Genomic DNA, 52,279 nt, shown 5'->3' with positions numbered 1-52,279 from the left:
CGCACCAATGCCAAGCATCTCGTCGGCATCGTCGTGGACATCTCCGAGCAGCGCCGCATGGCCGAGCGCACGGCCACCTCGGACGCCCGCCTGCGCGACGCCGTCGAGGCGATCTCGGAAGCCTTCGTGCTGTGGGACGCCGACAACCGCCTCGTGCTCTGCAACGCCAAGTACCAGCAATTGCACAAGCTGCCGGCGGAGCTGGCCCAGGCCGGCGCCAGCCATGACGCGATCATGCGGTCGAGCGCCCAGCCCAGCATCGACCGCGAGCCGATGCGCTCGCTGCGCGCCGACGACGGATCGTCCTCCTATGAGGCGCGCCTTTCGGATGGCCGCTGGCTCCAGATCAACGGCCGCCGCACCAAGGATGGCGGCTCGGTCTCGGTCGGCACCGACATCACCAAGCTGAAGCAGCAGGAAGAGCGGCTGACCCAGTCCGAGCACCAGCTCCTGATGCATGTCACCGATCTCAAGGCCTCGCGCCAGAAGCTCGAGGCGCAAGCGCAGCAGCTCGCCGACATGGCAGAGCGCTATCTCGAACAGAAGGCCGCGGCCGAAAGCGCCAACCGGGCCAAATCGGAGTTCCTGGCCAATATGAGCCATGAGCTGCGCACGCCGCTGAACGCCATCATCGGCTTCTCCGAGGTCATGCAGAACAATATGTTCGGGCCGCTCTGCGAGAAATACACCGACTATGTCCGCGATATCCGCTTCAGCGGCGGCTATCTGCTCGATTTCGTCGAGGACATCCTCAACATGTCGCGGCTGGAATCGGGCAAGGTCTCGCTGGAGAAGGCCGACATCGCGCTCGGGCTCGTCATCGAGGAGGCGGTGCGCAAGACCCAGGACGAGATCGACCGCAAGCGCCTCGCGCTCACCATCGACGGGCCGCGCGATACCCATCTCGAAGCCGACCCGCACGCGCTCTACCAGATTCTCGGCAATCTGCTCGACAACGCCGTGAAGTTCACGCCCGAGGAAGGCCAGATCGCCATCCGGATCCGCCAGGTCCCGGGCGCGCTGAACATCTTCGTCGAGGACACCGGCATCGGCATCCCCAAGGACAAGATCGACCGCATCGGCCGGCCCTTCGAGCAGGTCGAGGGCGATCTCACTCGCAGCTACAAGGGCTCGGGGCTGGGCCTCGCCATCGCCCGCTCGCTGACCGAGCTGCATGGCGGCTCGCTGCGCCTGCGCTCGGCCGTCGGCGCCGGCACGATCGTGATGGTCCATCTCCCGCTCGGCAGCGCCGGCCGGATCACCGCCCAGGCGGCCTGAGCACCCGCGCCAACGGTCCTTTCGCGGTCACGCGGAACGGGCGGCCGTCAGGATGCGGGTGAAGATGGCGCGGACGCCGGTTCTGACCTCGTCGAGCTCCGCTTTCAGCACCTTGGCGTCCGGGCGGCCGACGGCGGTGGCGATGCGCTTCATCACGCGGGCTGGGACGGCGGCCGGATCGAACGCCTCCTCGACGGTGAAGCGCTGCCAGAGCTGAACATCGCCGATCAAGCTCGCCGCCTCCCCCAGTGCCGCCGCATCGACGTCGGCGAGAAGGCCGGCCTCCCTCGCCGCCGCGAAGACGGAGGCCGTGTCGCGCACCAGCAGGCCGGGATGATCGCTGGCATGGGCTAGCACGAGGAACTGGGCGAGGAAATCGAGATCGGTCAGCCCGCCGAGCGCGAGCTTGAGATCCCAGGCGTTCGTCTCGCCCTTCTCCTGCGCGATCAGCGCCCGCATCTGCGCGACCGCGGCGGCGACCTTCGCGGGCTTGCGCCGACGGGTCAGGATCGCCCGGATCGAGGCTTCGGCCCGTTGCCCCAGTTCGGGGTCGCCGGCGACGACGCGGGCGCGGGTCAAAGCCATCTCCTCCCAGATCTCGGCCTCCCCGCCATGATAGGCCTCGAAGCCGGAAAACTGGGTCGCGGCCGGGCTCTTGTTGCCCGACGGGCGCAGCCGCATGTCGACCTGGTAGAGCGCGCCGCGCCGCGTCGGGACCGTCATCGCCGCGACGAGGCGCTGGGTGAAGCGCACATGCCAGGTCACGGGATCGAGGCTGCGTCGGCCGTTGCTGGCTTCCGCCTCCTCGGGCCGATCGTAGAGCAGCATCACATCGAGATCGGACGACGGCGTCAGCTCGCCGGCGCCGAGCCGGCCAAGCCCGATGACCACGCTCTGGGCGCCCTCGATAACGCCGTGATCGGCGGCAAACGCCGCGCGCGTGTCGGCGAAGGCGACGCGCAGGCAGGCTTCCGCGACCGCGCAGTAGGCCTGGGCTGCTCCCAGCGCCGGATAGACGCCCGAGAGCAGTCGCGCGCCGACCAGGAAGTTCTCCTGCCGCGCCGCGTCGCGCAGACGGTCGAGCCCGTCCTCGACGCTGGGCGGGGGCGAGCCGACGACGCTGCGGATGCGGCGGGTCAGCGCATCGCAATCGAGCGTGGCCTGGCCGAAGGCGGGGTCGATCACACCGTCGAGGACATGGGGATGGATCTCCGCCACCTTCGCCAGACGCGGCGCACTGCCGAGAATGTCGGCGAAGAGGGTCAGCAGCGAATCCTGCGATCGCAGCAGGGTCAGGAGTTCGACCGCCGCCGGCATCCGCACGAAGGCATTGTCGAGATGGGCGAGCGCGCCGTCGGGATCGGCGGTGCGGCCGAGTGCGACCAGCAGCGCCGGGGTCAGCTCGGTCAGAACCTCCCGGGCGCGCGTGCTGGTGACGGCGGCGCGGCGGCCGAAATGCCAGCCGCGCACCGTCTCGGCGGCGATCTTCGGCGTGCGGAAGCCGAGCTTCTGCAGCGTCTCCAGCGTGTCGGGATCGAGTTCCACCCCGGTGAAGCTGAGCGTGCCGGCCTCGCTGGCGAGGCTCGGCCCCTCCTCGAAGAGCAGCGCGTAATGACCCTCGACGCGCCTGGCATGGGCGGTCAGCGCCTTGCCGAAGGCCGCGGTCGAGGGGTAGCCGCAGAAGCGCGCGAAGGCCTCCAGATCGGCGGCCGCTTTCGGCAGCGTCTGCGTCTGTTCGTCATGGCGCATCTGCAGGCGGTGCTCGATCGTGCGAAGCCAGCGATAGGATTCCGCCAGTTCGTCGCGCGCCTGCGGCGTGATCCAGCCCTCGCTGGTCAGTTCGGCGAGCATCTCGATGGTGCGCGGGCCGCGCAGGGTTGTGCGCCGCCCGCCGAAGACGAGCTGCTGCGTCTGCACGAAGAACTCGATCTCGCGGATGCCGCCGCGCCCGAGCTTCACATTATGACCGGCGACCGCGATGGTCTCATGGCCCTTCACGGTCTGGATCTGCCGCTTCATCGCGTGGATGTCGGCGATCGCGGCGAAGTCGAAATATTTGCGCCAGATGAAGGGGGCGAGGTCCTTCAGGAAGCGCTGACCCAGCGCGAGATCGCCCGCCACGGGGCGCGCCTTGATCATCGCCGCGCGTTCCCAGTTCTGGCCCACCGTCTCGTAATAGGCATAGGCCGAGGGCAAGGGCACCGCGACATGTGTGGAGGCGGGGTCCGGCCGCAGGCGCAGATCGACGCGGAAGACGTAGCCGTCGGGCGTGCGCTCCTGGATGATACGGGCGATCTGCTGGGTCAGCTTGACGTAGAAGCTCGTCGGCTCGGCGACGCCGGCGATTTCGGCCGCCTCGGGATCGAAGAAGACGACGATGTCGATGTCCGAGGAGTAGTTCAGCTCGCCCGCGCCGTGCTTGCCGAGCGCGAGCACGACGAGGCCGGAGCCCTCCCCCGGCGCGGCCGGGTTTTCCAGGCGGATGCGGCCGAGATCGGCGGCCTGGCGCAGGACATGCTCGCTGGCGAGTTTCACCGCGCTGTCGGCAGTGGCGGTGAGCGCCGCCGTGACGGTCTCGACGCTCCAGACGCCGCCGATATCGGCCAGCGCGATCAGGAGCGCCATCGTCCGCCGGAAGCGGCGCAGCAGGCGCATCAGCTCGGCGGTATCGGTCGCCGCCGCGCCCCGCTCGGCGATGTCAGCGAGCAGCGCGTCGCGATGCGCCTCGGGATCCTGCGTGAGACAGGCCAGCAGCGCGGCAGGGTCCTGCCGCATGATCTGGGTGAGAAAGGGCGCATGGGCGACGATGCCGGCCACGAGCGCGGCGGAGCGGGGATGCTCGGCGAGATGCGCGGCCAGAGCCTGGGCTGCCGCCTCGTCATGCAGGCGCTCGATCAGGTCCCTGGCGATGACGCTCGCGGCACGGGCGCGCGCCGGGAGAACCGGCGCTGCCACCAGCCTGTCACAGAGCCGTCCTGTCATGCCGCGTCCCCCTTCAGAGCGAAGGGACGCCAACAGGGTTCGGGGCGCCTGTCGAGCCGGGACGTGCTGTGGAGGCCATCATGTCCACAGGCTTGGGTTCGTTCGCCGCGGGATCGGCGGCCTTCGGCAGCGCGGCCGGCAGGGCGATGACGACGCGCAGGCCCGGTGCATTGTCCTCCAGCCGCAACTGGCCGCCATGCAGGCGCACGACACCGGCGGCAAGCGACAGCCCCAGGCCGAAACCCGGCTTGCTGCGGCTGGCATCGAGCCGGACGAAGCGGTCGAGAACGCGGGCGCGGTCCTCCTCGGGAATGCCGGCGCCATGGTCGGCGACCGACAGCAGGACGTCGCCCTCGCCACGCTGGGCGGATACCGTCACCACGGCCCGGCCGCCTTTGGCCGGCTCGCCGTATTTCAGCGCGTTGTCGATGAGGTTCGCCAGCGCCTGGCCGATCAGTTCGCGGTTACCCGCGACGCGCAGTCCGGGCTCGACCTGGGTGACGAGCGATAGCCCCGCCTCCTCGGCCAGCGGCTCGTAGAGCTCGGCCATGCCGGAGACGATCTCGGAGAGATCGACCTGGTCCATGCTGTCCTGGATGCGGCCCGTCTCGAGCCGCGCGATCATCAGGAGCGCATTGAAGACGCGGATCAGGTTGTCGGCCTCGTCGATCGAACCGTCGAGCGCGGCGCGCAACTCGTCGGGCGAACTCGCCGTGCGCAGCGCCTCCTCGGCGCGGTTGCGCAAGCGCGTCAGCGGCGTCTTGAGGTCATGGGCGATGTTGTCGGAAACCTGCTGCATGCCGGCCATCAGCTCGCCGATCCGCTCCAGCATGGCATTGAGGTTGAGGGCGAGCCGGTCGAGCTCGTCGCCCGTGCCCGAGATGGCGAGACGGCCCTTGAGGTCCCCGGCCATGATCGACTGGGCGGTGCCGGTCATGTCGTCGATGCGCTTGAGCACGCGCCGCGCCACGAACCAGCTCGCCAGGCAGCCGAGCACGAAGACCACGAGCAGGGACCACCCCGCGGCGCGGCGGATGACAATGCCAAGCCGTTCGCGCTCCTCGACATCGCGGCCGACCAGCAGGCGGAACCCGTTCGGCAGCATGAAGATGCGCACGATGGCCCGGCTCGGCCTGTCGACCAGATCGCTGGAGCGGGCATATTCGATCTCGGCCTCGCCGGGACGATCGAGCGTGCCGGGCGGCAGCGCCTCGACATTGCCGGCGATGCGCTCGCCGATCGGGCTGGTGACGAGATAGAGCGAGGCGCCCGGCGCCCCCGAGCGCCGCTCGATGACATTGACCAGCCGCCTGATGCCGCCGAGCCGCTGCTGCTCCGCCAGCCCCTGGATCTCGGCGTCGATGGTCGAGCGGATCTGGTCGTCGAGCAGGCGCTTGGCGTTCCAGGCGACATAGCCGAGCAATACACCGGCAAAAAGCGCGAAGACGACGAGATAGACCGCCGTCAGCTTGAACGCCGTCGTCCGGAACAGGTTCGGCAAAAAGCGCTGTGCGGGCCGCGGCGACGCGCCCGCCGCGGGATCAGCGTTGCGTGTCACGGACCATGTATCCCGCGCCGCGGATGGTGTGGATCATCGGATGCTCGAAGCCCTTGTCGACCTTGGCGCGCAGCCGGCTGACATGCACGTCGATGACGTTGGTCTGGGGGTCAAAATGATAATCCCAGACATGTTCCAGCAGCATGGTGCGGGTGACCACCTGGCCGGCATGCTTCATCAGATATTCGAGCAGCCGGAATTCGCGCGGCTGCAGCAAGATCTCGGTGCCCCCGCGGGTGACGCGATGGGCCAGGCGGTCGAGATCGAGATCGCCGACGCGGTAGGTCGTGGGCTCGGAGGCTGGCGCGCCGCGGCGGCGGGCGAGAACCTCGACGCGGGCGAGCAGTTCGGAAAAGGCGTAGGGCTTGGGCAGGTAGTCGTCGCCGCCGGCGCGAAGGCCCTTCACGCGGTCGTCGACCTGGGCCAGGGCAGAGAGGATCAGGGCGGGCGTCGCATCCTTCTGCTCGCGCAGCGAGCGGATCAGCGAGAGGCCGTCGAGACGCGGCAGCATGCGGTCGACGACGAGCACGTCATAGCCGCCGCCCTCGGCCATCGCATAGCCTTCGAGCCCGTCCCCGGCATGATCGGCGACATGGCCGGCCTCGCGGAAGGCCTTGGTCAGATAGGCCGCGGCCTCAGCATCATCTTCGACGATCAGCAGTCTCATGACGTGACCCTAGCCCATTCGACGCGAAAACGGCAGGCCGGACGATACGCATCCGGCCTGCCGCGGTGAAGGCTGGCCTCCCGGCGTGGGGGCGACTGCTGCCGGAAGAACACGCGCCTTGCCTTGTCCGCGACGCCGACCCGAGAGGGGCGGCATCCCGGCTGTGAGGTTCGAGATCAGGCAGCCGGCTGGCGGCCGACCTCGAAGCTGATCTCGCGCTCCTTGCCGTCGCGCCAGACCGTGATCTTGGCCTTGGAGCCCGGTGCGTAGGTCGCGATCTTGCGAGACAGATCGCGGGCATCCTTGATCACCTGGCCATCGACCGAGAGGATCGTATCGCCGCGCCGGATACCGGCCTTGGCGGCGGGGCCGTCCTTCTCGGCGGCGGCGACGAGGGCGCCGTGGGGCTCCTTCAGGCCGATCGCGTCGGCCACCTCGCTGGTGACCGGCTGGATCTGGACGCCGATGAAGCCGCGCGAGACCTTGCCGTCCTTCTTCAGCGCCGCGACGACCTGCTCGACCGTCGAGGCGGGAACCGCGAAGGCGATGCCGACATTCCCGCCCGAGGGCGAGAAGATCGCGGTGTTGACGCCCACGACCTCGCCCTTCTGGTTAAAGGTCGGCCCGCCCGAATTGCCGCGGTTCACGGCCGCGTCGATCTGCAGGAAGTCGTCATAGGGACCCGAGCCGATGTCGCGGCCCTGCGCCGAGACGATGCCGGCCGTGACCGTGCCGCCCAAACCGAAGGGGTTGCCGACCGCCAGCACCCAGTCGCCGATGCGCGGCTTGCCCGGAGCGAGCTGCACGAATGGGTAGCTGCCGCTCTCGGTGACCTTGAGCAAGGCGAGATCGGTGCGCGGATCGGTGCCGATGACCTTGGCGTTCAGCGTTTTGCCGTCGTCGGTGACCAGCTGGACCTCGGCGGCCTTGTCGACGACGTGGTTGTTGGTCACCACATAGCCGTCCTGGCTGACGAAGAAGCCCGAGCCCTGCGACATGCCCTGGCGCGGCTGCGGCCGGCCGGGATTGGCGCCGCGCGGCATCTGCTGCTCGAAGAAGCGGCGCAGGCCGGGCGGCAGATCGTCGAGGCTGCCCTGGCCGTCGTCGTCCTGCGCGCCGTCGATCTTCTGCTTGACGCGGACGGAGACGACGGCGGGCTTCACCTTCTCGACCATGTCGGCGAAGGAGGGAAGCTGGGTCTGGACGCCCGAGAGCTGGATCGGCTGGGCAAAAGCGGGGTGGTCGAACTTCAGGGCGCCGTCGGCGAGGCCGGCCGCAAGGCCGATGCCGAGGGTGGCCGCACCGGCGAGCAGCGCGGCGCGCTTCAGGATGGACCGGGAGGGGGTGGTCTGGGTCGTCATGGCGAGAACCTCGAAATCAGCGGCAGGGCCTTCCCTGCTCGTGACGAGGACCATGGCGGGCGCCGCCTTACGCCGATTTCGCCCGAAGATGACGATTTCGTAAGGTAACGAAATGTTTCCGAGGCGGCAGCTTGGGTTCAGGACAGCCTGGGTTCAGGGAGCCTCGTCGCCCAGCAGGCGCGCGAGCCGCCGGCGCTCCTCCTCCGATAGCGGGGCGGCGCTCGACGGCGCAGGCATCGCCCGGCCCCGGCGCCACATGAACCCCAGCGCCGCCAGCAGGATCAGGAAGGGCGCGACCCAGAGCATCACCGTCCTGACGTTGAACGGGGGCCGCAGCAGGACGAAATCGCCGTAGCGGGCGACGACGAAATCGCGCACGGCGGTGTCGCTGTCACCGGCGACGAGCCGCTCGCGCACCAGCACGCGCAGATCCTTGGCGAGCGGCGCGTCGGAATCGTCGATCGACTGGTTCTGGCAGACGAGGCAGCGCAGCTCCGAGGAGATCGCGCGGGCGCGCTGCTCCATCGCCGCATCGGGCAGGATCTCGCCAGGCTGGACGGCCGCCGCCGGCGCGATCGAGGCGGCACTGAGCAGGACGGCCAGAAGCAGGCGTGACAGGAGCCGGCGAGACGAGGCGGCGCGGCGCATCGCGTTCACTCCGCCGGCTGCACGGCTGCGGACTGGGCCGGCGCGCTGCGACGCGGCGCGCCCAGCCGGAAGCGCCGGTCGGTCAGCGACAGCGCCCCGCCCAGCGACATCACGATCGCGCCGATCCAGATCAGCAGGATCAGCGGCTTGTCATAGAGCCTGACCGCGATGGCGCCATCGCCCTGCGGTTCGCCGAGCGCGACATAGGCCTGGCTCAAGCCGTCGGTCCGGATGCCGGCCTCCGTGGTCGGCATCGCCCGGGCTGTGTAGATCCGCTTGGCCGCCTCCATCGGCGCCAGTTCGCGGTTGCCCGAGAAGACCTGGAAACGCGCGACCTCGGCCGTGAAATTCGGCCCCTTGCGGGGCAGGATCGATTCCAGCACGACGGTGTAGCGGCCGCTGGTCAGGCGCTCGCCGGGCTTCAGCACGCCGATCCCTTCCGTGCTCCAGGCGACGGCGGCAATACCGATCACGCTCAGCCCGACGCCGGCATGGGCGAGCGCCGTGCCCCAGGCCGAACGCGGCAGCCCCTTGGCGCGGGACAGCACAGCCGACCAGCCGCTGGCCCGGGTGACGATCCGCTCGCCGAGATCGAAGAAGGCCCCGGCCACCAGGAAGACGCCGAGCCCGATCCCGAGCGGGGCCAGCACGGGACCGCCCCAGGTCATCGCGATCGTCGCCAGCGCCACCAAGATCCCCAGACCGAAGGCGGCGAAATTCCGCTGCGCCGCGCCAAGCAGATCGCCGCGCTTCCAGGCGAGCGACTGGCCCAAGGGCAGCACCAGCAGTAGCGGCACCAGCACGGGAATGAAGGTGGCGTTGAAGAAGGGCGGACCGACCGAGATCTTGTCGCCGGTCACCATCTCGAGCACGAGCGGATAGAGCGTGCCGATGAAGACCGTCGCGCAGGCGGTCGCGATGAAGACGTTGTTGACGACGAGCGCACCTTCGCGAGAGACCGGCGCGAACAGGCCGCCCTGACGCAGCAGCGGCGCACGCCAGGCGAACAGGGCCAGTGAACCGCCGACGAAGAAGACCAGGATCATCAGGATGAAAAGCCCGCGGGCCGGGTCGGTCGCGAAGGAGTGCACCGAGGTCAGCACGCCGGAGCGGACGATGAAGGTCCCCAGCAGCGAGAGCGAGAAAGTCAGGATCGCGAGCAGGATCGTCCAGACCTTGAGCGCGTCGCGCTTCTCCATCACCACCGTGGAGTGGATCAGCGCGGTGCCGGCCAGCCAGGGCATCAGCGAGGCGTTCTCGACCGGGTCCCAGAACCACCAGCCGCCCCAGCCCAGCTCGTAATAGGCCCAGTAGGAGCCCATCGCGATGCCCAGCGTCAGGAAGACCCAGGCGAGCAGCGTCCAGGGCCGCACGGCCCGGGCCCAGACCGCGTCGATGCGCCCGTCGATCAGAGCCGCGACGGCAAAGGCATAGGTGATCGAGAACCCGACATAGCCGACATAGAGCAGCGGCGGATGAATCGCGAGGCCGAGATCCTGGAGGATCGGGTTGAGATCCTGGCCCTCTGCCGGGGCCGGGATCATCCGGCGGAAAGGGTTCGACGTCAGCAGGGTGAAGGCCAGGAAGGCGACCGTGACCATGCCCTGGACCGCCAGCGTGCCGGCGCGCAGCCGCAACGGCAAGGAGCGACGCGAGAGCGCGACCAGAGCGCCAAACAGCGTCAGGATCAGCACCCAGAGCAGCATGGAGCCTTCGTGATTGCCCCAGACGGAGGTGAGTTTGTAGATCAGCGGCTGTGCGGAGTGAGAATTGGCGACGACATTCTCGACCGAGAAGTCCGAGCGCACATAGGAAATGACCAGCGCGGTGAAGGACACCGACACGAGCAGGAAGCAGGTGATGGCCGCCGCCGACCCGACGCTCGCCAGCGCCCGGTCATGGCGCGCGACGCCCCAGAGCGGCACGAGCGACTGCACGACGGCGACGCCCAGCGCGAGAGCGAGTGCGAAATGGCCGATTTCGACGATCATGAGCGCCTCAAGGGGAAGCCTGCGGGGCTGGCTTGGCCTGCGGCGCGGATGCGCCGGCTTCACCGGGCTGCCAATGGCCCTGCTTTTTCAGCGTGTCGGCCACCTCGCGGGGCATGTAATTCTCGTCATGCTTGGCGAGGACGGTGTCGGCGCGGAACTGGTTGCCACCCTGGAAGACGCCCTCGGTGACGACACCCTGGCCCTCGCGAAACAGGTCGGGCAGCAGGCCCTCATAAGTCACCTTCATCGCGGTACGGCTGTCGGTGATCGTGAAGGCGACACGCTGGCCGGGTCCGCGAGCCACGGAGCCCTCCTCGACCAGGCCACCCAGGCGCATGCGCGTGCCGGGAGCCACGCCCTTCTCGGCGATCTCGGTGGGACCGTAGAAGAACACGATCGTATCGCGCAGCGCGAACAGGACGAGGCCGGCGGCCAGGCAGAGCACGCCGCCAGCCGCACCGATCAGCACGAGGCGCCGCTGCTTGCGGGTCATCCGGCGCTTGGCGACCATGGGCCGCGCGGGTTCGACAGCGGTCACGGCGCGGTCTCCTTGAGCGCGAGTTCGACGGCGAGTGCGTCCAGCGCGGCGCGTGCCGCCGCTTCCTGCGACAGGCGATCCCGTGCGGTGACGAGCGCAGCGCGAGCGGCCGCCCTGTCGCCGAGCACGACCTGCGAACGGATCAGGCGCGTCCATTCGGGCAGCGTGCCGCCCCCGGCCTTCAGGCGCTCGGCCAGGCCGTCGACCATGGCGCGGATCGCCGCCTGCTGCTCGGCCGGCGGCAAGGCGGCGACGCCGCCGCCGGCGGCCTCGGCCTCGAGGCGGGCCAGACGCTGCCTGACGGCCTGAGTCCAGGGCATGTCGGGCCCGGCGTCTTCCAGCAGCGCGCGCAGGGCCAGGATCGCACCCGGCGCATCGCCATCCTGCTCCTTGCCGATGGCGAGGAAGAAGCGGGCGCGCGGGTTCTTCGGGTCGAGGCGGAGCGCCTCGACCATGCTGTCGCGGGCCGCGGCCGTGACGACTCCACCGGCAGCGAGCGAACGCGCCTCGCCGAGCCCCGCATGCGCCTCGGAACTCGCCTCGCCATGACGGATCGCCGCGGCGAAGGCGTTTGCGGCCTCGTCGTAGCGGGCCTGGCGCAGGTAGACCGGCGCGATGACGGACCAGCCCTTTCCGTCGGACGGGTTGGCGGCGAGATGCGTCTCGATGCGCGCCAGGGCCAGGGCGAAATCCTGCCGCGCCGGGTCAGCCTGGAGGCGGGCCGAGAGCGGCTGGTCGGGATTGCCCGGCGAGCCATAGGCGCCATAGACCAGAAGCGCGAGCAGCGGCACGCACGACAGCGCGAGCGCCGAACTGGCGCGGCGTCGGCGCAGCGAGGCTTCGGTCTCGCCCGACGGCCCGACTTCGTCGCTCGACGACCGCAGCAACCGCCGCGCCGCTTCGGCGCGCGCGGACTCCGCCTCGACCGGCCCGATCAGCCGGCGCGCCATGTCCCGCTCGATCTCACCGAGCTGCGAGCGGTACAGGCTGGTCGCGTCGGCGCCATCGGCGAAGGCGGTGGCCCGGTCGCGGCCGAGCGGCCAGAGCAGGGCGAAAACCGCCGCCCCCGTCAAAGCCGCAAAGATAATCCAGATCAGCATGCAAAGCTCTTAGCCAAAGATCGGCTCCGCTTCATGTCCGAATATGGCGACAAAGGGTCACGCGCACGCATCTTTGGTCAGACCGACGGCAGGGCGAGGCGAGCCTGCAGCCCCCCCAGCGGCGAGCGGCGCAGGGACAATTCTCCGCCATAGAGCTTGGCGAGATCGACCACGATCGACAACCCCAGTCCCGAACCGGGCGTCGCCTCGTCGAGGCGCCGCCCGCGCTTGAGCACGTCGGCCTGCGCGTCGTCGGGCAGGCCGGGCCCATCGTCGTCGATCAGCAGAACCATCCGGCCCGGCTTGTCGCCCGGCGTCTTCTCCAACGAAACCGTGACCGTCGCATCGGCCCATTTGAAGGCGTTGTCGAGCAGATTGCCAAGCATTTCCTCAAGATCCTGCCTGTCGCCGCGGAACCGCAGACTCGCCGGCACATCATGCCCACCGACGATGCCCTTGCCCTGCGAGATCTTGGTGAAGGTCCGGATCAGGGCGTCGAGGGAAGGCGCAACCTCGGTGACGCCGCCCAGTGCGCCCGACAGCGCCGCGGCCCGGGCCCGGTCGAGATAGTACTGAACCTGGTCGCGCATGATCGCGGCCTGCGTCTTGACGGTCTGCGGCAACGGGCCCTCGCCGGCTTCGGCCTCGTTCATCATCACGCTGAGCGGGGTCTTGAGGGCGTGGGCGAGATTGCCGACCTGCGTGCGGGCGCGATCGAGGATTTCGTGGTTGGCGTCGATGAGGAGGTTCAGTTCGCCCGCCAGCGGCGCAAGATCGGGCGGATACTCGCCGACGATGCGCGGCGTCTCGCCGGTGCGCACCATCCCGACGGCGGCGCCCAGGCGCACCAGGGGGCGCAGGCCGAAGCGGACCTGCACGATGGTGGAGGCGACGAGGGCGAGCCCCAGCAGCAGGAAGGTCATGGTCAAGGCGAGGCGGAAATCGCGGATATCGGCGTCGATCTCGTCGGAGGGGGCCGCAACCGCGACCGTGAAGCGCCCATCCTCGCCGACATCGATCTCGCGCTCGAGGATCCGCAGGGAGCGATCGTCGGGACCGGAAATGTAGCTTTCGCGGATGCCGCGCGCATTGGGAGCGATCGGCTGGTCGAGGAGCTTGGGCAGTTGCCCGCCGACGAGCGAGCGCGAGGCACGAATGCTCGGCCGCTCGCCATCGAGGCGGATGATCTGCCAGTACCAGCCCGACAGCGGCAGGTCGAAGCGCGGCTCGCCGAGGTCGCCGATGGCCTGCCTCTCGGTCTCCGGCGGGGCGGCGAGATCGGCGATCAGTTCCTTGATGTAGACACTGAGCCGCTCGTCGAAGCCGCGCTCAGCCGAGCGGCGGTAGAAGGTGGTCAGGCCGAAGCCCGCCAGCATCAGCACGAGCGCGCAGCAGACCGCCGCCGAGATGAAGAGCCGCGCGCCGAGCGAGTAGCGATGCGACCGGAAAGGCATCGGTCGCCATCAGACCTTGGCGGGAGCGGCGCAGATATAGCCGAGGCCGCGCACGGTCTCGATCACCTCGACCCCGAGCTTCTTGCGCAGGCGCCCGACGAAGACCTCGATCGTGTTCGAGTCGCGGTCGAAATCCTGGTCGTAGAGGTGCTCGACAAGCTCGGTGCGGGAGACGACCCGGCCCTGATGGTGCATCAGATAGGCCAGCAGCCGGTATTCATGCGAGGTCAGCTTGACCGGGTTGCCGTCGACGACGACGCGGCTCGCACGCGTGTCGAGCCTGACGGGACCGCAGACCAGCTCGGAGGTCGCATGCCCGGCGGCGCGGCGCAGCAGGGCCCGCACCCGCGCCAGCAGCTCCTCGACATGAAACGGCTTGGTGACGTAGTCGTCGGCGCCGGCATCGAAGCCGCCGACCTTGTCGCTCCAGCGGTCGCGCGCGGTCAGGATCAGGACCGGCATCGTCTTCCCGGCGCGGCGCCAGCCCTGCAGCACGGCAACGCCGTCGACCTTGGGCAGGCCGAGATCGAGAATGACCGCGTCATAGGGCTCGGTCTCGCCGAGATACAGGCCCTCCTCACCATCGAAGGCCTTGTCGACGGCATAGCCGGCATTCTCCAGCGCGGTGACGATCTGGCGGTTGAGGTCCTTGTCGTCCTCGACGACGAGCAATCTCACGGCGGGCAGCTCCTGTTGGCGGTGTTATGGCTGAGGCGATCAGCGAATCGTGCCGACCTTGCCCGACTGGCCCTCGAGCGTCACGCGGGCGACGCGACCATCGCGCTTCAGCGTCGTCACCACATAAACATAGTCGTCACCCTGCCGACAGAGCCGGATGCGCACGACTTCGCCGGGCGCCGCCTGGCGGGCATGGCGCGAGGCCAGCGCCGGCTGGATCACCCGCCCGTCGGCGACCATGTCGCGCGTTTCGTCGGCCGACAGGCAGGACATGGGGTCCTGGCTGTCGATCGTCACGATCGGCAGCGGGGCGACCAGGAGCGACAAGGCAAAGAGCGTTTCGACGGGCATGATCGACATCGGCTAATCCCGCATGCATGAACGCGCCATGAATGCTGCCACGCCGACAATATGTCAGCGGACCGGGATGCGTCCAAGCCATTCATCGCCGGGGCCGGCCACGGCGCTGATCTGGGCGATCACAATCTCGATTTCGGCCTGGGCCGCACCGAAATCCGCCAGTTCCAGCGCCGCTGGATAGGTCCAGGCCGGCGTCGTGGTGGTGGTTTTCCGCCATTGCGCCGCACCCGTCCGGATCGCGACCTCATAGCGCTCCGTCTCCTCGCCCAGCGGCACCTCGGCGAGCTCCCAGGAATCGCCATCGATGCGGGTGCGCCGGATCCAGCTGAGCGCAACGCTGTCGGCGGTCCGGAGCGCTCTGGGATGCACCGGGGACAGCGGCCGCAGCGCGGCGACGCCGGCGGTCGCGACGATCTCGGCCATCGACGGATCGCCGAGATCGCGCTGCACGGGACCGATGCGATAGCGCCGCTGCTGTCCGAGATCGGCGAGATCGTCGCTGAGCGTCACGGCGGCCCCGTCCAGCACCACCACACGTGAGCCCGCCGGCAGGCTGCGCGCCGCCGCCGCTTCCGAGCCGCCGAGGCCGCGCAGCAGACCCGACAGCCGGAAGTGCCGCGGGCCGATCAGTTCGGCTTGCGCGGCTGTCACGATCTCCACCGTGCCGTCGGCGTCGATCAGCGCCAGGGCGTTGGCGCCCGCCAGCGCCGCCTCGGCGGGGACGGAGGACAGGCTGCCGCCGCGCAGGCGGACATCGAGCACTGAACGGACATCGCTGCGCCAGACCGGGCCGGGTGGCAGGACGGTCAGCGTCTCGCCGACGATCGAGGGCGCCTCGATCAGGCGCAGCAGGTCGAACTGCCCGGCGCCATCGGCCTGCCAGACCGCCAGCGCGCCAGGCCAGGGCTGCGCGAACGCCGCCAGCGACAGAAGCGGCGGCGGCTGTGTCCGCACGATCGGCAGGGACAGCGGGACGACCAGCGGGCGGCCCGGCAAGGCAGGGGCGGTTCGCGGCGGCCGCGGCAGGCTCGGCACACCGCTGCTGCGGTAGATCGCCGGCTCGACGGCACGCGCGCTCGCCTTGCGGCTCGGGCCGTCATCGATGCGCGTCAGCCGAAAGAGCCGTTCCGCGCCGTCGATCGGCAGGGTGACGACATCGCCGGGTTCGAGATCGAGGCAGCGCGGCGACAGTTCGAGGTCCAGTGTCTCGCGGCCCGCCCAGACCTCCTGGAGACGCTGATCGGCGAGGCGCTGGCCCTCCGCCGGGCGGGTCACGATGGCGGTTTCGACCCCAATCTCGCGGCGGGCCGCACCGGCCAGCCGCCGCGAGCGGGCTGCGGCGGTGCGATAGTCGCTCTCGGCGTCGGCAAAGCCCAGCCGCAGCTCGAGCGGAAGCTCGCTTTCCTGCCCCCGGCGCAGCGCAAACGGGTTGCCGTCGCGGTCGGCCACGAGATCGTCCGCGCTCAGGCGGCGCGCAACATCGCCCGCGCGGCCCCGAAAGACCAAGCGACCCGCACTCATCGTCGCGTCGAACCCGAAGGCCTGCCCGAGCGGCTCGAGCGCCTGCCGGGCCGAGAGCGGCCGGTCGAGAACATAGCCGTCGAGGAAGCCGTCGACCGCGATCAAATCGGCCGCCGGCAGGCCGAAATCGGCCAAGACCCGGCGCAGCAGCCGATCGACCGGGGCGCCCTCGATGCGGCCGTTGATCCAGTGGCCGGTGTCGTAGGCAGCGCCGTCGGCCCAGATGCCGCCGAGATCGGGAAAGGCCGGGAACGGCCGGGCATCAAAGCTCCAGACGAAAATATGGGCCGGATCGACCATGCGGATGCCGGTGCCCGGATGGACCGGGTTGCGCGCGGCCTCGAAACCCTCGCGCGCGGGGTCGAAGCCGGAGATGATCGCCTCAAGCCCGCGCGTCTGGACCAGATCGTCGCGCGCCCCGCTGGAGAAATAGGGATATCCGCTCTCGGCGGACTTCGCGTCGGGAAAGACGTTTGGCGCGTTGGCGCCCTTGTCGACGGCGGGGATGCCGATCTCGGTCAGCCAGATCGGCTTGGCCCCAGGCACGAAGGCGGTCGCGCCGGTCTCGACGCCGCCGAGGCGCTCGACATGGGTATTGCTCCACCAGCCGACGAGATCCTTGGGGCGGAATATCCAGGGCTTGCCATAATCACCATCGGTAATCGGCAGGCGCGTCTGCGCGAGCCTGCCGTTCGCATCGGCATAATACCAGCCGTGCGCCTCGCCGGAATTCAGGCGACCGCGGAGATAGCCGAGATCAGCAGGCCCACTGGCGAGGGCGGTGTCGGCGTGGTCGGTGGTGTCGCGCCAGTCGGAGAGCGGCGGATAGAAATCGATGCCGATTGCGCCGATCGCCGGCGAGGCCCAGAGCGCGTCGAGCGGAAAGGTCACGTCCTGCCCGCCATTGCGGACATGGGCGCCGTATTCGGTCCAGTCGGCGGCATAGGTCAGGGTGGCCGAGGGCAGCAGCGTCGCGACCTCCGCGGCGAGATCGACGAGCCCATCGACCATCGGATAGCCCGCCGCACCGCGCACCCGCGTCAGGCCGGGCAGTTCCGAGCCGAGCACGAAGCCGGCGACCCCGCCGGCCGCCTGCGCGAGCGCGGCATGGTGCAGGACGAAACGGCTATAGCTCCACTCATCGGGCTTGGCGCAAGCGATCTGCTCGCCGGCCAGCGATATGTCCGAAGCGGACACCGTGCCCAGCAGCGCCGCGATCTGCGTCTCAGCCGTGGACGTGCCGTCGACGCTGCCCGGGCTGCCGGGAGCCGGGTCGCAGGTGATGCGGCCGCGCCAGGGGTAGCGCGGCTGGCCGATCGACCCCGTTACCGGATCGGCCAGCGTGTTGCCGGCGGGGATGTCCATCATCACGAAGGGATAGAGCACGACCTCCAGGCCATAATCGTCGCGCAGGCGCCGGATCAGGCGGATCACGCTCTCGTCCGACGGCGTCCCGCCGAAGGCCGGGCGGCCTTCAACCTCGCTGACGACGCGCGCCGTTGCGCGGGAAAGCCCCGCCACCGCCCATTCGGCCCCGGTCGTCGGTTTTTGGGCGAGCTCGACGCGCGGCGACAGGGTGCAGGAGCCCGCCCGCAGATCGTCGCCGAACCAGGCCACGACCAGCGCGACGCGGCGCAGGTCCGGGCACAGCGCGACGAGGTGGCCGAGTGCGGTGTCGACATCGGCGCCGCCATAGAGCTGGTGTCGGCTCAGGCTCTCGGTGACACCGGGCTCGGGTTCGTGGCTGATGCTGCGCGTCTCATAGACGAATTCGCTGGCGCCCGGGATCAGCGTCACAGCCCGGATCATGCCGCCGAGCCCTTCGACGGCGCGTACGACCTCGAAGGCGAACTGCGGCACGCGGTTGCCATAGTCGCCCAGGGGAAAGCGCTCGAACACGACATAGGCGAGGCTGCGATAGGCCGGCGCCGCGCCCGCCTCCTTGGCTGCGATCAGCGGATCGAGATCCTGCGTCTCGTCTCCCTGGTGGACGCGCAGGGTGACGGTGGTGACGTCGAGCTCGCGGCCATCGACCCAGATGCGCCGGACGAAGGCGATCCGCCCCTCGCAGAGGCCGATCGCGAGATTGGCGAAGTAGCTATAGGTCGTCTCGACGGTTTTCTGCTTCGGGCTGCCCTTGCCGCCGCTCTTGGAGCGCGTCACCGTGACCTTGATCTCCTCCTCGAAGCGCGTCGCCCAGATCAATTGTCCGCCGATCCGGGCGCGGCCATAAACGCGCGGGATCGCGGCGCCCTCGCTGGAGGCGAGCCCGTCGATCTCGGTCAGGCGCGGCCCTTCGACCGTCTTCGTGCCGGCGCCGCCGCCGAGCAGGGATTGGTCGATCTGCGCCCCGGCGATGCCGCCGATCGCCTGGCCGATCACCGCGCCGATCGGGCCGCCCAGCGCCGTGCCGAGCGCGCTGCCCGCGACCTGCAGAAGAAGCGTCGCCATCAGTCGGTCACTCCGGGAAAGGAAAAGGCGTGGCTCTGATGCCGCCGCCACCAAAGCGAGAAGGCGACCTCGGCGACCTGCGCGCCGTCATGGGCGTGGATGATCCGGTCCGGCGCACTCAGAATGGCGCAGTGCTTGGCCGGCAGATGCGCCCGCCAGCGGAACAGCAGCACGTCGCCGGGCTGCTCCCGCCCCGGCGCGACTGGCACCAAATGGCGCAGCGCCGCTGCCGCTAGCGTCTCCATGCCGAGGCTCTCCGCCCAACTCGGCGAATAGGGCGGCGGTATCTCGGGCTCGTCCCCGCAGAGATCGCGCCAGACGCCGCGGACGAGGCCGAGGCAGTCGCATCCGACCCCGCGAAGCGAGGCCTGGTGATGATAGGGCGTACCCAGCCACAGCGTGGCGGCCTCGACGATGGCGGCGCGGTTGAGAGGCGCGTTCATCGAAACAGGCTCCCGCCGTCGAGACCGCCATCGCCAGGTTTGACACCGCCGATGATGAAATCGTTACCGGGGATGTGCGGGAAGCCGCGGAAGTTGATTCCATTGCCGAATTTGGCCTGGCAGGTGGCGAACCTCTTGTCGCAGCCGGGCGTCGCGAGAAACGTATCTGTGAAACGAACAATCACATGGCAATGGCAGGGCGTAGGCGGGATTATCCGGGATTAGGCGGGATCAGCCGGAAAATCGTGCGATCTCAAAGGGCTGTCCGGGCGTCGACAAGGCTGGTGGCAGTTTTCATTGCCATTTGATTGTTCGTTGAAAATGGGGCCCGAAAGCCGGGAAACCCGAAAGCCGGAAATCGGGGCCGCCGCTAAGTCGTTGAAATATCGTCTGGCCGGCCTCTCGAAGTGGGACGATTTTCGCCAGTGCGCCGGCCGAGCATCCCACTTTGCCTAAGTCGGTGAAAAATCGACCGAATCGCGCCTCAGGCCGGTGGTTGGCCGATTTGGGAAGTGGGATGCGAAAATGGGCTCACCAGGGCCTCCAGCCCGCGATGAACGACCAGCAGAAGATCGCGACCGCCAGCATCAGGATGGCGGCGACAAGCAGGCCATGACGGCTCGGCGGCGGGTCGAACGGATCGTCGTCGTTCACCAAGCCTCCTTCCCGCCGGTCATCATCGCGATCCCCGTGCGCATCGCCAGCGCGCGCCGCTCCAGCTCGCGGGCGTCGGGCCGGTCGATATGGAGATAGTCGAGGTCGACAGGCAGGTCGATGCGCTTTCCGCCGAAGTCCGTGGCGAAGGCATCGGCGATCTCCGGCCGGCAGAAGCACCAGCGCATGGTCTGCATGCCGCCGGTCGTCTCGTGGCTGTGCGCCGAGGCCCAGCGGTACAGGATGGACATCGCGCTCCCGAGCGGCGTCACCATCTCGACCTGGAAGGGATGCGACCGGTCGCGATGCCGGTCCGTCCTCTCGCCTTTTCGCCTGCCCATCAGCCACGCTCTCCTGACTCGCCGCGTCAGTCGCGTTCTTGTTTCGTTCTCCGGTCGGCGTCAATCTGTTTCCAGCCCCGGCGTTGAGATCGGGGCGCAAACAGGAGAGCGTCGTCATGAGTAAGGCCCGCCCGCAAAGAGAGACCGTCGAGAACCTGACCTATTTCGTCGTCCAGACCTTCGCCGCCGTGAAGGGCTCCAGGACCAAGATCAGCGCCGAGCCCGCGATGGAGGCCCGCGACCACGACCATGCGATGCGCCTGTTCGAGCGCTACAGGCCGATCCGCGCCGGCGTCGTCGCCTTCCGGCGCACCGGCGACCCGAAGACGGGCGACTGGGAGGACGGCGTCATCCTCGCCCGCCACGGCCTGGTCTCGGCCGAGGTCGACGCGATGGCCGCCGCCGACGATAGCGAGGCCGATTCCTGGGATCTCGGCGCGGCTGATTTCAAGGCGGCTTGAAAGCTCAAGGCGAAGGCCGCCACCCGATGGCGGCCTTCGTCAAACGAAAACCAAAAGGGCCTTTCGTGACCGTGCCGGTGACACTGCCTCCGCATGCAACCGACGCAAAGGCGGTGAAATCACTGCATTGGCGAAGCGCCCTACGCAAATCTTCCCGGTTGAGTGTTTTGGACTCGATCGAGACGCTTCCCTGAGCGCCCGCCGAGCACAGGACCTGGCTGTCTGTGGCGGCCCCGAAGCGGCAACCCGTTATCGTGACGGATTGCCCGACCATGTCGTCGCGGTCGACGAGGAAATCGATCACATCGACTGTCCTCGACTGGGCGACGGCGCGCTCGGCGCTGCCCGCGCCCAAAGCCACTGCGAGCGCGACAACGGCGGCAGCTGGTGCCGCTCCTTTTCCGAAGACCCCGAGAACACCGCCAGCCAGCGCCAGTGCCATGAAGATGGCTACCAAGGTTCCCCCCAGGACAGCGCCCGCCAAAGAACAGACGATTAAAAGAAATGCAGGCCACCGCGACGTCGCCGTGATGCAGACGGCGCCCAGAACAATCGTCAAAAACGAGAAAGCAACCCCGCCCCATCCAAGCATAACCACTGTATCGGCACCCTTGGCCTCGAAAGCAGACGCGGTACCGCCGATCAATAAAGTGAATATGGCGGCAATGACTGCAAAAACGCCAGCAATCAAAGCAATAATTCCGCCAGCTTTCCGCATGGCATCCTCCCTAAATTTCACCACCGGCCCAAACCACCTTGCCCGCCACGCGCAACGCCTCGGCATCGGGCGGCGCCAGCGTCTCGGAAGCATATCTCTCATTGTCGCTGATCAGCACGACCGCGTTCTGCCAGCCGACCGCAATTCGCTTGATCCTGACATTCGGCCCGTCGATCAGCACATAAATGCCATCGGTGCGGGCATGCCGCGACCGGATGTCCACGAGGACGATCGCGCCGTCCATGATCGTCGGCTCCATGCTGTCGCCGCGGCTTCCGAGGAACCGGGCGTGCTGCTCGGGCAGCCCCATCCGCTGCAGCCAGGCCCGGGGGAACGGCAGCTTCGAGAGCTCGAACGGCCGGGCGTTCTCATAGCCGGGGCCGGCCGAGGCGATGACGTCGAGCAGCGGCACCCAGACGACATCGTGGTCGTGATCATCGTCTGCATGCCGATGGGCCAAAGCGCCATCGCCGGCATCGGGCGCGCCGCCGAACGCCAACCAGTCGACCGAGCGACCGGCAGCCTTGGCCAGAATCGCCGCTTGCCGAAAAGGCAGCTTGGCCTTGCCCTTTTTCCATTTGGAAATCTGCTGAGCGGAGTTCCCGGTCAATTCGGAGGCCGCGTTCAACGATCCCAGCCCGTCGAGAACGTCTGAAAAGCGCTCCAGGAGCCCGGAATCAAGCTCTTCGGCGTCATCATTTTCCGATTGCATCGACATGGCGCTTGCATACGTCCAAAAAGATAGTTACGGTAGCGTTCGTTACTCCAAAGGTTAACAGACCGCGGCTCCAGCCGCCAATCGGATAGCCAGCATGCACGAAGCAGACATCCTAGCCGCCGTTCGGAAGTCACGGTTCCGCTTTTTGCCGTCGATCGCGGAGGCCTATGGCGTGACCGACGTCGCCCTTCGCGCCGCCTTCAAGCGGCCTCAGCTCGGCGCCGAGAGGGCCTTCTCCAAGGCGCTCAACATCCCGCTGCATGTCCTTTGGCCCGACAGGTGGTCGGCTTCTGGGGAGCGTCTCGTCCGCCGCGGTCGCGCGCGCATCAAGTCGAGGGCCGCCTGATGAACCTCCTCGCCGCCCTCACGGCCGGGTCGCCGCTGTTCATGGCCGAGCTGGCCACGATCGATGTCAGCGACCGCCTGCGCCCCGTCACCCCCGAGAACGCGCAGCTGACGGCCGCCTCGATCAGCGAGATCGGCCAGATCCAGCCGATCGTGGTGCGCGTCCACCCGTCCGGCAACGGGCTGAAACTGGTCGCAGGCGGCCGCCGCTGCGCCGCCACGGCGCTGCTCGAACGCGAGCACATCGCCGCCGTCCTCGTCGAGTGCTCCGACGACGAAGCGCGCATGATCGAGATCGACGAGAACCTGGCCCGCGAGGAGCTGAGCCCGCTCGATCGCGCCTTCTTCCTCGCCGAGCGCAAGCGCGTCTACGAAACCCTCAATCCCGATGCCGGACACGGCAAGGCGAAGAAGCCGAAGACCGAAAAAGGAAAAGTCGCAAACATTGCGACTTTTGCTCGCTTCTCGAAGGACGCAGCCAGAGCCACCGGCCTGAGCGAGCGTTCGGTTCAGCTCGCTTGCTCCCTCGCTGCCGCTCTTTCCCCCGACGCCGTCGCCCTGATCCGGGGCACGAAGCTCGCCGACAACCAGGCGCAGCTGCAGGCTCTCGCGGCGCTCGATCCGGCCGATCAGGTCACGGTCGCCCGCGAGATCGCCGAGGGCCGGGCCTCCAACGTCGCCAAGGCCCGCGTCAGCGCGGGCTTCGTGCCCGCCGGCGGCGCCGTGCGGGCCGAGGATGGGCCGCTCGTCAAGCTGGAGGCCCTGCTGGCGCGGATGTCGCCCGGCCAGCTGCGCGACGCGCTGGTCATGGTCCAGGCCAAGGTCGCGGCCGCCGATGCCGCGCAGAAGCCCGCCCGCGCCAAGAAGGGCGGTGCGGCATGAGTGCGATCCCGACCAAAACCCTGAGAGCCCGCCTGGATGTCGTCCTAGCGACAGTAAATGGCGATATTCCTCCGTTTCAGGACTGGGTGGAGATCGAGAATTTCGACTTCGACCAGGTCGACCAACTGCTTGCGGCTGCGATCATTCAGGCGCTGCCGGAGCGGGACCTTTCAACCGCCCTGATCTGGCTTGGCTATGCCTTCCGCGACCGCCTGACGGAGGCGCGCGATGGCCTCGTAGCCGGCTCTTCTGACGCTGCAACGCTTCTCGCCCAAACGCGCCAAGTTCAGCAAGCCGCGCTGAACTCATCCGTCCTCAAGGTTCGAGGCCGGACAGCATGAAGTGCAACGCTTCGATCGTAGCCTTGTCGCCTATGTCGCTGAGCGGATGCGGCCTCATTTGCCCGCGCACTTTGTGGGCCCAGTCGAGGGCGTTCTCCTTGATGGTCGCGACCATTTCGCGGCCGCGCGGCTCCTCGCTCAACACGGCCAAGGTGATCGCCAGGGTCGCCTTTATCGCCGCGATTTCCCCGTTCAGGCGAAATTCCTGCTCGTCCGTCATTCCCGCTTCCTCCGGTGGGGTGGTTCGCATCTCCCATCATGGAGGAGGAGCGCGCGGCGGGGCAAACAGCCCCCCAGCCGGCCCCGCCGCGCGTCGCCCCATCGAGGTCCGCCCATGAAAATGTGGCTCACCTCCGCCGAACTCGCCGACCTCGCGCTGCCCGGCCTGCCGGCGACCAAGCGCAACATCAACCTGCTCGCCGAGCGCGAGGACTGGGCGCGCTTTGCCGCGCTCTGCCGGCCCCGGGCCGGTCGCGGTGGCGGGGTCGAGTATCATGTCAGCCTGCTGCCGATCGCCGCCCGCGTGGCCTATCTCGGCGCGCAGGCCGAAGGCGCGGCCGACGCGAACCAGGCCGCGGCCGAGGCGATCCAGGCGGCGCCCGAGCCCGCCGCCGGCACGGGCCGGGCCGCGACGCTGCAGCTCGACGCGCGGCTCGCCGTGCTGGGCGCGCTCAGGGGCTTCATCCGGATGTCGGGGCTGAAACAGACGGTCGCGGTCGCCACCTTCGTCGATCTCTACAATCTCGGCCGCATCGAGACACCCGCCTGGGCTGCGGCCATCGTCGGCCGCCTCTCGACCCGCACCGTCCTGCGCTGGCTGTCGGCCTCCCGCGAGGGCGGGACGGCGCGGCTGGCGGTCGACAAGGGCGCCGGCCGGCGCGGCCAGGGCGTGCTGGATGCCGCCTTCGACGGCGAGATCAAGCATTTCGCGCTCGCCGTCCATTCGATGAACGACCTCTACACGGCCCGGCACATCTTCGCCGCGGTCAAGGGCGAGTTCGGCGCGCGGCTGGCGGCGGCCGGGCTGCCGCTGCCGGGCCTGCGCGCCTTCGAGATCCGGATGAAGGCCTGGCGCCAGGAATGCGCCGCCGGCCTGCTCAGGATGATGGATCCCGACGGCTTCCGCTCGAAGATGCGGGTCTCGGGCTCCTACGCGCATATGGCGCCGCATCTCAACGCGCTCTGGCAGATCGACGCCTCGCCGGTCGATGCGCTCTGCATCGACGGCCGCCATTCGATCTATGTCTGCATCGACATCTGGTCGCGCCGCATCAGCCTGTTCGTGTCGAAGACCCCGCGCTCGATCGCCGTGCAGATGCTGATGCGCAAGGCGATCCTCGCCTGGGGCGTGCCCGACGCGGTGAAGACCGACAACGGCTCGGACTTCGTGGCGCGGGCCACGGTCCGCCTGTTCGACCGTCTCGGCATCGAGGCGATCCGCTCCAACGCCTTCTCGCCCTGGGAGAAGGGTGTGGTCGAGCGCAACATCCGCACCTTCCAGACCGATTGCGCGCGCATGCTGACCGGCTTCGTCGGGCACGACGTCGCCCAGCGCAAGAAGATCGAGGGCCGCAAGGCCTTCTCCCAGCGCCTCGGCCAGGACAACGACGCCTTCAACGTCACCATGACCGGCGAGGATCTCCAGGCCATCTGCGACCAGTGGGCGGACGGCATCTACGCCCATCACGAGCATGGCGGCATCGGCAGGATGACGCCGTTCGCCCGCGCCGCCTCCTCGACCCGCATGATCCGCACCGTCGACGCGGAAGCGCTCGCCGTCCTGCTGATGCAGGCGCCTTCCGGCGACGGCTACCGCACCGTGTCCAAGCAGGGCGTCCGCATCGGCGAGTTCCACTACCAGCCGATGGGAATCCTTCCCGGCGAGCGCGTCTTCGTCACGCTCGACCCCGCCGACAAGGGCACGATCTGGCTCTTTGCCGACGAGGCCTGCGACCGCCCGCTCGGCAAGGCGGTCAACGCCCAGCTCGCCGGCATCGACCCGGCCGCGCTGCAGGCCGAGCGCGCGGCCCTGCAGGCCCGCATGGTCGAGGAGCAGGTGGCACAGGCCAAGGCGATGGTGCGAGCCAAGCGCGTCACCGACCGCACCGTGCTCGACCACCGGCTCGCCCAGGCCGCGCAGGCCTCAGGCAACCTCGTCGCCTTCCCGGCGCGCTCCGAGATCCACTCGACGCCGGCGCTCGATGCCGGCCTGGAGATTGCGGCGATGCGCCGGGGCGAGGCGCCGATGGCGGCGCCGCTGTCGGCCAGCGATGCGGCCCTGATGGCGCAGCTCGAGGCCGAGCAGGCCGCGCCCGCGCCGCCGCATCAGGCGCCACGCCCATCCAATGTCCGCCCCCTGCGCGATCGCGAGACGCCCCAGCAGCGCTACCGCCGCTGGCTCGAGCTGCATGCGCGGCTGGAGGCCGGAGAGCCGGTCACGCCCGAGCAGGCGGCCTTCTATGGCGGCTTCGCCGGCAGCAGCGAGAAGCGCGGGCTGGACGGGCTCTACGAGGAATTTGGCGAGGCGGCGTTGCGTTAGGCCGACCAAAAAAAGAGCCCCGCCGAAGCGGGGCCATCGAAGTGATTGCGAGGGACATGATGAACGTCACGACACCTGAAATCAAGACAGACGGCTTCCAGCGTCCGGCCTCGCTGGCCCTGCTGAAGAACGTCGTCGCCATGGTCGGGCTGGTGCAGCGGCTCAACGACCGCGGCTCGCACATGCCGGGCTTCGGCGTGGTCCATGGCTTCTCCGGCTATGGCAAGACCTATTCGGCCGTCTTCGCCCAGAACAAGACCGGCGGCCCGCGCATCGAGATCGGCGACAGCTGGACCAAGAAGACGCTGGTCCGCGCCATCCTGAAGGAACTCGGCGTCCGCGAGCCCAAGGGCACGGTCGCCGACCTGACCGAGCAGGCGATCATCCGCCTGGCCGAGCCCAACCACCCGCCGCTCTTCATCGACGAGGCCGACAAGCTCGTCGACAAGGGCATGATCGAGCTGGTTCGCGAGATCCAGGAGGGCGCGCAGCTGCCGATCGTGCTGATCGGCGAGGAGCTGCTGCCGCAGAAACTGATGAAGATCGAGCGCGTCCACAACCGCGTGCTCGACTGGGTCGCCGCCCAGCCCTGCGACCTGGAGGACACCCGCAAGCTCGCGGCGATGTTCTGCCCCGCGCTTTCGATCGACGACGCCACGCTGGACGCCATGCGCCGGGCCTCGGACGGCCGCGCGCGGCGCATCGTCACCAACCTCTACAAGGCCCGGGAGTTCGCCGCCACGCGCGGGCTCCAGGCGCTGGAGGCCGGCGGCCTCGTCCCCGAATTCTTCACCGGCACGCCGCCGGCGCGCTCCGCCCGCAGGAGCGCCTGATGAAACAGGGACAATCGGGGCCCCTCAGCGGCGGCAGGCACTACTGGGCGATGATCCGCAAGGTCGCCGCCGAGCATGACGGCCTGTTCACGGTCAGCCAGGTCTTCGGCTGGACCGGCGGCGTCACCCGCCCGGCCGTGACCAACTATGTCCTGGCCCTGCTCGCCGACGGCCATGTCGATCTCGCCGCGACGCGGTACTGGGGCGGCCGTTGCGAGAAGACCTATCGCCTTCTCCGTCAGGGCGCCGCGGCGCCGAAGCTGAGCCGTCTGCACAATGAGCAGGCCATCCGCCGCCAGCAGCTCTGGCGGGCCATGCGCGCGCTCCAGAGCTTCACCATCCGCGAACTCGCCTGCGCCGCCTCGACCGAGGAGGCCCCGATCAGCGACGCGGTGGCTCAGAACTATCTCTGGTGGCTGCGCCGCGCCGGCTATGTCGCCCTGATCGGGCGCGCCGGGACGGTCGGGCACTACCAGCTGCTGCGCCGCATGAACACCGGCCCCTATGCCCCCATCGTGAGGCATCGCCAGCAGGCCGTGGTCGATCGCAACAACGACGAGGTCGTTAACCTTAACGGCGCGCAGACCAAGGGATGGGCGGCATGAACCGCGGACCCGTCCCCGGCTCGGCCGGCAAGCTCGACGCGCTGGCCAAGGCCATGCGCGCCTGGGGGGAGAACGCCCCGGCCGAGATCATCGTCCTGGCGCAGGCCTGCAAGGCGCAGACCTCGCGCGCCGTCGCCAAACGCCTCGGCTACTCCGACGCCGTCATCAGCCATGTGCTCGGCAACAAATACCCCGGCGACGTCGCCAAGGTGCTGGCCACCATCCGCGGCGCCCTGATGGGCGAGACGGTGCTCTGCCCGATCCTCGGCGACATCGGCCGGGACCGCTGCTTCCGCGAGCAGGCGACGCCCTTCGCCGCCACGAACTCGACCCGCGCCCGGCTCTCCCACGCCTGCAAGACCTGCCCCAACCGCCAGCAGAAGGACTCCGCCTGATGATCTCCTCCGGCTTCAAACTGATTTTCGCGACCATGGCGATGCTCGGGCCCTTCGGCGCCGGGGCGATGCGCGCCTATGTCGTCCATGCCGAGATCTACGTCTTCTTCCTGCTCGGCGGCGTTCTGCTCGGGCTGGTCGGGCTGTTCGGCTTCGCCTCGATCGAGCGCGACGAGCTGGCGGCGCATCGGCGCCACCTGCAGGGGGAGCGCTGATCTCATGGAAACCCCGAACCAGACCCTGGCCCCGAAGGCCCTGTCGGCTGATCTGCGCGAGCTGCGCGACCTGATGCGCAAATATGTCGGCTCGCACATGCGCCCCTCGATCGACGCCTGCCGCGAGCTCTATGTCGCGCTCAACGTCATGGCCGAGAAGGCCGACGCGTTGGAGGTCCGCGCCACGGTCGCCGACGACCTCGAGGCGGTGGCGCGCGATCTCGACCTGGTCGCGAGCGCCAAGGCCCCGCCCGCGCTTCAAAAGGCGTTGAAGCGCCATCAGCGCGCCCTGCAGGCGCAGCTCGACCGCGAGGACGAGGGCCACGACCGTGGCCTCGCCCAGCTCTCGGCGCCGATCGGCGAAAGTAACGTCGTCACCTTCCCGGTGGTGCCGCGTCCCGCGATCTCGCGGCAGGACTGCCAGGGCGACCACTGTCAGGGCGAAGGCGGAGACGCGGCATGAGCCGGCTCCTCGACCAGCAGCGCCAGATCGCGGCCAGCTCCGGCCTGCGCCGCGCGCTCGACGGCCCGACGCTCGACGAGCGCGCCGACGCCATCCTCAGCCGGATCGAGAGTCCGACCGGCTTCGGCCTCGACATGGATCTCCGCCACCTGGCCGGCCAGGTGAAGCGCCAGAGCGCCTTGCCGCGCGACGCCGGCCGGGACGGCCGCTTCCTGCTCAACCTGGAGCATGCCCTGCGCGACCTCGCGCTGCGGCCGCACGCCGCGACGGGAGCGGCGTCATGAGCGAGCGCCTGACGTCGCTCGCCGCGATCCTCGCCGCCGTCGAACTGGCGACGACGGTGACCAAGCGCGAGATCCTCTCGGAGCGCCGCCAGCCCGACGTCGTCGAGGCGCGCTTCACCGTCTGGTGGCTGGCCTCGAAGCTGACCCTGCTCAGCATGCCGGCGATCGGCGAGGCCACGAACCGCAACCACTCCACCGTCGGCCACGGCATCCGCCAGGCCGAGGCGCAGCGCGCCTGCGACCCCGATTATCGCGCCGCCACCGACGCCCTGCTGGCGACGCTCCACGCCGCCGAAAACAACGCCGCGATCAGGCTGGCGCAGCCGGTCGATCCGCTCGCCACCGCGCGCCGGATCCTCTGGTCGCCCCAGCGCGAGGCCGTGCGCGTCAGTGTCAGCGAGGTCATCGCCATGGCCCAGCTCGTCGTTTCGCTCACCGCCCCCACCGAACCCGACCCTTCAGAACCCGCACTCCAGGAGAGCCATCATGCAGCCTGACACCGCCACGCCCGCCATCGCCACGGCCACCGTCGAGATCGACGGCAAGTCCTATATGCGCAACGCCAAGGGCGCTCTCATGCCGATCGAGCTGGTCAAGCCGGCCGACAAGCTGGAGGACGAGACGGTCCGCAAAGTCACCGGCTTCGCGGTCGAACTCGCGGCCCAGATCGCCCGCTTCAAGGCGCACACCTTCGCCGATCTCAACGCCTTCCAGGCCTTGCTGGAGCAGGAGTACGGCGCGCGCGCCGGCGGCGAGAAGGGCAACGTCACCTTCCAGAGCTATGACGGGCTCTACAAGGTCCAGGTCCAGATCGCCGACCAGATCGAGTTCGGGCCGCAGCTCCAGGAAGCCAAGAAGCTGATCGACGAGTGCCTCGTCGAGTGGGGCGCCGAGAGCCGCCCCGAGATCCGCGCGCTGGTGAACCGCGTCTTCAACGTCGAGAAGGCCGGCCAGATCAACAAGGCCGAGCTGTTCTCGCTGCTGCGCATGGACATCGAGGACGAGCGCTGGAAGCGCGGCATGGTCGCGATCCGCGACGCCATCCGCGTCACCGGCACCAAGGAATACGTCCGCTTCTACAAGCGCGCCCGGCCGCAGGATCGCTTCGAGCCGGTCGTCATCGACCTCGCGGCCGCGTGAGGTGTGACATGGCAAGCACCCTCATGGTGGACATCGAGACGGCCGTCATTGCCGTCGAATTGGCCGGAGCCGGCAGCGACTTCGCTGACCTGATCAACGAGGTCGCGTCCGTCCAGGAGGCGAACGGCTACCTCCTTTCCGATCACGAGATGACGTTCTTCCGGCAGTATCTGGATGAGGGCGGGCGCGCGCTCCTGTGCCAGCTCGCCACCGCGCTCGATGCGGAGGCTGCCTGACATGAGCGTCCTCCTCTCCAAGGCCCGCTCCGGGCAGTGCCGCTGGATCGTCTGCGACGACACCGGCGATCGGCGCGACCTCTTCGGCGGCCGCCGCGTCTGCGGCGCGGCCGTGAGCTTCCCGACCAGCTACTGCCTGGGCCACCGCCTGGTCGTCTACCAGCGCACGCCCCGCGCCTCGGGGCCACCGCAGGACTTCACCGTCCAGCGCCGCGCGCCCGAGCCCGAAACCCAACCCGAGCTGACGGAGATCTTCGGATGAGCCTGCGCCCCATCTCGATCGACGACTTCGCCGCCGACGTCCCGCGCCGCCACGTCGACGCGTGCGGGCCGGCTCCCCAGCTGCAGTGGCTCGACATCGCCACCCTGGTCGTCGACCCCGCCTATCAGCGCGACATCACCGCCCAGGGGCGGCGCAACGTGAAGCGCATCGCCGAGCTGTTTGACTGGCGCTACTTCTCGCCGGTGATCGTCGCGCCGATCGCGGGCGGCCGCTATGCCGTCGTCGATGGCCAGCATCGGGCGACCGCCGCCCTGCTCGTCGGCCATGCGTCCGTGCCCTGCCAGGTCATCATGGCGGCGCCCGGCGAGCAGGCGAAGGCCTTCACCGCCGTCAACGGCACCGTCACCCGCGTTCACAGCATGGCGATGCACAAGGCTGCGGTCGCGGCCGGCGACGCGATGGCCCGCGAGGTCGAGCGCGTCGCCAAGGCGGGCGGGGCGAAGGTGCTGGCCTATCCGGTGCCCGAGCTGAAGCAGGCGCCGGGCCAGACCATGGCGATCGGCGCGCTGCGCGACCTGATCCAGGAATATGGCGCCGAGCCCACCATTGTCGGGTTGCGCGCCGTCACCGAGACCAAGAACGCCGTCAGGGGGGGGCTGACGGCTCCGATCGTCAAATCCGTCGGCCGCCTGGCCGCGATGTGGTTGATCCAGGGGCGGGAGCCGGCCGCCTTCATCGCGGCGATCGGCGACATCGTGCTGATCCGCGAAGCGGACAAGGCCGCGCGAGATGACCGCGAGCCGAACGAGTCGATCGCCAACGCCCTCGTCCGCCGGCTGTCTCCCCGCCTCGGGCTCGCGAAGCCCGGCCTGATCAAGGTGCCGGTATGACCGCGCCCCGCTTCACCTTCGATCGTCTCGCCGCGGCCGCCGAGCGCGAGGTCGCGTTCCGCCGGCGCGTCTACGCCCACCGCGTCAGCGTCGGCAAAATGAGCCAGGCCAAGGCCAGCGAGGAGATCGCGCTGATGCAGGCGATCGCCGAGCATCTGCGCGACCAGGCGCAGCGCGACAGCCTGTTCGGAGGCGCGGGCTGATGGTCGCCTATTCCTTCAACAAGCGCTTCGCGGAGGCCATCGCCAGCGGCCACCCGGCGACCGGCATCGTCAAGCGCCAGACCATCCGCGCCCCGCGCAAGCGCCATGCGAGGCCCGGCGAGCTGCTGCAGCTCTACCAGGGCATGCGGACCAAGCACTGCGCCCGCATCGTTCCCGACCAGCTCTGCACGACTGTCCGGCCGGTGCGACTGTGGATCGCCCGCGGTTATGTCCAGCTGCTCGACACCGGCGAGGCCTTCGGCACGGCCGCCATGCTGGACGATTTCGCCCGCGCTGACGGCTTCCTCCACTGGGACGACATGCAGGCGTTCTGGAAAGCAGCCCATGAACAGGCGGCCGACCCCGACATGGCGTTCGAGGGCGTGATGATCTGCTGGGAGCCGCGCCCATGACCGCGCCCTCCATCCCGCTCGTGCAGCAGATCGAGGAGGTCCGGTTCTCGGTCGTGCGCCAGCGCAGCCTCCTGAACGGCGCCGCGATCCGCGAGCTGCGCAAGCCCGCCATCGCCGAGCACGGCCTGGAGCGGCTGGAGGCCGCCGTGCGGACGATGGAGACGCTCAACCGCAACGCCGACGAGATCCGCGCCTTCCTGAAGCTGCCGGCCGAGCTGCGCCGGGCCGCGCTGGAATGGGCGAAGGCCACGCTCGCCGCCACCGGAGCGCCCGCGCCATGATGGGCCTCACGCCCCGCCAGGCCGATTGCCTGCGCGTCATCCGCGAGCGGCTGGCGCAGTCGGGCGTGCCGCCGACCTATGACGAAATGTGCCTGCAGCTGGGCATGGCCTCGAAGAGCAACGTCGCCCGGCTGGTCGATGCCCTGGTCGAGCGCGGCCATCTGCGCCGGATCCCAAACCATGCCCGCGGCCTGGCGCTGACCAGCGAGTTCGGCCGCAAGGCCGAGGCCGGCCTCGCCCGCCTCGAGGAGCGCACCGGCGCCCCGCGCGCCGAGCTGATCAGCCGCGCCGTCGAGGCGTTCGTCGCCCGGGAGACAGGGACATGAGGGTGCTCGTCGCCTGCGAACGGTCGGGAATCGTGCGCCGCGCCTTTGCCGCGCTCGGACATGATGCGTGGTCTTGCGACCTGGCGCCGGCCGAGGACGGCAGCAATCGTCATGTCGTCGGAGACGCCCGCGATCTGCTCGGTGACGGCTGGGATCTGCTGATCGTTGCCCACCCGCCTTGCACGCGGCTCTGCAACTCCGGTGTGCGCTGGCTCGCTAAGCCCCCGCCGGGTCGCAGCCGCGAGGACATGTGGGCCGAGCTGGACGAGGGCGCGGCCCTGTTTTCGACATTCTGGAACGCGCCGATCGAGCGCATCTGCGTCGAGAACCCGATCATGCATCGGCATGCCAAAGCGCGCATCGTCGACTATGCGCGCCCGGCTCAGATCGTCCAGCCGTGGTGGTTCGGCGAGCCGGTGTTCAAGGGCACGGGGCTGTATCTGCGCCGACTTCCTGAACTTCGGCCGACCAATCGGCTCAATCCGCCGGCGCCAGGAACGGCCGAACACAAGGCCTGGTCGACGGTCCACCGTTCGTCAGGCTGGAACCCTGATCGGGCGCGGGAGCGTTCACGCTTCTTCGTCGGCATCGCGGAGGCCATGGCCGGACAGTGGGGTGACCTGGACGGCCTGGCGCCATTCCAGCGCGAGCTTTTCGAGGTGACGGCATGACCCAGCCCAGCTTCGCCTTCTCGCCGGCCGTTGCGGCGCAGCGTTCCGAGCCGCACGACTCCCTCGACTTCTTCCCGACGCCGCCCTGGGCGACGCGGGCCTTCATCGCCCATGTCGCCTATCCGGTCCTCGGCGTGCGGACGGACGACATCGTCCTGGAGCCGGCCTGCGGCGAGGGGCACATGGCCGAGCCGCTGCGCGAGGCCTATCCGCTGACGATCGCCAGCGACATCCACCCCTATGGCTATGGCGAGGTCTTCGACTTCACCGAAGCCGGCCCCAATCGCGGCGCCTGCGACTGGATCTTCACGAACCCGCCCTTCAACCGCGCCGTCGAGTTCGCCCGCATGGCGCTGTCGCTCGCCCGGCGTGGCGTCGCCCTGCTCGTCAGGACGCAGTGGCTGCATTCGGGCGAGCGCGACGATCTCTTCCGCGAACATGCCCCCTTCGTCATCGCCTATTATGTCGAGCGCGTGCCGATGCACCGCGGCGAGTGGAAGCCCAGGGGCTCCACCGCCACCGACTATTGCTGGGTCTGCTGGAAGCGCGGCGCCGATCCGCGCCCACCGCTCTGGATCCCGCCCGGACAGCGCAAGGCGCTGACCAGGCCCGATGACGCCGCCCGCTTCGCCAAGCCGGTGGCGGCCCCGCTGTTCGAGGCCGGAGCGTGATGATGCCGCGCGCTCACCGCCCAGCCCCGTCCGACGCCGGCGCCATCTCGGCGCTGCTGCTGCGCGGCGAGCTGGCGAAGCTCGATGCCGAGCGCGAGCGGCTGAAGGCGGTCATCGCCAGCGTCAAGCCGCGCCGTTCGACGATCGTTGAAACCCGTTTGAAGCAGCTCACCTGCCAGCGCGTGAAGCTGGTCGCAGGCCTGGCGAGGATGACGCGATGAGCCACCCCGCCATGCTCGCCAAGATCCACATCGCCCGCAAGGAGCTCGGGCTCCAGGAGGCGGAGTACCGCGCTTTGCTGCAGCGCGTCGGCAAGGTCGGGAGCGCGAAGGATCTGTCGGACCGGGCGGCGGCAGCCGTCATCGCCGAGTTCAGGCGGCTGGGCTGGGCGCCCCGCGAGTCGAAGCGCCCGCCGGCCGAGCGCGCCGACATCCGCAAGATCTACGCGCTCTGGGGCGCGCTTCATGCCGGCCATCTGGACCGCGAGGCGCTGCGGGCCTGGGTCAAGCGCCGCTTCGAGGTCTCGGCGCCGGAGTTCCTCAAGCCGACCCAGGCGCGCGAGGCGATCGAGCAGCTCAAGGCCTGGAACCGCCGGGTGAACCAAACCAGCGAAACGGACGCGTCATGCTGAAGATCACCGACCATGCCCTGGTGCGTTTCCTCGACCGCTCCGGCGCCGCCGAGATCGAGGCGCTCAGGCTCACGCTGGCGCATTCGCTGGAGCGGGCGCGGCTGGGGGCGCAGCGCGCCGGCATCGTCGACTACGTCATCATCGCCGACGGCCTGCGCTACGTCGTCAAGGACGACGCGCTGGTCACCGTGCTCGATGCCGACATGGTCGCCGGGCGGAGGCGCCCGCGCCGATGAACAGGCTGCCGCCCGCGACCGAGGACGTGGCCGCGCTCGTCGATCTGATCGGCGAGGAGGCGGCGCTGCGCCTGCTGGAAGCCAAGGGCGGCACGCGGGTCTATTGCTCCGAAGCGGATGAGGGCCGGGTGCTGGCGGAGATCGTGGGGCTTGACGCGGCGGCCGCGATGCGCAGGAAATACGGCGGGACCCGGATCAAGCTCCCCGTCGGCCGGCAGTGGCGTGTTCTCTGCTACAAGGCGATGGGGTTGAGCCGGCCGAAGATCGCGCTGCGCGCCGGCTGTTCGGAGACGACGGTCGACGACATCGTCAAGCGCCACGGGCGCCCGGCCTCCACCCAGCTCGATCTCTTCGCCGGAACGGGCTGAGGCCCCGGTCTCGGGGCCTGTTGGCTCCAGCCCCATCCGCGCATCTTCGGCCGAACCTCCGGACCACGCGTCCGGCGTCCCCCCCGGAGATCCGCCATGCAGCTCACCCAGGCTTCGCTGAAGCGCCTCGAAGGCGTCCACCCCGATCTCGTCAAGGTCGTGAAGCGGGCCGCCGAGATCACGGCGCAGCCCTTCCAGATCACCGAGGGCCTGCGCACCCTGTCGCGTCAGCGCGAGCTGGTGAGGAAGGGCGCCTCGCGGACGCTGAAGTCGCGCCACATCGCCGCGCCCAACGGCCTCGGCCACGCCATCGATGTCGTCGCGATGATCGGCGGGCGGGTCTCCTGGGAGGTGCCGCTCTATCACCGGATCGCCGATGCGTTCAAACGCGCCGCCCGCGAGATGGGCGTGCCGCTGGAATGGGGCGGCGACTGGGCGAGCTTCTTCGACGGGCCGCACTTCCAGCTGCCCTGGGCGACATATCCCGGCGTTCATTCGGTCAAGGATGCGCCGATGCCGCAGCCGACGCCGCGCGAGCTGGCGACCCTGGTGCCGGGCTCCAGGGGCGATGCCGTCAAGGCGCTGCAGGACAACCTCAACCGGCTCGGCTTCTCGGCCGGCAAGCCCGACGGCGATTTCGGCCCCCGGACCCGCGCCGCCGTGCAGGCCGCCTCCGCGACGCTGACGGGCAAGGAAACCGACATCGTGACGGTGGCGCTGGCGGAGACCATCCGCAAGGCTGCAGCCAAAGCCTCCGCGCGGGAGGCCTGAGCGATGGGCGAGGACAATCGCTCCTTCCTGCAGGATGCTGCCGACAAGCTGGCGGCCGATGATCGCGATGGGTGCGGCGCTCCCCCGCTCTGGCTCGTGGCCATCCTCGTGATGGCCGCTGCGCTCGTCATCTGGCTCTCGCCGGCCCGCGCCCATGAATTCTACCCCTGGGAATGCTGCTCCGACCGCGACTGCTGGCCGACCGGCACCGGCCGCGACGCCAGGGAGCCCGACCCGGTCGCCGGCCCCGGCGGCTGGCGGCTCTCCGACGGCACCATCGTCCCCTACGCCGCGGCCCGGCCCTCGCCGGATGGCCGCTTCCATGTCTGCCGCAGCGGCGGGTCGCTGTCGGGCGCGCTGATCGTGCCCGGCGGGCGCCCGCCCTGCATCTGGGTTCCCCCGAGCGGCACTTGAGAGAAGGTCCCCCCATGTTTCCTCGCATCGTCTTTGCCGGCCTCGTCGTCGCCTGTCTCCCTCTCGCCTTCATCGCCGGCGCCGCCCCCGCCTCTGCCGCCGAGGCGGTCGCGCCCGGCTGGCTCGATCTCCTGAAGCCCTGGTGGGACATGGCGATGGAATGGACGATCCTGGGGATCGTCGGCCTGGTCGCGGCGGGCTTCCGGCGCTGGTTCAGGATGGACCTGGAGGAGCGCCACCGCCGCACCCTCCACCAGGCCCTGACCACCGGCGCCGAGGCCGCCTATGCCCGGCTGAGGAGCTGGGCGGGCGAGCGCCTGCCCCCCGCCGAGGTCGAGCAGCGCCTGCTGGCCACGACCATCGGCCACGCCCAGGCCGGCGCCGCCGATGCGGTCGCGCATTTCGGCCTGAACCCCGCCGATCCGCGCCTGATCAACCTGGCGCTGGCCAAGCTGAAGCAGGCGGCGCCCGTCAGCGACCTCAAGGGCTGGTCGCTGCTGCCGGCGGGCGGGCCGGCCGGGACGCTGCAGGGCGCGCCGATGCAGACCGCCGACTGACGCCGGAGCTTATGCCGTGAACGCCTTCGACTGGACCCATGTGGTCACCCTGATCAAGGACATCTGGTGGATCCTGTCGATCCCGCTGGGCACGGCCGGGCTGGTCGGCATGTTCTATCTGCGCAGCCAGTTCCCGACCAAGCAGCAGCACGACGACCAGACCAAGGTGCTGCAGGGCTCGATCGCGAACCTGTCGGACCGTGTCGTCGCCAACGAGCGCCAGATCGAGACGCGCGTCGCCAAGATCGAGGGCGATCTCAGACAGCTGCCCAACCGCCAGGAGGTCCAGGCGCTGGGCGAGCGCATCGGCCGGGTCGAGAAGGAGGTCGCCACCTCCGTCGAGACGATCCGCGGCGTCGAGAAGACGGTGACCAAGATCGACACCACGCTCGGCCTGATCCTGAAGCACATGCTGGAGAAGAGCCCGTGAGGACGCGCCCATGAGTTCGCTCGCCGAAACCTTCGCCCGGGACCGCCGCCTCGTCATCCTGCGCCTGCTCTCCGAGCAGGACGGCTACGCGCTCTCGGCCAACATGCTGACCAAGGCCGTCCGGCAGATGCGCCACAGCGTCTATGACGACACGATCGCCGCCGATCTGGTGATGCTCGAGCAGCACGCCCTGATCCAGCGCGACGAGGAGCGCCACGGCCAGAAGACGATCGTGGTGGCCACGCTGACCCGGCTCGGCCAGGACGTCGCCGGCGGCCGCCCGCACCCGATCGTCGACCAGCCCTCGCCGAAATTCTGATGGCCAGGCGCCCTTCCTCGATCGACCGGATGGAGCCCGAGGTCCGCGACTGGATCGGGCGCCTGCGCGACCAGGGCCGCACGCTCGACGAGATCATCAGCAAGCTGCGCGAGCTCGACGTTGCCGCGCTGCCCTCGCGCACGGCGCTGCACCGCCATCTCCAGAAGGCCGACGCGATCGCCGATCGCCTGCGCAAGAGCCGCGCCGTCGCCGACGTCATCGTCCGGCGGCTCGGCGACGCGCAGCCCGACAAGGCGACCCGCCTCAACATCGAGCTGATGCACCAGGCCGTCTTCGACATGCTCTCGACCCAGAGCGAGGACGGCGAGCCCGTCACGCTGGAGCCGATGCAGGTCATGCTGATCGCCAAGGCGCTGGACCATCTCGGCAAGGCCTCGAAGGACGACGTCGCCCGCACCATCACGATCGAGAAGCGCGCCGCCGACAAGGCCCGCGCGGCCGCGCTGAAGGAGGCCGAGGCCGCCGTCGCCAAGCATGGCGGCTCGGGCGCCCTGACGCCGGAGCTTCAACAGGCCTTCAAGGCCATGCTGTTTGGCCAGCGCGATGGCTGAGGCCGGGATACTGATGGCGGCGGCGAGCGACGTCGCCGCCCGGCCGACGCGGGACGAATGGCTCGCGATCCGCAACCGCCAGGGCCGCGCCACCTCGGCCGACTGGCGGAAGGCCGCGCCGCTGCTCGGCTACCAGCGCGCGATCGCGATCGCCTGCGAGCAGTACGACGTCGTCTTCGTCGAGAAGTCCCGCCGCACCGGCGCCACCTGGGGCGCGGCGGCCGACGCCGTGCTGCGCTCGGCCGCGCCCCGCAGCGGCGGCGGCATGGACACGCTCTACATGGGCACCAGCCACGACATGGCGAAGGAGTTCATCGACGCGGCCGCCAACTGGGCGCAGCTGCTCGAGCATGTCTGCAGCGGCATCGGCGAGACCCTGTTCGACGACGGCTCCGACAACGGCATCAAGGCACTGAAGATCGACTTCGCCTCGGGCTTCTCGATCGTGGCGCTGTCCTCGAAGCCGCGCAGCCTGCGTGGCCGCCAGGGCTTCGCGATCCTCGACGAGGCCGCCTTCGTCGACAACCTGCCCGAGCTGCTCAAGGCCGCCATGGCGTTCCTGATGTGGGGCGGCAAGGTCCTGGTGATCTCGACCCACAACGGCGCCGACAACGCCTTCAACCAGGTCATCACCGACATCCGCGCCGGCCGCGCGAATTACGGCCTGGTGCGCTTCGACCTCGACGACGCGCTGCGCGACGGCCTGTTCGAGCGCATGTGCCTGATCAACGCCCACAAGCACGGGGAGTGGTCGGCGGAGAAGGAGGCCGACTGGCGCGAGAAGCTGATCGCCGATTATCGCGAGGCCGCCGACGAGGAACTCTACTGCATCCCCAGCCAGGGTTCCGGCGCCTGGCTGCCGGGCCCGCTGATCGAGGCGCGGATGCATGACGCGCCGGTGCTGCGGCTCTCCTTTCCCGACAGCTTCACCATGGAGGCCGAGCATGTCCGCCGCGCCGAGGTACAGCGCTGGATCGAGGACGAGCTGGCGCCGGTCATGCGAACCACGCTCGACCCCGCCCTGCAGTCCGGCTTCGGCATGGACATCGGCCGCTATCGCGACCTGTCGGTGATCTGCCCCATGCAGATCGGCCGGACGATGCGCCGCACCGTGCCCTTCCTCGTCGAGCTCGCCCGCGTGCCGTTCCAGCAGCAGGAGCAGATCCGCGACGCGGTGGTGCGCGGCCTGCCGCGCTTCATCGGCGGCCGCACCGACGCCACGGGGCTCGGCGCGAGCCTGGCGGAATCGGGCACGCAGCGCTTCGGCGAGGCCATGGTCGGGGTGAAGTTCTCGACCGAGTGGTATCGCGTCGAGATGCCGCCGGTGAAGGCGGCCTTCGAGGACGACATGATCAGCGTGCCGCGCGACGCCGAGATCGCGGCGGATCTGCGCGCCTTCAAGATCGTGCGGGGCATCGCGACGCTGCCCAGCCTGCGCACAGCCGCCGCCGCCGGGGGAACCCGCCATGGCGACGCCGGCATCGCCATCGTGCTGGCCTACAGCGCCACGCGCCAGCCGATCGCCAGCTATGGCTACACCCCCGTCGGGCCCGCCGGCGGCGCGGAGGCGGGGATGAGCCCGTTTGCCGACGCCTCCCAGGGCGCCTTCCTTCCCTCTCTGCGAGGACGCCTGTGATGCCGCGGCTTTCCAAGATCCTCGGCCCCGATGGCGAGCGGGTCGATCTCGACCATCTCTTCGGCGATCCCGTCGCGGCCCCCCAGCTCTACGGCTACCGGCAGGCGACGTCGGTGCAGCATGTCGACGGCCTGACGCCCTGGCGGCTGGCGGCGATCCATCGCGCCGCCGCCATGGGCGAGCCGCAGGCCTGGCTCGAGCTGGCCGAGGACATCGAGGAGCGCGACCCGCACTACCTCGCCGTGCTCGGCACGCGCCGGCGTTCGGTGACGCAGCTGCCGCAGACCGTCGAGGCGGCCAGCGACGACGCGCAGCATGTCGCCCATGCCGATTTCATCCGCGACTGGCTGAAGGAGGGCGTGCTCGACGACGTGCTGTTCGATGCGCTGGACGCGATCGGCAAGGGCTTCTCCGTCATCGAGATCGAATGGTCGACGACGCCGCGCATGGTCGTGCCCGCGGCGCTGCACTTCCGGCCGCAGCGCTGGTTCACCTTCGACCGCGCCGACGGCGAGACGCCGCTGCTGCGCGAGGGCGCGACCGGCCAGCCGCTCTCGCCGCACAAGTTCATGGTCCACCGCCACAAGGCCAAGAGCGGGCTCACCATCCGCTCGGGGCTGGCGCGGGTCGCGGCCTGGTCGTGGATGATGAAGGCCTTCACCAGCAGGGACTGGCAGGTCTTCGTCCAGAACTACGGCGCGCCGATGCGGGTCGGCCGCTACGACACCAGCGCCACCGACGCCGACAAGGCCGTGCTGGCGCGCGCCGTCTTCGACATCGCCGGCGACGCGGCGGCGATCATCCCCAAGGGCATGGAGATCGAGTTCGTCGGCCTCAAGGACACCGCCAAGGGTGCCGAGGCCTATGAGCGCCGCTGCGACTGGCTCGACCGCCAGGTCTCCAAGCTCGTGCTCGGCCAGACCACGACGACGGATGCCGTCTCCGGCGGGCATGCGGTCGCCCAGGAGCACCGCCTCGTCCAGGAGGACATCGAGCGCTCGGATGCGCGGATGCTCTCGACCACGATCAAGCGCCAGCTCGTGCGCCAGATCATCGCCTTCAATTTCGGGCCGCAGCAGGCCTATCCCGAGTTCAAGATCGGCCGGCCCGACGAGGTGCCGCTGAAGGACGTCGTCGACGCCCTGCACAAGCTCGGCCCGCTCGGGCTGCGGGTGGAGGCCAGCCAGATGCGCGACCGGCTCGGCTTCTCGGAGCCTGCCGCCAAGACGACCGACGGGCTGGAGCCCGAGATCATCGGCGGGCGGCCGCCGCCCCCCGAGCCTGCGCCGCCCCCCGAGCCCGCCTTGCCGGGACTGGGCGCGGCGCCCAAGCCCGCCGCGCCGGCCGGGCTCGACCTGATGCGCCAGCTCGTCTCGCGCCATGCCAGCGCGCCCGAGCCCGACCTGGTCGAGGGGCTGACCGCCGCGCTCGCGCAGGACGCCGCCGGCGCGATGGGCGGGCTGACCGCGCAGATCCGCGCGGCGTTCGATGCAGCCGCCGACCTCAACGATCTCGCCGACCGGCTGTCGCGGATGAACCTCGATCCCAGGGCGCTGGCCGACGCGATGGGGCGGGGCCTGGCGCTCGCCCATCTCAGCGGCCGGGCGGCGCTTCTCGACGAGCTGGGCGGCGAGCGCGATGCCGGGTGACGCCGGGCAGCGAGCCCACGCGGGCGAACGCCGCCTGCGCGCGCTCCCGCCGTTTGAAAAACGGTTTCAAGGAATTTTCCGCAGCATGGGGGCGGCGGCCGCTCGCGGGCCTGTACGGGCTTCCCTGAGGCTCGGCCCCTGGAGGGCGCGATGACCGACTTCGCCACCGTCACCCGCGCGCTCGATCTGCCCTTCGACGAGGCCATCGCCTATCTGCGCGAGAAGCTCTCCGTCACCTCCACGACCTGGACCGATGTCTGGCAGAAGGCCAACGCCAAGGCCTTCACCGTCGCCGGCGCCACCACCGATGCGCTGGTCGAGGATTTCCGGCGCGAGGTGATGCGCGCGCTCGAATCCGGCACGACGCTCAGTGAGTTCCGCCGGGGCTTCGACGCGATCGTCGAGAAGCATGGCTGGGAGCATGTCGGCAAGCCGGGCTGGCGGGCGCGGGTGATCTACGAGACCAATCTCTCGATGGCCTATTCGGCCGGGCGCTATGTCCAGCAGACGGAACCCGAGACGCTGGCCGCCTTCCCGTACTGGCAATATGTCCACTCCGGCGCCCGGCACCCGCGCAAGCAGCATCTCGCCTGGAACGGCACCGTGCTGCGCGCGGACGATTCCTTCTGGGACTGGGCCTATCCGCCCAATGGCTGGGGCTGCGGCTGCCGGGTGCGGCCGGTCTCAGAAGGCGGCCTGCGCCGCCAGGGCCGGACCGGCGTCGACATCGCGCCGGAGCGGATCCCGACCACGACCGTCAACAAGCGCACCGGCGAGGTCCTGAAGGGCAGCGAGGGCGTCGATCCCGGCTTCGACTACAATCCCGGCAAGGTGTGGAAGAACGCAAGCCCCGGCGCCGTTCCCGGGCTTGGCGGATGAGCGGCGCCGTCCTCATCACCCGGATGGACTGGAGCGACGCGCGGGCCGCCTTCGGCCGGCTCGAGCGCGCGATCGCCGACACGACGCCGATCATGGGCGCGATCGGCACCGGGCTGGTCGCGAGCACGCAGGACCGGATGGATGCCGGCCAGGACCCCGAAGGCGCGGCCTTCGCGGCGCTGAACCCGCTCTACGCTTCGGCCAAGCGCGGGCCCGGCATCCTGCGCGAGAGCGGCATGCGCGGCGGCCTGCAGGGCTCGATCACGCGGCGCGCCGGCCGCGACCAGGTCGAGGTCGGCACCAACAAGATCTACGGCGCCATCCACCAGTATGGCGGCGTGATCACGGCCAAGGGCGGCGGCAAGCTCGCCTTCCGGATGGGCGGCCGGCTGATCAAGACCGCGTCGGTGACCATTCCCGCGCGGCCCTATCTCGGCATCTCCCGCGACGACCAGGTCATGATCCTGGACGTCGTCGAGGGCGCCCTTGATCGCGCGGTCGGTTCCGGGGCATCATCGGGTGGCCGGCGCTGAAGCGCTTCGCCCCGCCGGCGACCCCGACCCCCCCACGCCATGCCCTGAGGCCCTGAGATCGGGGCCTGTCTGCGGCGCGCCGCTCCCGCCAGATTGGCGGGGATGACGACGATTTCCTCCCTTCACTTCCAGATCCCGGCCGGACAGGCGCCCGAATGGGTCCACCTGACGCCGGCCGGGACTTTTTCCGGAGTGGACGGGCGCGGGCCCTTCACGCTGCAGGACGCAGCCGCCGTCATCACCGCCTCGATGGCCGCCGGGAAGCTGCCGATCGACGAGAACCATTCGACCGACAAGGCCGCGCCCGAGGGGCGCCCGGCGCCGGCGCGCGGCTGGATCGTCGAGATGCAGCTGCGCGACGACGGGCTCTGGGGCCGGGTCGACTGGACCGCGACCGGCAAGCGCCTGGTCGAGGAGCATGAATATCGCGGGATCTCGCCGGTCTTCGTCAGCGAGACGGCCGGCGGCAAGGTCGTGAGGATCCTGCGCGCGGCGCTGACCAACGATCCCAACCTCACCCTGACCACCCTTCATTCAAGGACGCCCGACATGGATTTCCTCGCAAAGCTGCGCACGGCGCTGGGCCTCAAGGCCGATGCGGCCGAAGACGCCGTGCTGACCGCCGTCACCAGCCACGCCGCGATCGCGGCCGCCCAGGACAAGCTGCTCGATGCGGCGGGGCTGAAGGGCGACGCTCGCCAGCTCGACCTCGTGTCGCATGTGACGACGCTGGCGGCCGACGCCGCGAAGCTCGGCGCGATCTCGGTTCACTTCAAATCGGCTGGGCTCGATCTCGCCAAGCTGTCGCCCAAGGATCTGGAGACCCACCTCCAGGCGCGCGGCGACAGCGACGCCGCCGAGCTGCGCCAGACCAACATCTCCCTGCAGAGCCGGCTGACGGCGCTCGAGCAGTCGACCTCCCGCGACAAGGCCGAGGCCTTCATCGACGGCGCGATCCGCAGCGGCAAGCCGCTGCTGGCGATGCGCGACCATTATGTCGCCCGCCACCAGAAGGACCCCGCCGGCGTCGAGAAGGAGGTCGATGCGCTGCCCTCGATCCATGACGGCGGCGTGCGCCGGCCGCCGCCCGACGGCGCGCTCTCGCTCCACGCGACCACCGCCGAGGTCATCGCCGCGGCCGACCGGCACATCGCCGAGCAGAAGAAGAACGGAACCGTGATCTCGTCCACCGACGCGATCCTGCATGTCACCGGGAGACGCTGAGATGAACTCGCCGACGCTGATCAAGACCTATGTGGCCGGTGCGGCGATCCGCGCCCGCCGCTTCGCCGTCGCCGGCGCGTCCGACGGCGCCATGATCGAGGCCACCGGCCCGACGACGCTGATCCTGGGCGTGTTCGAGAAGCTCGACGGCGCCTCGGGCGGCCGGGTCGACGTCGTCCATGCCGGCATCACCGAGATCCTGCTCGGCGGCACGGTGACGCGCGGCCAGCCGCTGACCTCGGACGCCGCCGGCGCGGCGGTCGTGGCGGCTCCTTCCGCCGGCGTCAACAACCGCATCGGCGCGTTCGCGCTCGAATCGGGCGTCGCCGGCGACATCATTCCCGCGCTCGTCCAGCCCTGCCTGATGCAGGGCTGACCCTGAACGGGGCGCCCGCCCGGCGCCCCGGCCCCACATCCTCCGATCGACGCTTCGCCTCGAGACAACTCTGGAGCCACCCATGTCGACCACCCGCCCCTTCGTCGTCGATGCCGCGCTCTCGGCGATCGCGATCAAGTTCTCCAATCCCGACGTCAACCTGATCGCCGACATGGTGCTGCCGCGCGTGCCGGTCGGCGGCGAGAAGTTCAAATGGCTGAAGTTCCCGGTCGAGGATTCCTTCACCGTCCCCTCGACGCTGGTCGGCCGCAAGGGCCGCCCCAACCAGATCGAGGTCGGCGCGACCGAGGAAGACTCGTCCGTGCTCGATTACGGCCTGGACGATCTCGTGCCCAATTCCGACGTCGACGCGGCGCGCCAGCAGCGCGAGGCCGGCTTCTCGACCTATGACCCCGAGGCGCGGGCGACCGAGGTCCTGACCGACCTGGTGCTGCTCGACCGCGAGATCCGCGTCGCCGCGACCGTCTTCAACCTCAACACCTATGCCGCCGCCAACCGGGTCACGCTGTCGGGGACGTCGCAGTTCTCCGACATCGCCAATTCGGACCCGATCGGCGTGATCAACGGCGCGCTCGACGCCACGCTGGTGATGCGCCCCAACAAGATGGTCATTGGCCAGCTCGCCTGGACGCGGCTGCGCTCGCACCCCCACATCGTCAACGCCGTCAAGGGCGGCAACCTCAACCGCGGCAACGCCACGCGCGAGCAGGTCGCCGAGCTGTTCGAGCTGCAGGAGGTCCTGGTCGGCTCGTCCTTCGTCAACACCGCCCGCAAGGGCCAGGCGGCGACGATGAACCGGGTCTGGGGCAAGCACATCTCGCTGATGTACCAGAACGGCGTCGCCGGCCCCGATGCCGGCATGACCTTCGGCTACACCGCCCAGTACGGCTCCCGCATCGCCGGGCGCATCCCCGACAGCAATATCGGCCTGCAGGGTGGCGCGGCGATCCGCGTCGGCGAGCGCGTCCGCGAGATCATCGCGGCGCCGGCCGTCGCCTACTTCATCCAGAACGCCGTCGCCTGAGGCGCGGCGCCGGCCTTACCGCACAGCCCCGCGCACCCGGCGCGGGGTTTCGGAGAGCGCCTTCAAGCGGCTTTGAAAGGACCACGACCATGGCCAAGCAGACCTACCCCGTCCTGTCCAACCTGCTGCATGACGGCACCGAATATGGCCCGGCGGGCAAGCCCGCGATCACGCTCGATGAGGCCGAGGCGCAGGCCCTGGTCGACGCCGGCGTGCTCGGCGAGGGCAAGCCCGCCAAGGAGCCCGCGAAAGAGCCGGCCAAGTAGCTCGCCGCCGACAAGGCCGACTGAGACGAGACGCCCCGGCGGATCCGGGCACAGGCGGGTGGGACCGTCCGAAGGGTGGGATGCCCTTCATCACCGGCAGGAACAACGATGCCCTACGCCACCGCCCAGGACATGATCGGCCGCTTCGGCGAGACGGAGATGCTGCGGCTCTCCTCCGTCGACGGCGATCTGCCGGAGACGGTGAACGCTGCCCCCGTGGCGCAGGCGATCGCCGATGCCGACGCCATCATCGACAGCTATCTGCGCAAGCGCCACGGCGTTCCGCTCTCGCCCGTCCCCCAGGTCATCACGCGGGCCTCCTGCATCCTGGCTCGCTACGAGCTGAGCGTCGGCGGCGATCGCGAGCCGCCCGACCAGGTCAAGGAAGGCCGCAAAGACACCATCGCCTGGCTCGCCAAGATCGCCGACGGCAGCGTCACGCTGGAGGGCACCACGCCGATCGTCGCGACCTCGGCCGCGATGACGCAGGACCGCCAGCGCATGTATGGCCGCCACGGGGAGGACGGGCTGTGACCGCCGCGCTCGATCCCGTCGGTGCGGCTTTTGCTGCCGTCCAGGCGCGGCTGCAGACGTTCTTCCTGCCCGCGAAATGGGACTTTCACATCGTCGCCGACCCGATGTCGGCCGACGAGTTCAAGGCGATCGTGCGGAAGACGCCGCTGCTCGCGCTGGGCTGGCGCCAGTTCAACCCGACCGACCAGAAGGTCGGCCGGCGCTTCCAGGGTAATCTGGGCCTGCGGCTCACGATCGTCGTCAAGCACCCGCTCGACGCCGGCAAGCGCTTCATGGGCGACGCCAGAGGCCCCGGCCTGTTCCCGGCGATGTCGGGCGCGATCGCGCTGCTGAACGGCTTCACGAAGCCAGATCTCGGCACCTTCTCGGTGACGGCCTGCGCCCAGGCCTATGCCGAGGGCTACAGCGACGCGAACATGGCGATCGCCACGCTCGACCTCGCCTCGACGATCGTCGTCGGCGACGTCACCGGCGATTACGCCGCCGCGCCGGACTTCCTCTCCATGCTCTCGACCTTCGAACCCTGGCCGTCCGGCCAGGCCGTCGACGGTCCCTACGATGTGAGGCCCACATGAGCGACCGCAAGTTCCTGAAAGCCGCCGAGGGCCGGACCGTTCGCCAGGAGGACACCGGCGAGATCTGGCCGACGGAGGGCGCCTATGCCGAGAACACCCGGTTCATCCGCCGCCGCCTCGCCGATGGCGATCTCGTCGTGGCCAAGCCCGACAAGCCGGCCAAAGCGCCGGGCGAAACCAAGTAAGGAGCGGCCGCGATGATCAATTTCGACCAGATCCCGTATGACTGGCGCACGCCTGGCACCTATGTCGAGGTGCATCCGAACTATCGCCGCCGAGGCCTGATCCCGTTCCCCGCCAAGGCCATCATCATCACGCAGAAGCTGGCGAGCGGGACCGCAATCGTCGGCCAGAAATACGAGATCACCCGGCCCGAGGACGCCACCGTGCTGTTTGGCGCGGGCTCGGTCGGCCAGCAGATGGTCCGGGCCTGGAAGAAGGCCAACAAGACGAACCAGGTCTTCGCGCTCGCGCTCGCCGATGACGGCGCCGGCGTCAAGGCGACCAAGACGCTGACCTTCACCGGCGCCGGCGGCGGGACTATCCCGATCTACGTCAAGAACCGTCGCGTCCGCTACAAGGCGACGGCGTCGATGACCCCGACGCAGCATGCGGCGGCCGCGATTGCCGCCATCAACGCCGATGCCGACATGCCGGTCGTCGCGACCGCAGCGGTCGGCGTCGTGACGCTGACGGCCAAGCATGCCGGCGAGGTTGGCAACCATATCGACGTCCGCACCGCCAAGACGCCCGAGGACGTGCTGCCGGGCACGCTCGCCATCGCGATCGCCGACGGCACCGCCGGCACCGGCAATCCCGACCTGCAGGACGCGCTGGATGCGATCGTCAACGACTGGTTCACCGACTTCGTCGTTGCCTGGGACGATGCAGCCAATCTGGAGCTCCTGCAGGACGAGCTCGCCACCCGCTTCACCGCCATGGGCAAGAAGGACGGACGCGCCTTCGTCGGCTCGCGCGGCACCTATGGCCAGCTCACCACCAAGGGCGGCCTGACCAACTCGCCGCTTATCTCGATCATCGGCGCCAAGCGGGCCTATGACGCGCCCTGGGAATGGGCGGCCAAAGCCGGTGGCGTCGCGATGTTCCACCTGACCAACGATCCTGCACGCCAGCTGCGCTCGCTCGAACTGCCGGGGCTGACCGCGCCCGACGAGGTCGATTGCTTCGACGAGACCGAGCGCGACCTCCTGCTGCGCGCAGGCATCTCGACCTGGTTGCGCCTGGACGACGGCACCGTGGTGCTGGAGCGCGTGATCACGACCTACAAGCAGACCTCGCTCGGCGTGCTCGACGACGCCTGGCTCGACATCACGATCCCCGCGACGATGTCGCGGATCCGCTACGACTGGGCGGCCTACGTCACCCAGGTCTATCCGCGCCACAAGCTCGCCGACGACGACAGCGTCGCCGCAAACAACAACGACGCGGTGGCGACGCCGCGCCGGATGCATGGCAGCTGGGGCGCGCGCTGCAAGCTCTACGAGCGCCAGGCCTGGATCGAGAAGGCGAGCGAGACGGTCGCGCGCAGCGTCTTCGAGCGCGACGTCAGCAACCGCAACCGCATGAACAGCCAGCAGCCCGTCATCGTCATCGGCAACCTGATGAACCTGATGTCGCGGCTGGAATTCGAGGTCTGATAGGCCGTCTCAACCGGCGCTTCAACGCGCCTTGAAAGGAGCTTCCCGTGACGCAGACGCTCGGTGTCATCGACATCGTCTGGAAAGGACGAAACGTCCCGGTCGAGAAGGGCGCCAAGCTCAAGCTCGGCGGGATGAAGAACAACGGCGTGGTCTATGGCCGCAAGGTCGGCCGCGCCCAGGAGTTTGAGGCTTCGGAGATCGAAGCGGTCACCAACCTCGAACGCGGCCAGCGCATGTCCGACCTCTACACGTCGGAAGAGGGAGAGCTGCAGGTCCAGTGCGACACCGGCCAGACCTACACCTTCCCCGACGCCTTCCTGACCGACAACCGCGAGATGACCGGCGGCGAGGGCGGAAAGATCCCGCTCAAATGGATGGCCGGCGACTACGAGGAGATCGTCTCGTGAAGCCGCAGCCCAGCACGCTCGTGATCGACGAGACCGAGGACGAGGCCACTGGCGCCCAGGCGGCGACCGGCGCGGCCGTCGTCATCGAGGACGAGGGCGAGGACAAGAAGACGAAGCTGCCCGCCCGCGCGGTCCGCAACGAGGACGGCACCATCACGCTGCCGCTGCTCGTGCCGGTGACGCTGACGGTGAAGAATGCGCGCGGAACCAAGGAAGAGCGCTACGACGAGATCGTCTTCCACGAGATGACCGGGCTCGACCTGCGCCTCGTCGCCCAGGCGCCGGCCGAGAAGCAGACGATCGTGGCGATGGCGCGCGCCGCGAAGATCTCGACCCAGCGCATGGACGCGCTGTTCGACCAGCTCAAGGCAAAGGACGTCACGGCCGCCACCGCCGTGATCTCGTTTCTCAACGAGTGAGTGGCCCGACGACTGGCACCTGATCGTCGGCTCCGTCGCCCGCTACTATGGCGGCGGCTTCGACCGGGCTGAAAGGCTGACGCTCCCCGAACTGCGCTGGTGGTTCAACATCTCAGCCGAGCTGGAGCGCCGGGCGAAAGAGGCGGCCGAGGCCGCCAGGAGCTGAGACCCGGCGAGGACGAAAGACGATGGCCAATCGCGACATGAAGGTCTCCGTCCTCGTCCAGCTGGTCGACCGGCTGACGGCGCCGCTGCGGGGCATGACGCGGGGCATCGCCGGCGTCGCCAACCGCATCGGGGATCTCGGCCGGCGCATCGGGCTGATCGGCTCGGCGCTCGCCGCCCTGTCCTTCATGGCGCCGATCCAGCAGGCGGCCGCCTGGGACGCGCAGCTGCGCGACATCGCCATCACCGCGGGCAAGACCGGCGGCGCGGTAGAGACCATGATCGGCGACATCGGCAAGCGCTATGAGAAGCTCGCCCTGGAGACCGGCCAGCGCTCGATGGATCTCGCCAAGGGCGCGCAGACGCTGGTCGCCTCGGGCATGGATGCCGGGCTGATCGACAAGCTGATGCCGACGATCGGCCGCGTCGCCACCGCCGCCAACGCCACGATCGAGGACACCGCCAAGACGGCGTTCGCGCTGAGCGACGCGCTGAAGGTCGCCCCCGACCAGATGGAAGCGGCGCTCGCCAAGCTCGTCACCGCCGGCAAGCTCGGCCGCTTCGAGTTCAAGAACATGGCGGCCGAGTTTCCGGGCCTGACCGCGCAGATGGCGAAGTTCGGCATCACTGGGATGGAGGCGGTCGAGACGCTGGGCGCCTCCCTGCAGATCGCCATGCTCGGTACGGCAAACCCCTCGGAAGCGGCGACGAACCTCACCAACTTCCTGACCAAGATCAACGCGCCCGAGGCGATCAAGAAGTTCGAGAAGGAGCTGAAGGTCGACGTCACCGGCGTGATGACGGACGCCGCCGCCAAGGGCATCAACCCGATCGAGGCCGTGCTGGAGAAGATGTCCAGCAAGCTCGCGCCGCAGCAGGCCGAGATCGACAAGATCATGAAGAAGGCCGGCATCAGCGACAAGCAGCGCGAGGAGCAGATCAAGACGCTGCTCGCCGGCACCAAGGTCGGCAAGCTGTATGCGGACATGCAGGTGCTCGGCTTCGTCCTGCCCTTCCTGCAGAACCGCGAGAAGTATCTGGCGTTCCGGAAGGAGATCGCGGCGTCCGGCGTCGACGTCATCGCCAACGACTTCTCCAGCCGCATGCGCGGGCTCGCCCAGAGCCTCCAGATGTTCGGCGAGCTGGGCACGCAGGCGATGCGCCGCATCGGAATCGCCTTCGCCTCCAACCTGCCGGCGGCCAACCGGGCGCTGACCTCGCTGCTGCAATGGGTCTCGGCGATCGACGCCAAATGGCCGGGCCTGATCGACGGCGTGCTGTCCTGGACCGGCGGGCTGCTGGCGCTGGGCGCCGGCATCGCGGTGCTGACGCCGGTGCTCTCGGCCCTGGTCGGCACGCTCGGCCTGATCCTGTCTCCGCTGCTGCTGCTGGCCACGCCGATCGGCGCCGCGGTTGCCGGTTTTGCCGCGCTGGCGGCCGCGGCCACCTATCTCTGGCTGAACTGGTCGACGGTCGCTCCGCAGATCACGGCGCTGTGGGACAGCGTGACGGCGGCGATCGCCGCCAAGCTGGCCGAGATCGTCACCTCCTTCCAGCAGTTCCCGGCCTATATCGTCGCGACCTTCGCGCCGCTGGCGTCCACGCTGCAGCAGGCCGGCATGGCCGCCATCCAGAGCCTGTGGGACGGCATGACGACGAAGTTCGGCGAGTTGCTCGGCTGGATCCAGGGCATTCCCGCTCGCATCCTGGCGGCGATCGGCAGCATCGACCTGTCCAATGTCATCAAATGGCCGACGCTGCCCAACTGGCTCGGCGGCAGCAAGCCCGCAGCCCCCGGCGGCACATCCGTCCCCGGCACCATGGACGGCTTCAATCCCACCTCGGCGCCGTGGGGCGTCGGCGGCCAGTCCGGCTTCACCCGCACCGCCGGCGGCCCGGCCGCCAACAGCAACGTCCAGGTCGGCGGGCGCATCGTCGTCGAGGCGGCCGAGGGCACGCGCATCGTCAACGTCCAGTCGGAAAACCCCGCCGTGCCGGTGACGCCGAACCGCGGCAGCATGCTGGGCAGAGCATGACCATGCGGTCCGAAGAAAGGTCTGCCTGATGAGCCTGTTCGACGACGCCGACGGCCTGCTGCCCGGCCTGATGCCGGCGGCCTGGCGTGGCCGGCGCTTCTGGATGGTCAACGCCCAGCATTCGGTCGGCCGGCGGATCCAGCAGGTGCTCTTCCCCGGGCTCGACCTGAAGACCCATGACGATGCCGGCCCGCTCGACGGCCCGTTCCGGATCTCGGGCCTCGTCATCGGCGACGACTATGTCGAGCAGGCGAAGGCGCTGCATACGGCCTTCCGCCAGGCCGGACCGGCCACGCTGCTCCATCCCTGGTGGGGGCCGGTCCGCTGCGTGCTGTTTCGCCCCGCCAGCATCGAGTTCGACGTCAAGGAGCTGCGCGTCGCCCGGATCGATGCCGAGTTCGACCCGGTCGGTCCCGGCCTGCCGGTCGTCGCCACCTTCACCGGCGCCCTGTCGGCGCTGGTGGGCCTGGGCACGGCCGCGACCGCGCTGTCGCGATTCGCGCTCGGCGCCACCCCGGTCGCCGCCGCCATCCAGGGCCGGGCGGTCGCCGCGGTCGCCACCAGCCTGTCGATCGCCGAGGCCTGGAGCGGCCGCGCGCCGCGCTCGGCGCGGCTGGCGCCTTCCCTGGCGAGCGCGCGGCAGGCGCTGGCCGCCGCGACCGCGCTGCCGGGCCGCGCACATGCCGCCGCGGCGCTCG

The 52,279-nt window shown here is 69.5% G+C and carries 68 protein-coding genes (1 of these 68 cut by a window edge); 49 read left to right on the top strand and 19 right to left on the bottom strand.

Going from position 1 to position 52,279, the window contains the following annotated elements; all coding sequences use genetic code 11:
- Positions 1-1,278, top strand: partial view of a sensor histidine kinase gene (locus tag Q8S38_RS08115; protein WP_305679915.1) — the 3' portion only. The gene continues 1,017 nt to the left of window position 1, outside the view; only the last 1,278 of its 2,295 coding nucleotides appear in the window; the start codon falls outside the window, past its left edge; it ends in the stop codon at positions 1,276-1,278.
- A 27-nt stretch (positions 1,279-1,305) separates the two neighbouring features.
- On the opposite strand, the gene Q8S38_RS08110 is transcribed toward Q8S38_RS08115, so the two are convergent.
- The 16 genes from Q8S38_RS08110 to Q8S38_RS08035 all read right to left on the bottom strand — a co-directional run bounded on the left by Q8S38_RS08110 (position 1,306) and on the right by Q8S38_RS08035 (position 20,025).
- Positions 1,306-4,260, bottom strand: a complete 2,955-nt coding sequence (locus tag Q8S38_RS08110; RefSeq protein WP_305679914.1) for a bifunctional [glutamine synthetase] adenylyltransferase/[glutamine synthetase]-adenylyl-L-tyrosine phosphorylase — start codon at positions 4,258-4,260, stop codon at positions 1,306-1,308.
- A gap of 13 nt (positions 4,261-4,273) precedes the next feature.
- Positions 4,274-5,818 (bottom strand): sensor histidine kinase, encoded by a 1,545-nt coding sequence (locus Q8S38_RS08105; protein ID WP_371125855.1) that lies wholly within the window; start codon positions 5,816-5,818, stop codon positions 4,274-4,276.
- Positions 5,802-6,485 (bottom strand): response regulator transcription factor, encoded by a 684-nt coding sequence (locus Q8S38_RS08100; protein ID WP_305679913.1) that lies wholly within the window; start codon positions 6,483-6,485, stop codon positions 5,802-5,804. Before Q8S38_RS08100 ends, Q8S38_RS08105 begins: the two co-directional genes overlap by 17 nt.
- A 176-nt stretch (positions 6,486-6,661) precedes the next feature.
- A complete protein-coding gene (locus Q8S38_RS08095; protein ID WP_305679912.1) occupies positions 6,662-7,846 on the bottom strand; it encodes a Do family serine endopeptidase in 1,185 nt (394 codons plus the stop codon).
- A gap of 153 nt (positions 7,847-7,999) precedes the next feature.
- A complete protein-coding gene (locus tag Q8S38_RS08090; RefSeq protein ID WP_305679911.1) occupies positions 8,000-8,494 on the bottom strand; it encodes a cytochrome c-type biogenesis protein in 495 nt (164 codons plus the stop codon).
- A 5-nt stretch (positions 8,495-8,499) separates the two neighbouring features.
- Positions 8,500-10,485, bottom strand: a complete 1,986-nt coding sequence (locus Q8S38_RS08085; protein WP_305679910.1) for a heme lyase CcmF/NrfE family subunit — start codon at positions 10,483-10,485, stop codon at positions 8,500-8,502.
- Between the two features lie 7 nt (positions 10,486-10,492).
- Positions 10,493-10,978 carry a cytochrome c maturation protein CcmE gene (gene ccmE, locus Q8S38_RS08080; protein WP_305679967.1) on the bottom strand — a complete coding sequence of 162 codons (486 nt, stop codon included), beginning with the start codon at positions 10,976-10,978 and terminating at the stop codon, positions 10,493-10,495.
- Positions 10,979-11,019: 41 nt separating this feature from the next.
- On the bottom strand, positions 11,020-12,123 hold the full coding sequence (gene ccmI, locus Q8S38_RS08075; RefSeq protein ID WP_305679909.1) for a c-type cytochrome biogenesis protein CcmI: 1,104 nt from the start codon (positions 12,121-12,123) through the stop codon (positions 11,020-11,022).
- A gap of 77 nt (positions 12,124-12,200) precedes the next feature.
- Entirely contained in the window at positions 12,201-13,577 is a 1,377-nt protein-coding gene (locus Q8S38_RS08070; protein ID WP_305679908.1) for a sensor histidine kinase, read from the bottom strand.
- A 9-nt stretch (positions 13,578-13,586) separates the two neighbouring features.
- Positions 13,587-14,255: a response regulator transcription factor gene (locus Q8S38_RS08065; protein WP_069054503.1), complete on the bottom strand. Its 669-nt coding sequence runs from the start codon at positions 14,253-14,255 to the stop codon at positions 13,587-13,589.
- Between the two features lie 39 nt (positions 14,256-14,294).
- A complete protein-coding gene (locus Q8S38_RS08060) occupies positions 14,295-14,615 on the bottom strand; it encodes a PepSY domain-containing protein (RefSeq protein WP_305679907.1) in 321 nt (106 codons plus the stop codon).
- A gap of 54 nt (positions 14,616-14,669) precedes the next feature.
- Positions 14,670-18,587: a baseplate multidomain protein megatron gene (locus tag Q8S38_RS08055; protein ID WP_305679906.1), complete on the bottom strand. Its 3,918-nt coding sequence runs from the start codon at positions 18,585-18,587 to the stop codon at positions 14,670-14,672.
- Positions 18,587-19,030, bottom strand: coding sequence for a C40 family peptidase (locus tag Q8S38_RS08050; protein WP_305679905.1), 444 nt, complete (start codon positions 19,028-19,030; stop codon positions 18,587-18,589). The genes Q8S38_RS08055 and Q8S38_RS08050 overlap by 1 nt, the downstream gene beginning before the upstream one ends.
- Entirely contained in the window at positions 19,027-19,215 is a 189-nt protein-coding gene (locus Q8S38_RS08045; protein WP_371125854.1) for a phage BR0599 family protein, read from the bottom strand. The genes Q8S38_RS08050 and Q8S38_RS08045 overlap by 4 nt, the downstream gene beginning before the upstream one ends.
- Before the next feature lie 346 nt (positions 19,216-19,561).
- Positions 19,562-19,684, bottom strand: a complete 123-nt coding sequence (locus tag Q8S38_RS08040) for a hypothetical protein (protein ID WP_305679904.1) — start codon at positions 19,682-19,684, stop codon at positions 19,562-19,564.
- Entirely contained in the window at positions 19,681-20,025 is a 345-nt protein-coding gene (locus tag Q8S38_RS08035) for a hypothetical protein (RefSeq protein WP_305679903.1), read from the bottom strand. Before Q8S38_RS08035 ends, Q8S38_RS08040 begins: the two co-directional genes overlap by 4 nt.
- A 116-nt stretch (positions 20,026-20,141) precedes the next feature.
- Between Q8S38_RS08035 and Q8S38_RS08030 the strand changes: the two genes are divergently transcribed.
- A complete protein-coding gene (locus Q8S38_RS08030; protein WP_305679902.1) occupies positions 20,142-20,486 on the top strand; it encodes a hypothetical protein in 345 nt (114 codons plus the stop codon).
- A gap of 4 nt (positions 20,487-20,490) precedes the next feature.
- Here Q8S38_RS08030 and Q8S38_RS08025 read toward each other — a convergent pair whose 3' ends face one another.
- A complete protein-coding gene (locus tag Q8S38_RS08025; protein ID WP_305679901.1) occupies positions 20,491-21,204 on the bottom strand; it encodes a hypothetical protein in 714 nt (237 codons plus the stop codon).
- Positions 21,205-21,214: 10 nt separating this feature from the next.
- Positions 21,215-21,922, bottom strand: a complete 708-nt coding sequence (locus Q8S38_RS08020; RefSeq protein ID WP_305679900.1) for a LexA family transcriptional regulator — start codon at positions 21,920-21,922, stop codon at positions 21,215-21,217.
- Between the two features lie 94 nt (positions 21,923-22,016).
- Between Q8S38_RS08020 and Q8S38_RS08015 the strand changes: the two genes are divergently transcribed.
- From Q8S38_RS08015 to Q8S38_RS08005, 3 genes are read left to right on the top strand one after another with little or no spacing between them, the layout of a single operon-like run.
- Positions 22,017-22,268, top strand: coding sequence for a helix-turn-helix domain-containing protein (locus Q8S38_RS08015; RefSeq protein ID WP_305679899.1), 252 nt, complete (start codon positions 22,017-22,019; stop codon positions 22,266-22,268).
- On the top strand, positions 22,268-23,149 hold the full coding sequence (locus tag Q8S38_RS08010; RefSeq protein WP_305679898.1) for a ParB/RepB/Spo0J family partition protein: 882 nt from the start codon (positions 22,268-22,270) through the stop codon (positions 23,147-23,149). Before Q8S38_RS08015 ends, Q8S38_RS08010 begins: the two co-directional genes overlap by 1 nt.
- Positions 23,146-23,490: a hypothetical protein gene (locus Q8S38_RS08005; RefSeq protein ID WP_305679897.1), complete on the top strand. Its 345-nt coding sequence runs from the start codon at positions 23,146-23,148 to the stop codon at positions 23,488-23,490. The genes Q8S38_RS08010 and Q8S38_RS08005 overlap by 4 nt, the downstream gene beginning before the upstream one ends.
- Here Q8S38_RS08005 and Q8S38_RS08000 read toward each other — a convergent pair.
- Positions 23,465-23,710 carry a hypothetical protein gene (locus Q8S38_RS08000; RefSeq protein WP_305679896.1) on the bottom strand — a complete coding sequence of 82 codons (246 nt, stop codon included), beginning with the start codon at positions 23,708-23,710 and terminating at the stop codon, positions 23,465-23,467. The two genes, Q8S38_RS08005 and Q8S38_RS08000, sit on opposite strands and share 26 nt — an antisense overlap.
- A 114-nt stretch (positions 23,711-23,824) precedes the next feature.
- On the opposite strand from Q8S38_RS08000, the gene Q8S38_RS07995 reads away from it, so the two are divergent.
- The 44 genes from Q8S38_RS07995 to Q8S38_RS07780 form a co-directional block, all read left to right on the top strand.
- Complete coding sequence (locus tag Q8S38_RS07995) at positions 23,825-26,029, top strand: DNA-binding protein (protein ID WP_305679895.1); 2,205 nt, start codon at positions 23,825-23,827, stop codon at positions 26,027-26,029.
- A 59-nt stretch (positions 26,030-26,088) separates the two neighbouring features.
- Positions 26,089-26,862, top strand: a complete 774-nt coding sequence (locus Q8S38_RS07990) for an AAA family ATPase (protein ID WP_305679894.1) — start codon at positions 26,089-26,091, stop codon at positions 26,860-26,862.
- The gene (locus Q8S38_RS07985) at positions 26,862-27,467 is read left to right on the top strand and encodes a hypothetical protein (RefSeq protein ID WP_305679893.1); all 606 of its coding nucleotides are present in this window, start codon (positions 26,862-26,864) and stop codon (positions 27,465-27,467) included. Before Q8S38_RS07990 ends, Q8S38_RS07985 begins: the two co-directional genes overlap by 1 nt.
- The gene (locus tag Q8S38_RS07980) at positions 27,464-27,862 is read left to right on the top strand and encodes a transcriptional regulator (RefSeq protein WP_305679892.1); all 399 of its coding nucleotides are present in this window, start codon (positions 27,464-27,466) and stop codon (positions 27,860-27,862) included. Before Q8S38_RS07985 ends, Q8S38_RS07980 begins: the two co-directional genes overlap by 4 nt.
- The gene (locus tag Q8S38_RS07975) at positions 27,862-28,077 is read left to right on the top strand and encodes a hypothetical protein (RefSeq protein ID WP_305679891.1); all 216 of its coding nucleotides are present in this window, start codon (positions 27,862-27,864) and stop codon (positions 28,075-28,077) included. The genes Q8S38_RS07980 and Q8S38_RS07975 overlap by 1 nt, the downstream gene beginning before the upstream one ends.
- 4 nt (positions 28,078-28,081) lie before the next feature.
- Positions 28,082-28,540 carry a hypothetical protein gene (locus Q8S38_RS07970; protein ID WP_305679890.1) on the top strand — a complete coding sequence of 153 codons (459 nt, stop codon included), beginning with the start codon at positions 28,082-28,084 and terminating at the stop codon, positions 28,538-28,540.
- On the top strand, positions 28,537-28,824 hold the full coding sequence (locus Q8S38_RS07965) for a hypothetical protein (protein WP_305679889.1): 288 nt from the start codon (positions 28,537-28,539) through the stop codon (positions 28,822-28,824). The genes Q8S38_RS07970 and Q8S38_RS07965 overlap by 4 nt, the downstream gene beginning before the upstream one ends.
- The gene (locus tag Q8S38_RS07960; RefSeq protein WP_305679888.1) at positions 28,821-29,321 is read left to right on the top strand and encodes a helix-turn-helix domain-containing protein; all 501 of its coding nucleotides are present in this window, start codon (positions 28,821-28,823) and stop codon (positions 29,319-29,321) included. The genes Q8S38_RS07965 and Q8S38_RS07960 overlap by 4 nt, the downstream gene beginning before the upstream one ends.
- On the top strand, positions 29,311-29,964 hold the full coding sequence (locus Q8S38_RS07955) for a DUF3164 family protein (protein ID WP_305679887.1): 654 nt from the start codon (positions 29,311-29,313) through the stop codon (positions 29,962-29,964). The genes Q8S38_RS07960 and Q8S38_RS07955 overlap by 11 nt, the downstream gene beginning before the upstream one ends.
- 8 nt (positions 29,965-29,972) lie before the next feature.
- A complete protein-coding gene (locus Q8S38_RS07950; protein ID WP_305679886.1) occupies positions 29,973-30,200 on the top strand; it encodes a hypothetical protein in 228 nt (75 codons plus the stop codon).
- A gap of 1 nt (position 30,201) precedes the next feature.
- The gene (locus Q8S38_RS07945; RefSeq protein ID WP_305679885.1) at positions 30,202-30,462 is read left to right on the top strand and encodes a hypothetical protein; all 261 of its coding nucleotides are present in this window, start codon (positions 30,202-30,204) and stop codon (positions 30,460-30,462) included.
- Entirely contained in the window at positions 30,459-31,313 is an 855-nt protein-coding gene (locus Q8S38_RS07940; RefSeq protein ID WP_305679884.1) for a ParB N-terminal domain-containing protein, read from the top strand. The genes Q8S38_RS07945 and Q8S38_RS07940 overlap by 4 nt, the downstream gene beginning before the upstream one ends.
- Positions 31,310-31,516: a hypothetical protein gene (locus Q8S38_RS07935; RefSeq protein WP_305679883.1), complete on the top strand. Its 207-nt coding sequence runs from the start codon at positions 31,310-31,312 to the stop codon at positions 31,514-31,516. Before Q8S38_RS07940 ends, Q8S38_RS07935 begins: the two co-directional genes overlap by 4 nt.
- On the top strand, positions 31,516-31,929 hold the full coding sequence (locus tag Q8S38_RS07930; protein WP_305679882.1) for an ASCH domain-containing protein: 414 nt from the start codon (positions 31,516-31,518) through the stop codon (positions 31,927-31,929). Before Q8S38_RS07935 ends, Q8S38_RS07930 begins: the two co-directional genes overlap by 1 nt.
- A complete protein-coding gene (locus tag Q8S38_RS07925) occupies positions 31,926-32,210 on the top strand; it encodes a hypothetical protein (protein WP_305679881.1) in 285 nt (94 codons plus the stop codon). Before Q8S38_RS07930 ends, Q8S38_RS07925 begins: the two co-directional genes overlap by 4 nt.
- On the top strand, positions 32,207-32,536 hold the full coding sequence (locus Q8S38_RS07920; protein WP_305679880.1) for a LexA family protein: 330 nt from the start codon (positions 32,207-32,209) through the stop codon (positions 32,534-32,536). The genes Q8S38_RS07925 and Q8S38_RS07920 overlap by 4 nt, the downstream gene beginning before the upstream one ends.
- Complete coding sequence (locus Q8S38_RS07915; RefSeq protein ID WP_305679879.1) at positions 32,533-33,207, top strand: hypothetical protein; 675 nt, start codon at positions 32,533-32,535, stop codon at positions 33,205-33,207. The genes Q8S38_RS07920 and Q8S38_RS07915 overlap by 4 nt, the downstream gene beginning before the upstream one ends.
- A complete protein-coding gene (locus Q8S38_RS07910) occupies positions 33,204-33,878 on the top strand; it encodes a hypothetical protein (RefSeq protein WP_305679878.1) in 675 nt (224 codons plus the stop codon). The genes Q8S38_RS07915 and Q8S38_RS07910 overlap by 4 nt, the downstream gene beginning before the upstream one ends.
- Positions 33,879-33,880: 2 nt before the next feature.
- Complete coding sequence (locus Q8S38_RS07905; RefSeq protein WP_305679877.1) at positions 33,881-34,099, top strand: hypothetical protein; 219 nt, start codon at positions 33,881-33,883, stop codon at positions 34,097-34,099.
- A complete protein-coding gene (locus tag Q8S38_RS07900; protein ID WP_305679876.1) occupies positions 34,096-34,509 on the top strand; it encodes a regulatory protein GemA in 414 nt (137 codons plus the stop codon). The genes Q8S38_RS07905 and Q8S38_RS07900 overlap by 4 nt, the downstream gene beginning before the upstream one ends.
- The gene (locus Q8S38_RS07895) at positions 34,503-34,745 is read left to right on the top strand and encodes a hypothetical protein (protein ID WP_305679875.1); all 243 of its coding nucleotides are present in this window, start codon (positions 34,503-34,505) and stop codon (positions 34,743-34,745) included. Before Q8S38_RS07900 ends, Q8S38_RS07895 begins: the two co-directional genes overlap by 7 nt.
- Complete coding sequence (locus Q8S38_RS07890; RefSeq protein ID WP_305679874.1) at positions 34,742-35,113, top strand: hypothetical protein; 372 nt, start codon at positions 34,742-34,744, stop codon at positions 35,111-35,113. The genes Q8S38_RS07895 and Q8S38_RS07890 overlap by 4 nt, the downstream gene beginning before the upstream one ends.
- Before the next feature lie 96 nt (positions 35,114-35,209).
- On the top strand, positions 35,210-35,884 hold the full coding sequence (locus Q8S38_RS07885; RefSeq protein WP_305679873.1) for a peptidoglycan-binding protein: 675 nt from the start codon (positions 35,210-35,212) through the stop codon (positions 35,882-35,884).
- Between the two features lie 3 nt (positions 35,885-35,887).
- Complete coding sequence (locus Q8S38_RS07880; protein ID WP_305679872.1) at positions 35,888-36,298, top strand: hypothetical protein; 411 nt, start codon at positions 35,888-35,890, stop codon at positions 36,296-36,298.
- Between the two features lie 14 nt (positions 36,299-36,312).
- Positions 36,313-36,855 carry a hypothetical protein gene (locus Q8S38_RS07875; RefSeq protein ID WP_305679871.1) on the top strand — a complete coding sequence of 181 codons (543 nt, stop codon included), beginning with the start codon at positions 36,313-36,315 and terminating at the stop codon, positions 36,853-36,855.
- 16 nt (positions 36,856-36,871) lie between these two features.
- Positions 36,872-37,285, top strand: coding sequence for a hypothetical protein (locus tag Q8S38_RS07870; RefSeq protein WP_305679870.1), 414 nt, complete (start codon positions 36,872-36,874; stop codon positions 37,283-37,285).
- Between the two features lie 10 nt (positions 37,286-37,295).
- Positions 37,296-37,604 (top strand): VpaChn25_0724 family phage protein, encoded by a 309-nt coding sequence (locus Q8S38_RS07865; protein WP_305679869.1) that lies wholly within the window; start codon positions 37,296-37,298, stop codon positions 37,602-37,604.
- The gene (locus tag Q8S38_RS07860; protein ID WP_305679868.1) at positions 37,604-38,176 is read left to right on the top strand and encodes a phage protein Gp27 family protein; all 573 of its coding nucleotides are present in this window, start codon (positions 37,604-37,606) and stop codon (positions 38,174-38,176) included. Before Q8S38_RS07865 ends, Q8S38_RS07860 begins: the two co-directional genes overlap by 1 nt.
- Positions 38,169-39,812: a terminase large subunit domain-containing protein gene (locus Q8S38_RS07855; RefSeq protein WP_305679867.1), complete on the top strand. Its 1,644-nt coding sequence runs from the start codon at positions 38,169-38,171 to the stop codon at positions 39,810-39,812. Before Q8S38_RS07860 ends, Q8S38_RS07855 begins: the two co-directional genes overlap by 8 nt.
- The gene (locus Q8S38_RS07850; protein ID WP_305679866.1) at positions 39,812-41,461 is read left to right on the top strand and encodes a DUF935 domain-containing protein; all 1,650 of its coding nucleotides are present in this window, start codon (positions 39,812-39,814) and stop codon (positions 41,459-41,461) included. Before Q8S38_RS07855 ends, Q8S38_RS07850 begins: the two co-directional genes overlap by 1 nt.
- A gap of 150 nt (positions 41,462-41,611) precedes the next feature.
- On the top strand, positions 41,612-42,340 hold the full coding sequence (locus tag Q8S38_RS07845; protein ID WP_305679865.1) for a phage head morphogenesis protein: 729 nt from the start codon (positions 41,612-41,614) through the stop codon (positions 42,338-42,340).
- Positions 42,337-42,873 (top strand): phage virion morphogenesis protein, encoded by a 537-nt coding sequence (locus Q8S38_RS07840; RefSeq protein WP_305679864.1) that lies wholly within the window; start codon positions 42,337-42,339, stop codon positions 42,871-42,873. The genes Q8S38_RS07845 and Q8S38_RS07840 overlap by 4 nt, the downstream gene beginning before the upstream one ends.
- 102 nt (positions 42,874-42,975) lie before the next feature.
- Positions 42,976-44,097 (top strand): phage protease, encoded by a 1,122-nt coding sequence (locus Q8S38_RS07835; protein WP_305679863.1) that lies wholly within the window; start codon positions 42,976-42,978, stop codon positions 44,095-44,097.
- Position 44,098: 1 nt separating this feature from the next.
- The gene (locus Q8S38_RS07830) at positions 44,099-44,473 is read left to right on the top strand and encodes a capsid cement protein (protein ID WP_305679862.1); all 375 of its coding nucleotides are present in this window, start codon (positions 44,099-44,101) and stop codon (positions 44,471-44,473) included.
- Between the two features lie 82 nt (positions 44,474-44,555).
- Positions 44,556-45,518 carry a capsid protein gene (locus Q8S38_RS07825; protein WP_305679861.1) on the top strand — a complete coding sequence of 321 codons (963 nt, stop codon included), beginning with the start codon at positions 44,556-44,558 and terminating at the stop codon, positions 45,516-45,518.
- Positions 45,519-45,607: 89 nt separating this feature from the next.
- Positions 45,608-45,784, top strand: coding sequence for a hypothetical protein (locus Q8S38_RS07820; RefSeq protein ID WP_305679860.1), 177 nt, complete (start codon positions 45,608-45,610; stop codon positions 45,782-45,784).
- A gap of 108 nt (positions 45,785-45,892) precedes the next feature.
- Complete coding sequence (locus tag Q8S38_RS07815) at positions 45,893-46,318, top strand: gp436 family protein (RefSeq protein ID WP_305679859.1); 426 nt, start codon at positions 45,893-45,895, stop codon at positions 46,316-46,318.
- On the top strand, positions 46,315-46,893 hold the full coding sequence (locus Q8S38_RS07810; RefSeq protein WP_305679858.1) for a hypothetical protein: 579 nt from the start codon (positions 46,315-46,317) through the stop codon (positions 46,891-46,893). The genes Q8S38_RS07815 and Q8S38_RS07810 overlap by 4 nt, the downstream gene beginning before the upstream one ends.
- Positions 46,890-47,078: a DUF2635 domain-containing protein gene (locus tag Q8S38_RS07805; RefSeq protein WP_305679857.1), complete on the top strand. Its 189-nt coding sequence runs from the start codon at positions 46,890-46,892 to the stop codon at positions 47,076-47,078. Before Q8S38_RS07810 ends, Q8S38_RS07805 begins: the two co-directional genes overlap by 4 nt.
- Positions 47,079-47,090: 12 nt before the next feature.
- Complete coding sequence (locus Q8S38_RS07800) at positions 47,091-48,551, top strand: phage tail sheath subtilisin-like domain-containing protein (RefSeq protein WP_305679856.1); 1,461 nt, start codon at positions 47,091-47,093, stop codon at positions 48,549-48,551.
- A gap of 47 nt (positions 48,552-48,598) precedes the next feature.
- Complete coding sequence (locus Q8S38_RS07795) at positions 48,599-48,961, top strand: phage tail tube protein (protein WP_305679855.1); 363 nt, start codon at positions 48,599-48,601, stop codon at positions 48,959-48,961.
- Positions 48,958-49,380 carry a hypothetical protein gene (locus Q8S38_RS07790; protein ID WP_305679854.1) on the top strand — a complete coding sequence of 141 codons (423 nt, stop codon included), beginning with the start codon at positions 48,958-48,960 and terminating at the stop codon, positions 49,378-49,380. Before Q8S38_RS07795 ends, Q8S38_RS07790 begins: the two co-directional genes overlap by 4 nt.
- A 188-nt stretch (positions 49,381-49,568) precedes the next feature.
- Positions 49,569-51,581: a phage tail tape measure protein gene (locus Q8S38_RS07785; protein ID WP_305679853.1), complete on the top strand. Its 2,013-nt coding sequence runs from the start codon at positions 49,569-49,571 to the stop codon at positions 51,579-51,581.
- 28 nt (positions 51,582-51,609) lie between these two features.
- Positions 51,610-52,279: DNA circularization N-terminal domain-containing protein (locus Q8S38_RS07780; RefSeq protein WP_305679852.1), on the top strand; the 670-nt coding region annotated here is incomplete at its 3' end.

This window comes from Allobosea sp. (genome assembly GCF_030695125.1).
GTDB lineage: Bacteria > Pseudomonadota > Alphaproteobacteria > Rhizobiales > Beijerinckiaceae > Allobosea.
The sequence above is the reverse complement of the archived record's forward strand: the minus strand, read 5'-3'. Positions and strand labels throughout refer to the sequence as shown.

What these genes read in the sequence shown, in the direction of transcription:
- Q8S38_RS08110 (WP_305679914.1), bottom strand. Translation starts at nt 4,260, where the DNA reads ATGACAGGACGGCTCTGTGACAGGCTGGTGGCAGCGCCGGTTCTCCCG.
- Q8S38_RS08100 (WP_305679913.1), bottom strand. Translation starts at nt 6,485, where the DNA reads ATGAGACTGCTGATCGTCGAAGATGATGCTGAGGCCGCGGCCTATCTG.
- Q8S38_RS08095 (WP_305679912.1), bottom strand. Translation starts at nt 7,846, where the DNA reads ATGACGACCCAGACCACCCCCTCCCGGTCCATCCTGAAGCGCGCCGCG.
- Q8S38_RS08090 (WP_305679911.1), bottom strand. Translation starts at nt 8,494, where the DNA reads ATGCGCCGCGCCGCCTCGTCTCGCCGGCTCCTGTCACGCCTGCTTCTG.
- Q8S38_RS08085 (WP_305679910.1), bottom strand. Translation starts at nt 10,485, where the DNA reads ATGATCGTCGAAATCGGCCATTTCGCACTCGCTCTCGCGCTGGGCGTC.
- ccmE (WP_305679967.1), bottom strand. Translation starts at nt 10,978, where the DNA reads ATGACCCGCAAGCAGCGGCGCCTCGTGCTGATCGGTGCGGCTGGCGGC.
- ccmI (WP_305679909.1), bottom strand. Translation starts at nt 12,123, where the DNA reads ATGCTGATCTGGATTATCTTTGCGGCTTTGACGGGGGCGGCGGTTTTC.
- Q8S38_RS08070 (WP_305679908.1), bottom strand. Translation starts at nt 13,577, where the DNA reads ATGCCTTTCCGGTCGCATCGCTACTCGCTCGGCGCGCGGCTCTTCATC.
- Q8S38_RS08060 (WP_305679907.1), bottom strand. Translation starts at nt 14,615, where the DNA reads ATGTCGATCATGCCCGTCGAAACGCTCTTTGCCTTGTCGCTCCTGGTC.
- Q8S38_RS08055 (WP_305679906.1), bottom strand. Translation starts at nt 18,587, where the DNA reads ATGGCGACGCTTCTTCTGCAGGTCGCGGGCAGCGCGCTCGGCACGGCG.
- Q8S38_RS08050 (WP_305679905.1), bottom strand. Translation starts at nt 19,030, where the DNA reads ATGAACGCGCCTCTCAACCGCGCCGCCATCGTCGAGGCCGCCACGCTG.
- Q8S38_RS08035 (WP_305679903.1), bottom strand. Translation starts at nt 20,025, where the DNA reads ATGGGCAGGCGAAAAGGCGAGAGGACGGACCGGCATCGCGACCGGTCG.
- Q8S38_RS08030 (WP_305679902.1), top strand. Translation starts at nt 20,142, where the DNA reads ATGAGTAAGGCCCGCCCGCAAAGAGAGACCGTCGAGAACCTGACCTAT.
- Q8S38_RS08025 (WP_305679901.1), bottom strand. Translation starts at nt 21,204, where the DNA reads ATGCGGAAAGCTGGCGGAATTATTGCTTTGATTGCTGGCGTTTTTGCA.
- Q8S38_RS08020 (WP_305679900.1), bottom strand. Translation starts at nt 21,922, where the DNA reads ATGTCGATGCAATCGGAAAATGATGACGCCGAAGAGCTTGATTCCGGG.
- Q8S38_RS08015 (WP_305679899.1), top strand. Translation starts at nt 22,017, where the DNA reads ATGCACGAAGCAGACATCCTAGCCGCCGTTCGGAAGTCACGGTTCCGC.
- Q8S38_RS08010 (WP_305679898.1), top strand. Translation starts at nt 22,268, where the DNA reads ATGAACCTCCTCGCCGCCCTCACGGCCGGGTCGCCGCTGTTCATGGCC.
- Q8S38_RS08005 (WP_305679897.1), top strand. Translation starts at nt 23,146, where the DNA reads ATGAGTGCGATCCCGACCAAAACCCTGAGAGCCCGCCTGGATGTCGTC.
- Q8S38_RS08000 (WP_305679896.1), bottom strand. Translation starts at nt 23,710, where the DNA reads ATGACGGACGAGCAGGAATTTCGCCTGAACGGGGAAATCGCGGCGATA.
- Q8S38_RS07995 (WP_305679895.1), top strand. Translation starts at nt 23,825, where the DNA reads ATGAAAATGTGGCTCACCTCCGCCGAACTCGCCGACCTCGCGCTGCCC.
- Q8S38_RS07990 (WP_305679894.1), top strand. Translation starts at nt 26,089, where the DNA reads ATGAACGTCACGACACCTGAAATCAAGACAGACGGCTTCCAGCGTCCG.
- Q8S38_RS07985 (WP_305679893.1), top strand. Translation starts at nt 26,862, where the DNA reads ATGAAACAGGGACAATCGGGGCCCCTCAGCGGCGGCAGGCACTACTGG.
- Q8S38_RS07980 (WP_305679892.1), top strand. Translation starts at nt 27,464, where the DNA reads ATGAACCGCGGACCCGTCCCCGGCTCGGCCGGCAAGCTCGACGCGCTG.
- Q8S38_RS07975 (WP_305679891.1), top strand. Translation starts at nt 27,862, where the DNA reads ATGATCTCCTCCGGCTTCAAACTGATTTTCGCGACCATGGCGATGCTC.
- Q8S38_RS07970 (WP_305679890.1), top strand. Translation starts at nt 28,082, where the DNA reads ATGGAAACCCCGAACCAGACCCTGGCCCCGAAGGCCCTGTCGGCTGAT.
- Q8S38_RS07965 (WP_305679889.1), top strand. Translation starts at nt 28,537, where the DNA reads ATGAGCCGGCTCCTCGACCAGCAGCGCCAGATCGCGGCCAGCTCCGGC.
- Q8S38_RS07960 (WP_305679888.1), top strand. Translation starts at nt 28,821, where the DNA reads ATGAGCGAGCGCCTGACGTCGCTCGCCGCGATCCTCGCCGCCGTCGAA.
- Q8S38_RS07955 (WP_305679887.1), top strand. Translation starts at nt 29,311, where the DNA reads ATGCAGCCTGACACCGCCACGCCCGCCATCGCCACGGCCACCGTCGAG.
- Q8S38_RS07950 (WP_305679886.1), top strand. Translation starts at nt 29,973, where the DNA reads ATGGCAAGCACCCTCATGGTGGACATCGAGACGGCCGTCATTGCCGTC.
- Q8S38_RS07945 (WP_305679885.1), top strand. Translation starts at nt 30,202, where the DNA reads ATGAGCGTCCTCCTCTCCAAGGCCCGCTCCGGGCAGTGCCGCTGGATC.
- Q8S38_RS07940 (WP_305679884.1), top strand. Translation starts at nt 30,459, where the DNA reads ATGAGCCTGCGCCCCATCTCGATCGACGACTTCGCCGCCGACGTCCCG.
- Q8S38_RS07935 (WP_305679883.1), top strand. Translation starts at nt 31,310, where the DNA reads ATGACCGCGCCCCGCTTCACCTTCGATCGTCTCGCCGCGGCCGCCGAG.
- Q8S38_RS07930 (WP_305679882.1), top strand. Translation starts at nt 31,516, where the DNA reads ATGGTCGCCTATTCCTTCAACAAGCGCTTCGCGGAGGCCATCGCCAGC.
- Q8S38_RS07925 (WP_305679881.1), top strand. Translation starts at nt 31,926, where the DNA reads ATGACCGCGCCCTCCATCCCGCTCGTGCAGCAGATCGAGGAGGTCCGG.
- Q8S38_RS07920 (WP_305679880.1), top strand. Translation starts at nt 32,207, where the DNA reads ATGATGGGCCTCACGCCCCGCCAGGCCGATTGCCTGCGCGTCATCCGC.
- Q8S38_RS07915 (WP_305679879.1), top strand. Translation starts at nt 32,533, where the DNA reads ATGAGGGTGCTCGTCGCCTGCGAACGGTCGGGAATCGTGCGCCGCGCC.
- Q8S38_RS07910 (WP_305679878.1), top strand. Translation starts at nt 33,204, where the DNA reads ATGACCCAGCCCAGCTTCGCCTTCTCGCCGGCCGTTGCGGCGCAGCGT.
- Q8S38_RS07905 (WP_305679877.1), top strand. Translation starts at nt 33,881, where the DNA reads ATGCCGCGCGCTCACCGCCCAGCCCCGTCCGACGCCGGCGCCATCTCG.
- Q8S38_RS07900 (WP_305679876.1), top strand. Translation starts at nt 34,096, where the DNA reads ATGAGCCACCCCGCCATGCTCGCCAAGATCCACATCGCCCGCAAGGAG.
- Q8S38_RS07895 (WP_305679875.1), top strand. Translation starts at nt 34,503, where the DNA reads ATGCTGAAGATCACCGACCATGCCCTGGTGCGTTTCCTCGACCGCTCC.
- Q8S38_RS07890 (WP_305679874.1), top strand. Translation starts at nt 34,742, where the DNA reads ATGAACAGGCTGCCGCCCGCGACCGAGGACGTGGCCGCGCTCGTCGAT.
- Q8S38_RS07885 (WP_305679873.1), top strand. Translation starts at nt 35,210, where the DNA reads ATGCAGCTCACCCAGGCTTCGCTGAAGCGCCTCGAAGGCGTCCACCCC.
- Q8S38_RS07880 (WP_305679872.1), top strand. Translation starts at nt 35,888, where the DNA reads ATGGGCGAGGACAATCGCTCCTTCCTGCAGGATGCTGCCGACAAGCTG.
- Q8S38_RS07875 (WP_305679871.1), top strand. Translation starts at nt 36,313, where the DNA reads ATGTTTCCTCGCATCGTCTTTGCCGGCCTCGTCGTCGCCTGTCTCCCT.
- Q8S38_RS07865 (WP_305679869.1), top strand. Translation starts at nt 37,296, where the DNA reads ATGAGTTCGCTCGCCGAAACCTTCGCCCGGGACCGCCGCCTCGTCATC.
- Q8S38_RS07860 (WP_305679868.1), top strand. Translation starts at nt 37,604, where the DNA reads ATGGCCAGGCGCCCTTCCTCGATCGACCGGATGGAGCCCGAGGTCCGC.
- Q8S38_RS07855 (WP_305679867.1), top strand. Translation starts at nt 38,169, where the DNA reads ATGGCTGAGGCCGGGATACTGATGGCGGCGGCGAGCGACGTCGCCGCC.
- Q8S38_RS07850 (WP_305679866.1), top strand. Translation starts at nt 39,812, where the DNA reads ATGCCGCGGCTTTCCAAGATCCTCGGCCCCGATGGCGAGCGGGTCGAT.
- Q8S38_RS07845 (WP_305679865.1), top strand. Translation starts at nt 41,612, where the DNA reads ATGACCGACTTCGCCACCGTCACCCGCGCGCTCGATCTGCCCTTCGAC.
- Q8S38_RS07840 (WP_305679864.1), top strand. Translation starts at nt 42,337, where the DNA reads ATGAGCGGCGCCGTCCTCATCACCCGGATGGACTGGAGCGACGCGCGG.
- Q8S38_RS07835 (WP_305679863.1), top strand. Translation starts at nt 42,976, where the DNA reads ATGACGACGATTTCCTCCCTTCACTTCCAGATCCCGGCCGGACAGGCG.
- Q8S38_RS07830 (WP_305679862.1), top strand. Translation starts at nt 44,099, where the DNA reads ATGAACTCGCCGACGCTGATCAAGACCTATGTGGCCGGTGCGGCGATC.
- Q8S38_RS07825 (WP_305679861.1), top strand. Translation starts at nt 44,556, where the DNA reads ATGTCGACCACCCGCCCCTTCGTCGTCGATGCCGCGCTCTCGGCGATC.
- Q8S38_RS07820 (WP_305679860.1), top strand. Translation starts at nt 45,608, where the DNA reads ATGGCCAAGCAGACCTACCCCGTCCTGTCCAACCTGCTGCATGACGGC.
- Q8S38_RS07815 (WP_305679859.1), top strand. Translation starts at nt 45,893, where the DNA reads ATGCCCTACGCCACCGCCCAGGACATGATCGGCCGCTTCGGCGAGACG.
- Q8S38_RS07805 (WP_305679857.1), top strand. Translation starts at nt 46,890, where the DNA reads ATGAGCGACCGCAAGTTCCTGAAAGCCGCCGAGGGCCGGACCGTTCGC.
- Q8S38_RS07800 (WP_305679856.1), top strand. Translation starts at nt 47,091, where the DNA reads ATGATCAATTTCGACCAGATCCCGTATGACTGGCGCACGCCTGGCACC.
- Q8S38_RS07785 (WP_305679853.1), top strand. Translation starts at nt 49,569, where the DNA reads ATGGCCAATCGCGACATGAAGGTCTCCGTCCTCGTCCAGCTGGTCGAC.